Source organism: Parageobacillus caldoxylosilyticus NBRC 107762 (genome assembly GCF_000632715.1).
GTDB classification, from domain to species: Bacteria; Bacillota; Bacilli; order Bacillales; family Anoxybacillaceae; genus Saccharococcus; species Saccharococcus caldoxylosilyticus.
Genome location: NZ_BAWO01000051.1, coordinates 1 through 47,596, shown reverse-complemented (window position 1 = coordinate 47,596; position 47,596 = coordinate 1). Strand labels below are relative to the sequence as shown.

General features: G+C 44.8%; 47 protein-coding genes. 18 read left to right on the top strand and 29 right to left on the bottom strand.

All coding sequences use genetic code 11. The annotated features are described in order from the left end of the window. Positions 1-434: 434 nt before the first annotated feature. Positions 435-1,307 carry a nucleotidyltransferase-like protein gene (locus GCA01S_RS13715; protein WP_017436529.1) on the bottom strand — a complete coding sequence of 291 codons (873 nt, stop codon included), beginning with the start codon at positions 1,305-1,307 and terminating at the stop codon, positions 435-437. A 171-nt stretch (positions 1,308-1,478) separates the two neighbouring features. Here GCA01S_RS13715 and GCA01S_RS13710 point away from each other — a divergent pair, with 171 nt between their 5' ends. Beyond that, positions 1,479-1,835, top strand: a complete 357-nt coding sequence (locus GCA01S_RS13710; protein WP_017436530.1) for a YgzB family protein — start codon at positions 1,479-1,481, stop codon at positions 1,833-1,835. Positions 1,836-1,860: 25 nt separating this feature from the next. On the opposite strand, the gene perR is transcribed toward GCA01S_RS13710, so the two are convergent. Beyond that, a complete protein-coding gene (gene perR, locus GCA01S_RS13705; protein ID WP_017436531.1) occupies positions 1,861-2,313 on the bottom strand; it encodes a peroxide-responsive transcriptional repressor PerR in 453 nt (150 codons plus the stop codon). Between the two features lie 263 nt (positions 2,314-2,576). On the opposite strand from perR, the gene GCA01S_RS13700 reads away from it, so the two are divergent. Continuing rightward, positions 2,577-3,752, top strand: coding sequence for an RNA-guided endonuclease InsQ/TnpB family protein (locus GCA01S_RS13700; RefSeq protein WP_042410770.1), 1,176 nt, complete (start codon positions 2,577-2,579; stop codon positions 3,750-3,752). 311 nt (positions 3,753-4,063) lie between these two features. On the opposite strand, the gene bcp is transcribed toward GCA01S_RS13700, so the two are convergent. Together bcp and GCA01S_RS13685 are read right to left on the bottom strand one after the other, a co-directional pair. Then, positions 4,064-4,534: a thioredoxin-dependent thiol peroxidase gene (gene bcp / locus GCA01S_RS13690; protein WP_042410766.1), complete on the bottom strand. Its 471-nt coding sequence runs from the start codon at positions 4,532-4,534 to the stop codon at positions 4,064-4,066. A 62-nt stretch (positions 4,535-4,596) separates the two neighbouring features. Beyond that, entirely contained in the window at positions 4,597-5,001 is a 405-nt protein-coding gene (locus tag GCA01S_RS13685; protein ID WP_143420817.1) for a potassium channel family protein, read from the bottom strand. 101 nt (positions 5,002-5,102) lie between these two features. On the opposite strand from GCA01S_RS13685, the gene GCA01S_RS13680 reads away from it, so the two are divergent. Together GCA01S_RS13680 and GCA01S_RS13670 are read left to right on the top strand one after the other, a co-directional pair. Continuing rightward, positions 5,103-5,798, top strand: coding sequence for a response regulator transcription factor (locus GCA01S_RS13680; RefSeq protein WP_042410763.1), 696 nt, complete (start codon positions 5,103-5,105; stop codon positions 5,796-5,798). A gap of 716 nt (positions 5,799-6,514) precedes the next feature. Continuing rightward, positions 6,515-7,330, top strand: a complete 816-nt coding sequence (locus GCA01S_RS13670) for a hypothetical protein (protein WP_042410759.1) — start codon at positions 6,515-6,517, stop codon at positions 7,328-7,330. Between the two features lie 115 nt (positions 7,331-7,445). Here the strand turns inward: GCA01S_RS13670 and GCA01S_RS13665 are convergent, their stop codons facing one another. The 5 genes from GCA01S_RS13665 to GCA01S_RS13645 all read right to left on the bottom strand — a co-directional run bounded on the left by GCA01S_RS13665 (position 7,446) and on the right by GCA01S_RS13645 (position 12,911). Next, entirely contained in the window at positions 7,446-9,086 is a 1,641-nt protein-coding gene (locus tag GCA01S_RS13665; protein ID WP_042410758.1) for an L-lactate permease, read from the bottom strand. Positions 9,087-9,119: 33 nt separating this feature from the next. Further along, a complete protein-coding gene (locus tag GCA01S_RS13660) occupies positions 9,120-10,082 on the bottom strand; it encodes an L-lactate dehydrogenase (protein ID WP_042410756.1) in 963 nt (320 codons plus the stop codon). Between the two features lie 251 nt (positions 10,083-10,333). Continuing rightward, entirely contained in the window at positions 10,334-11,119 is a 786-nt protein-coding gene (locus tag GCA01S_RS13655; protein ID WP_042410755.1) for an ABC transporter permease, read from the bottom strand. A gap of 3 nt (positions 11,120-11,122) precedes the next feature. Beyond that, the gene (locus GCA01S_RS13650; RefSeq protein ID WP_017436541.1) at positions 11,123-11,914 is read right to left on the bottom strand and encodes an ABC transporter permease; all 792 of its coding nucleotides are present in this window, start codon (positions 11,912-11,914) and stop codon (positions 11,123-11,125) included. Continuing rightward, on the bottom strand, positions 11,907-12,911 hold the full coding sequence (locus GCA01S_RS13645; protein WP_017436542.1) for an ABC transporter ATP-binding protein: 1,005 nt from the start codon (positions 12,909-12,911) through the stop codon (positions 11,907-11,909). The genes GCA01S_RS13650 and GCA01S_RS13645 overlap by 8 nt, the downstream gene beginning before the upstream one ends. Positions 12,912-13,159: 248 nt before the next feature. Here GCA01S_RS13645 and GCA01S_RS13640 point away from each other — a divergent pair, with 248 nt between their 5' ends. Further along, positions 13,160-14,455 (top strand): glutamate-1-semialdehyde 2,1-aminomutase, encoded by a 1,296-nt coding sequence (locus GCA01S_RS13640; RefSeq protein ID WP_017436543.1) that lies wholly within the window; start codon positions 13,160-13,162, stop codon positions 14,453-14,455. A 425-nt stretch (positions 14,456-14,880) separates the two neighbouring features. After that, positions 14,881-19,353: a glutamate synthase-related protein gene (locus GCA01S_RS13635; RefSeq protein ID WP_042410778.1), complete on the top strand. Its 4,473-nt coding sequence runs from the start codon at positions 14,881-14,883 to the stop codon at positions 19,351-19,353. A gap of 233 nt (positions 19,354-19,586) precedes the next feature. Here GCA01S_RS13635 and GCA01S_RS20185 read toward each other — a convergent pair whose 3' ends face one another. Further along, entirely contained in the window at positions 19,587-19,736 is a 150-nt protein-coding gene (locus tag GCA01S_RS20185) for a hypothetical protein (protein ID WP_155835578.1), read from the bottom strand. 207 nt (positions 19,737-19,943) lie between these two features. Between GCA01S_RS20185 and GCA01S_RS13625 the strand changes: the two genes are divergently transcribed. Then, positions 19,944-21,005 (top strand): FUSC family protein, encoded by a 1,062-nt coding sequence (locus GCA01S_RS13625; protein WP_042410753.1) that lies wholly within the window; start codon positions 19,944-19,946, stop codon positions 21,003-21,005. 34 nt (positions 21,006-21,039) lie between these two features. Here the strand turns inward: GCA01S_RS13625 and nikC are convergent, their stop codons facing one another. From nikC to fabL, 10 genes are all read right to left on the bottom strand, one after another. Next, entirely contained in the window at positions 21,040-21,939 is a 900-nt protein-coding gene (nikC, locus tag GCA01S_RS13620) for a nickel transporter permease (protein ID WP_042410752.1), read from the bottom strand. An 18-nt stretch (positions 21,940-21,957) separates the two neighbouring features. After that, on the bottom strand, positions 21,958-22,962 hold the full coding sequence (locus GCA01S_RS13615) for an ABC transporter permease (RefSeq protein ID WP_042410751.1): 1,005 nt from the start codon (positions 22,960-22,962) through the stop codon (positions 21,958-21,960). A 67-nt stretch (positions 22,963-23,029) separates the two neighbouring features. Further along, positions 23,030-24,634 carry an ABC transporter substrate-binding protein gene (locus tag GCA01S_RS13610; protein ID WP_042410750.1) on the bottom strand — a complete coding sequence of 535 codons (1,605 nt, stop codon included), beginning with the start codon at positions 24,632-24,634 and terminating at the stop codon, positions 23,030-23,032. Positions 24,635-24,686: 52 nt separating this feature from the next. Continuing rightward, entirely contained in the window at positions 24,687-25,652 is a 966-nt protein-coding gene (locus GCA01S_RS13605) for an ABC transporter ATP-binding protein (protein ID WP_017436550.1), read from the bottom strand. Next, complete coding sequence (locus GCA01S_RS13600) at positions 25,618-26,643, bottom strand: ABC transporter ATP-binding protein (protein ID WP_042410749.1); 1,026 nt, start codon at positions 26,641-26,643, stop codon at positions 25,618-25,620. The genes GCA01S_RS13605 and GCA01S_RS13600 overlap by 35 nt, the downstream gene beginning before the upstream one ends. 208 nt (positions 26,644-26,851) lie before the next feature. Beyond that, entirely contained in the window at positions 26,852-28,600 is a 1,749-nt protein-coding gene (locus GCA01S_RS13595) for an ABC transporter ATP-binding protein (RefSeq protein WP_042410775.1), read from the bottom strand. A 71-nt stretch (positions 28,601-28,671) separates the two neighbouring features. Then, complete coding sequence (gene ntdP, locus GCA01S_RS13590) at positions 28,672-29,205, bottom strand: nucleoside tri-diphosphate phosphatase (protein WP_042410774.1); 534 nt, start codon at positions 29,203-29,205, stop codon at positions 28,672-28,674. Positions 29,206-29,286: 81 nt separating this feature from the next. Next, positions 29,287-29,559 (bottom strand): YgaB family protein, encoded by a 273-nt coding sequence (locus GCA01S_RS13585; RefSeq protein WP_017436554.1) that lies wholly within the window; start codon positions 29,557-29,559, stop codon positions 29,287-29,289. Between the two features lie 497 nt (positions 29,560-30,056). Further along, complete coding sequence (locus GCA01S_RS13580) at positions 30,057-30,242, bottom strand: gamma-type small acid-soluble spore protein (protein ID WP_017436555.1); 186 nt, start codon at positions 30,240-30,242, stop codon at positions 30,057-30,059. 58 nt (positions 30,243-30,300) lie between these two features. Continuing rightward, positions 30,301-31,050, bottom strand: coding sequence for an enoyl-[acyl-carrier-protein] reductase FabL (fabL, locus tag GCA01S_RS13575; protein ID WP_017436556.1), 750 nt, complete (start codon positions 31,048-31,050; stop codon positions 30,301-30,303). Between the two features lie 68 nt (positions 31,051-31,118). On the opposite strand from fabL, the gene GCA01S_RS13570 reads away from it, so the two are divergent. Further along, on the top strand, positions 31,119-31,343 hold the full coding sequence (locus GCA01S_RS13570; RefSeq protein ID WP_042410748.1) for a hypothetical protein: 225 nt from the start codon (positions 31,119-31,121) through the stop codon (positions 31,341-31,343). Here GCA01S_RS13570 and mutY read toward each other — a convergent pair. The 4 genes from mutY to GCA01S_RS13550 form a co-directional block, all read right to left on the bottom strand. Further along, the gene (mutY, locus tag GCA01S_RS13565) at positions 31,340-32,452 is read right to left on the bottom strand and encodes an A/G-specific adenine glycosylase (protein ID WP_042410747.1); all 1,113 of its coding nucleotides are present in this window, start codon (positions 32,450-32,452) and stop codon (positions 31,340-31,342) included. The two genes, GCA01S_RS13570 and mutY, sit on opposite strands and share 4 nt — an antisense overlap. 98 nt (positions 32,453-32,550) lie before the next feature. Further along, positions 32,551-33,369 (bottom strand): formate/nitrite transporter family protein, encoded by an 819-nt coding sequence (locus tag GCA01S_RS13560; RefSeq protein WP_017436559.1) that lies wholly within the window; start codon positions 33,367-33,369, stop codon positions 32,551-32,553. A 27-nt stretch (positions 33,370-33,396) separates the two neighbouring features. Further along, positions 33,397-34,215 carry a formate dehydrogenase accessory sulfurtransferase FdhD gene (fdhD, locus tag GCA01S_RS13555; RefSeq protein WP_017436560.1) on the bottom strand — a complete coding sequence of 273 codons (819 nt, stop codon included), beginning with the start codon at positions 34,213-34,215 and terminating at the stop codon, positions 33,397-33,399. A gap of 278 nt (positions 34,216-34,493) precedes the next feature. Then, positions 34,494-34,841, bottom strand: a complete 348-nt coding sequence (locus tag GCA01S_RS13550) for a Na-translocating system protein MpsC family protein (protein ID WP_017436561.1) — start codon at positions 34,839-34,841, stop codon at positions 34,494-34,496. Between the two features lie 265 nt (positions 34,842-35,106). Between GCA01S_RS13550 and fdhF the strand changes: the two genes are divergently transcribed. The 3 genes from fdhF to GCA01S_RS13535 all read left to right on the top strand — a co-directional run bounded on the left by fdhF (position 35,107) and on the right by GCA01S_RS13535 (position 39,724). After that, on the top strand, positions 35,107-38,070 hold the full coding sequence (fdhF, locus tag GCA01S_RS13545; RefSeq protein ID WP_017436562.1) for a formate dehydrogenase subunit alpha: 2,964 nt from the start codon (positions 35,107-35,109) through the stop codon (positions 38,068-38,070). After that, positions 38,063-38,554, top strand: a complete 492-nt coding sequence (locus GCA01S_RS13540; protein WP_017436563.1) for a helical membrane plugin domain-containing protein — start codon at positions 38,063-38,065, stop codon at positions 38,552-38,554. Before fdhF ends, GCA01S_RS13540 begins: the two co-directional genes overlap by 8 nt. A 189-nt stretch (positions 38,555-38,743) precedes the next feature. Next, positions 38,744-39,724 carry a metal-dependent hydrolase gene (locus tag GCA01S_RS13535; protein WP_017436564.1) on the top strand — a complete coding sequence of 327 codons (981 nt, stop codon included), beginning with the start codon at positions 38,744-38,746 and terminating at the stop codon, positions 39,722-39,724. A gap of 37 nt (positions 39,725-39,761) precedes the next feature. Here the strand turns inward: GCA01S_RS13535 and GCA01S_RS13530 are convergent, their stop codons facing one another. Beyond that, complete coding sequence (locus GCA01S_RS13530) at positions 39,762-40,037, bottom strand: YfhJ family protein (protein WP_017436565.1); 276 nt, start codon at positions 40,035-40,037, stop codon at positions 39,762-39,764. 111 nt (positions 40,038-40,148) lie between these two features. Here GCA01S_RS13530 and GCA01S_RS13525 point away from each other — a divergent pair, with 111 nt between their 5' ends. Next, complete coding sequence (locus GCA01S_RS13525; RefSeq protein ID WP_017436566.1) at positions 40,149-40,310, top strand: small, acid-soluble spore protein K; 162 nt, start codon at positions 40,149-40,151, stop codon at positions 40,308-40,310. Between the two features lie 32 nt (positions 40,311-40,342). Next, positions 40,343-40,504, top strand: coding sequence for a YpzG family protein (locus GCA01S_RS19495; protein WP_017436567.1), 162 nt, complete (start codon positions 40,343-40,345; stop codon positions 40,502-40,504). Positions 40,505-40,546: 42 nt separating this feature from the next. Here the strand turns inward: GCA01S_RS19495 and GCA01S_RS13520 are convergent, their stop codons facing one another. Further along, positions 40,547-40,882, bottom strand: coding sequence for a YfhH family protein (locus tag GCA01S_RS13520; protein ID WP_042410745.1), 336 nt, complete (start codon positions 40,880-40,882; stop codon positions 40,547-40,549). A 68-nt stretch (positions 40,883-40,950) separates the two neighbouring features. Here GCA01S_RS13520 and GCA01S_RS13515 point away from each other — a divergent pair, with 68 nt between their 5' ends. Further along, on the top strand, positions 40,951-41,619 hold the full coding sequence (locus GCA01S_RS13515; protein WP_042410743.1) for an SDR family NAD(P)-dependent oxidoreductase: 669 nt from the start codon (positions 40,951-40,953) through the stop codon (positions 41,617-41,619). On the opposite strand, the gene recX is transcribed toward GCA01S_RS13515, so the two are convergent. Then, the gene (gene recX / locus GCA01S_RS13510) at positions 41,616-42,431 is read right to left on the bottom strand and encodes a recombination regulator RecX (protein WP_042410742.1); all 816 of its coding nucleotides are present in this window, start codon (positions 42,429-42,431) and stop codon (positions 41,616-41,618) included. The two genes, GCA01S_RS13515 and recX, sit on opposite strands and share 4 nt — an antisense overlap. A gap of 96 nt (positions 42,432-42,527) precedes the next feature. Between recX and GCA01S_RS13505 the strand changes: the two genes are divergently transcribed. The 4 genes from GCA01S_RS13505 (at position 42,528) to GCA01S_RS13495 (ending at position 44,775) form a co-directional block, all read left to right on the top strand. Beyond that, positions 42,528-43,430, top strand: coding sequence for a TIGR01777 family oxidoreductase (locus GCA01S_RS13505; RefSeq protein ID WP_042410740.1), 903 nt, complete (start codon positions 42,528-42,530; stop codon positions 43,428-43,430). 284 nt (positions 43,431-43,714) lie between these two features. Next, positions 43,715-44,266 carry a GNAT family N-acetyltransferase gene (locus GCA01S_RS13500; RefSeq protein WP_017436573.1) on the top strand — a complete coding sequence of 184 codons (552 nt, stop codon included), beginning with the start codon at positions 43,715-43,717 and terminating at the stop codon, positions 44,264-44,266. A 102-nt stretch (positions 44,267-44,368) separates the two neighbouring features. After that, the gene (locus GCA01S_RS19490; RefSeq protein WP_017436574.1) at positions 44,369-44,497 is read left to right on the top strand and encodes a YfhE family protein; all 129 of its coding nucleotides are present in this window, start codon (positions 44,369-44,371) and stop codon (positions 44,495-44,497) included. Positions 44,498-44,586: 89 nt separating this feature from the next. Further along, positions 44,587-44,775: a YfhD family protein gene (locus tag GCA01S_RS13495; protein WP_017436575.1), complete on the top strand. Its 189-nt coding sequence runs from the start codon at positions 44,587-44,589 to the stop codon at positions 44,773-44,775. A 29-nt stretch (positions 44,776-44,804) separates the two neighbouring features. Here the strand turns inward: GCA01S_RS13495 and GCA01S_RS13490 are convergent, their stop codons facing one another. After that, positions 44,805-45,632 carry a glycosyltransferase family 8 protein gene (locus GCA01S_RS13490; RefSeq protein WP_017436576.1) on the bottom strand — a complete coding sequence of 276 codons (828 nt, stop codon included), beginning with the start codon at positions 45,630-45,632 and terminating at the stop codon, positions 44,805-44,807. Between the two features lie 273 nt (positions 45,633-45,905). Continuing rightward, the gene (locus tag GCA01S_RS13485) at positions 45,906-47,342 is read right to left on the bottom strand and encodes an NADP-dependent isocitrate dehydrogenase (RefSeq protein ID WP_042410738.1); all 1,437 of its coding nucleotides are present in this window, start codon (positions 47,340-47,342) and stop codon (positions 45,906-45,908) included. Positions 47,343-47,596 lie beyond the last annotated feature (254 nt).

The window sequence follows — 47,596 nt, the reverse complement described above, 5'->3', positions numbered from 1 at the left end:
CGCTTCAGCTTTTCTTATTGTCCAGCTCCGGCTCGCAACGCCTTGCGGAAAATAACCTTCCTCCGTCGACATGCAAGCATGTCTTCGTCGGAAGAACATTTTCCTTCCGGCGTTAGGCGCTCGCCTTCGCTTTTCTGTGTGGACGCTTCGTTTTGTTCAGTTTTCAAGGAACATTTTTCGTTAAAACGACTTTTTCATTCTAATATTTTCATTCTCTGTTGTCAACTGTTTTTTTATCAACGTCTCGCAACAATCGCGGTTGCGACGACGTTTTATAATATATCATCTCCTTTTTTGCAAGTCAATAACATTTTTTATTTTTTATGATAACAAAAAAATAAACAGCCCTTTTACCGGTGAAAAGCAAGGCTGTCATGTTTTCAAAAACAAAAGCGTCGCCCTCCAGCATGCAGAAAATGCATGTTCTCTTCCTGCTATTCGTTTTGCACTGAATAATAACGATGATATATATGACGACTTTTTGTCGGTATCTCTTCCACGGACAAAACTTTTTTCTCTGCTAAATATTCCAACATGATAATAAGATCTACCGAATACGGGGAAAGCTCCGGATGCTCTACAATTTCGGCAATGCTCCACGCCCCTTCTTTCTCACCTAACACTTTATACAAATGGGCGGCTCCTGATGAAATTCGTGAATGGATCAAAAATTCGTTTGCTAAAAATAAAAGCTCTAACCGTTTTTGCAACGGTTCTTCACTGCTCACAAGCTCCTCATACAACTTATAAATTTGTCCATCTATTTGTTTTACTTGGTCCCATACCGTTACTTCCGGATAAAATCCTTGTTCGATCACAGCTAGTCTTGCTAGGTGATGTAACGCATGAATAACATGATTATATGCATCTAATAATTGCCCTGCTTCAAAAAATGCCCTTCCATCCATATAGCGGCGAATCAGCTTTGCAAATTCTAACCCCATTTTTAATTGCCGCGTTTCCTCCGGAAATTCCTTCATACGGTTTCTCAGATGATGGATATAATCATTTCGGTCAAACAAAACTTTTCCATTGAATATCCAGTCAATCACTTTTCGATGGGAACCGAGAAGAAGCCATTCATTTAGCTTTGCTTCACTAACTGCATATAAGGCCGCTTTTTCTTCACCTAATGCATAATGTTTCATAAAGACGGGAGCATTCCCATCAGTGGTAATTACTAATAAAACCCTATCAAACGTATCAGTGACCGCTGAATTATTTACTTTCTTTTCAATCATTAAAATTCCTAATGTATCGCGGCGGCTAGCCCATTCTTGGTAGATGGGACGAAGCAAATCCTCCATAATCGTTTCCTCCATCTCCTTTATGCTGTCATTGCTTATTCGACAAAAATCGAAAAAATCCTCTTTATTGTTTTGCCCAACAGGACAAAAACATGCATTGGGAAGAAAAATGTTAAAATTAACGGATTTTCTGCACTTTATGGTATAGTGGTGTATATAGGAGGGACAAGCATGGGCATTAAATATTCAAGCAAAATCAACAAAATTCGTACATTCGCCTTAAGCTTAATCTTTGTCGGCATTTTTGTCATGTATATAGGTATATTTTTCCGCACCTCTCCTTTAGTAATGACACTGTTTATGATCTTAGGACTCCTTTTTATCATCGCTAGCACGGTCGTTTATTTTTGGATTGGAACATTATCAACAAGAGCTGTACAGGTGGTATGCCCTTCTTGTGGCAAAGTGACAAAAATGCTTGGCAGAGTAGACTTATGTATGTTTTGCAGCGAACCGTTAACATTAGATCCGGAGTTAGAGGGTAAAGAGTTTGATGAAAAGTATAACAGAAAAAAAAGAAAAAGCTGATAGCCATTTTCCTGCTATCAGCTTTTTAATGTTGGCGATGTCCGTTTTTCTGGCAGTCCGGACATGTTCCGTAGATCTCCATACGGTGATGATCCACTTTGAATCCGGTTACATGTGCGGCAAGCTGCTCCACTTCATCCAGCGCTGGATAGTGAAAATCGACAATTTTGCCGCACTGTTCACAAATAACATGGTAATGGTTTGATGTGACGAAATCAAAACGGCTTGATGCATCACCATACGTTAATTCTTTCACTAATCCGATCTCTTTAAAAACGCGCAAATTGTTATAGACGGTTGCTACGCTCATGTTTGGAAATTTTCCTTCCAGCGCTTTATATATTTCATCTGCCGTCGGGTGTGACATCGAATTAATCAAATATTCCAATATCGCATGACGTTGCGGAGTGATGCGTATTCCCGTCTGCTTTAACATATCAAGCGCTTCTTTTAGCTGTTGGTTGTCAGACACCGTCATGCACCTCTCTTCCTTCAAAAAATAAAAAGAATTATTATTTTATAATTTTTATAATTAGTCTACAAGTATTTTATATCATTTGTCAATATTCATTACCATTAATATATGAAACCGCCATATTTTTTTTACATTTTTCCCGAGAAGTCTCCCTTCCTCTAAACGGAGTAAAGGAGAGAGAGGAATCGGGAAGTTTTTGATTCCCAAAAACGAACATATGTGCTATAATCAAACTATCCTATCACGCAAAAAAAGAAGGGATTCTCATGCTTCGTGGCCAAAAAGTATTCTTCCGGGCATCGAAAGTGGATTTGGAACGATTGTACTCCTGCAATCGGGAATCCGCCCGTGTTTGGAACGAATGCCTCCGCTTAGCCAAAGAATACTTCCTCCAACATGGATGTTGGATCACCAAAAGCGAGCTGCAAAAGCAAACAAAAAGAAAGTTCCATCTTCACAGCCAATCGGTTCAAGCGGTCTGCCACAAATATCTCTTCGCAAGACAAGCTGCGCACCAAGCCATCCAACAAGGACATCCTGCCCGCTACCCCTACAAGAAAAAGAAGTATTTCTCTACGAAATGGGCAAAAGATGGATTCAAAGTGTATGAAAACGGAAAAATCGAATTGTCCATGGGCATTCATCACGGAAAACGGGAAAAGCCGATCGTCGTGTATGCGTCGCATCTGCCAAAGGGAACGATCAAAGAAATCGAATGCTGCTTTGATCATAGTCTTTATTTAGCCGTGACATATGAAGATGGACAAAAGGCCAAAGCGTATGAACCAGGGAAGGCCGTTGGAGTCGATCTTGGGGAAGTGCATACCATTGGAGCATTTTGCGAAAACGGTCAGGCTATTCTCATCACCGGAAGAAAAGTACGCTCCCTTCACCGGTTGCGGAATAAAAAACTGGCGGAGATTCAGCGTCGTCAATCCAAGTGTCAAAAAGGATCCCGTCAATGGAAAAAGTACGAACAGGCGAAAAAATATGTATTATCCAAATCCGAAAGACAGCTACGGGATGCGATGCATAAAACGACGAAACAGTTTGTCGACTGGTGTTTGAGGCAGTCCGCCTCCGATGTGTATATCGGAAACGTTGAAGGAGTGCAGCGCAATACGAGAAAGAAAAAGCAGGCAAGCCGCAAACAAGCGCAAAAACTCTCGAATTGGTCATTCGGGAAAGTGAAGAAGTATCTTGCTTATAAACTTGATCAGCATGGCATTCGCTTGCATGAAATCGAGGAGTCGTATACGAGCCAGACATGTCCTGTCTGTCAAAAGAGAAAAAAAGTATCTTCCCGCCTGTTTGTGTGCCGGTGTGGGTATGAGGAACATCGTGACGTTCACGGCGCGAGAAATATCTTAAGCAAGGCGCTGCATGGCACCTTTGTGCATTGGGACGTACAAACGAAGCTGACGTATCTACGGATTGCGTAAGCAAGAAGTAGTAGAAGGGTTGGACCGCCCCATCGGTGTGATGCCGATGTTGCTTACTGGACCCATCCAGAAGGCTTCCGATGCATTCATCGAGTGGAAGGAGGCCGCCTTCTTCCGCGCAGAAGCTTCTTTGATGGAGATGGTAAGAAACTCCCACCTCTTCATGGAATGAAGGTGGGAGAGGTTCATCAAAAAAATGTGCGGAAGAACGTTCCGCACCCATGTCACCCTTTCATTCATTTGAGGAGGTTAGTATCCATTATACGCAGCCTTTTTTGTTTTGTATGGACTTCTACCCAATTAACGGTACGTTAATGCAAATTTTTAGAGATATACTCGAGCGCCTCCTCGACATGACCCTTTACTTTGACACCTCTCCATTCTTTTACCAACTTGCCGTCGCGATCGATAATAAACGTAGATCTCTCGATGCCCATGTATTCTTTGCCAAAGTTTTTCTTCAGCTTCCAAACGCCGTACATTTCCGCTACCTTGTGATGCTCATCAGCAAGCAGCAAAAACGGCAGTTCGTACTTTTCAATAAACTTTTTATGCCGCTCGAGCGGATCGGTGCTAACCCCTAAAATAACCGTGTCCAACTTGGCAAACTGCTCGTAATGATCACGAAAATCGCATGCTTCTGTCGTGCACCCCGGCGTCATGTCTTTCGGATAAAAATATAGTACGACATGTTTACCGCGGAAATCCGAAAGGGAAACCATTTCCCCGTTGCTTGCCGGCAATGTGAAATCTGGTGCCTGTTGGCCAATTTGCAAAGCCATACTTTTCCCTCCGCAATATATTTTTCTTTTAGCGTAACGGAAGGAATGATAAATTGCAACGATTACCGCTTATCCCAGTCAACCATCGTTCGAACAACAAGCACAGCAGGCATAATATAACCTAACAAAGCTTCAATGATAGCAAGCCATCTTCCAATCCCCATTGGCGTAATGTCTCCATATCCGACTGACAATAACGTCACCCCGCTTAAATAAAGGCTGTCTTGAAGGATAGAAAAGCATTCGTTAGCTGTTTGATTGGCAGATGGGGCAAATACGTTATGCCCATTAATTTGAAGCACCATATATATCAGAGCGAAACCTAGCATCATTGTGATATACCATTGGATAAGAACAAATAAATTTTCTAAGGAAATACGACGGGTCGTTTTTATACTTGTCGTCCAAATAGACGCAATGCTGGCAAGTAACACCGTCGCTACAATTCCAATGAACGCGTACTCCATTGCTCTCACCTCGCATACTTGTCCATAACCATATATACAAAAACAAAAAGCCGATTATTCATATAATAAGTGGATTAGATATAAATGAAAGGGAGAAAACAATGCATACGATTTTGATTGTCGAAGACGATGATAAAATCGCATCCATGCTGAAGGAGCATATGGAAAAATATGAATATCGCGCACATATTGCGGAACAGTTTGACGATATTAAAAAGGAATTTATAAAGTTCCGTCCTCATCTTGTACTGCTCGACATTAATCTGCCTCGATTTGACGGTTTTTATTGGTGCCGGCAAATCCGAACGATTTCCCTCTGCCCCATTATTTTCATTTCTGCACGCAGTCATGAAATGAACCAAATCATGGCGATCGAAAATGGCGGGGATGATTATATTACAAAGCCGTTTAATTTAGATCTAGTCATGGCCAAAATCAAAAGTTTACTGCGGCGAACATACGGTTCTTACGCCGCTCCTATGCATCCCCATGTATATGAAGTATCAGGGTTGTATTTTTTATATGATCAACATATGGCGCAATGGAAAGATAAAACGATTGAGTTGACCAAAAAAGAATTCATTTTATTGGAACGTTTGGCGAAAAAAGTAGAAAAAATCGTATCTCGTGAAGAACTTTTGGAATCATTATGGGATGATGCGGAGTTTGTCGATGATAATACACTATCCGTCAACATTGCACGCGTTCGCAAAAAACTGCAGCAGATCGGGATTGAACAAGCAATCGAAACGGTGAGAGGAGTCGGTTACAAGTTAATAAAAACATGGGAGGGTTAACCATTCACTTGTTTCTGCGTGAGCATGTCTCGTTGGCCATTTTTCATTTCCTTCATACATTGCTTTTGTTATCGATTGTTTATTTATATATGCTAGAACAATCCTTGCACCCATCCTTCGGTATATTCGCATATCTTTTTACCGTCAGTTTTGTGTGTTTAGTAGTGTTTTTAGCCGTTCGTTTCGGGCGGCAACGCGATGCATATCGTTTTTTATCATCCAGTTTGCATCATTTGGATAGGAGCATCCCCTCCTTTAGCGGTTCTCCATTGCTGCTCCATGCAAATGATAAAACGCGCCCTTCCCATTTTATTACTCGTCATTATTGGAACGTATTTTTTATATACGTAAGCGAGCAGCGGGCTGCTGCGATATTATAAACAGCGAAAGCACTCCTATTATCGTGGCACAAACTTAATTACCGCCGCTGAACTGACATATAAACTGAAAGACAACGCGAGAATTTTAAGCATGGTGACGATTTTAACAGCAGTGACCTATACTTCTACCGGGGTGCTTGCCAACCTTTATTTTGGCAAAAAAGCAGAAGCACGGTTTCCGCATGCAATTGCACTTATATCAAAAAAGAACCGAAAGCCTTCGAAAACAAATTGCAAATACTGAAAAATGCTTTACGTGATGAGCATATTCCTTTTACAAGTCATAAGGCCGTTTTCATCCGCGCATATAATCCTAAAAAAACTAACGATGATATAATGCAAAACCTTGTTCTTATGCGTGTAACAGATTATAATCGATTCGCGGATTTGGCCGGTCTGCCGCATATATCGCTGCCAGCAAATACAGCGGCGTATATGCACCCTACCCCTGACCAAGGATATGAACTTATTAAAGGAAAACAAATTGCGATTGCCATAAAAAATAGTAATGAGACGTCGGTGATTCCGTTGGCTAAATCGATTCCCCAGCCAGCTATCAATCCTTCGGGGTTTATCGGATATATGTTAATTGTTCCTGATCATTTATATGCTAAATTTCATCGTCTCGCAGCGGAAGAAACGATTCAATATTACGCTGGTATATCATATAAAAATTGGGAAGCAAAAACATCCGTAATCAAAAAACTGAACCGCGTGATTCAAAAAGATGATGTCGATTTCACCAATCGTTTAGAATTCTTTAACCAAATGGAACAAATTTTCTCCTTAATGCTCTTTTATTGGTTTTTTCGTCAGTGCTCTCTTCTTTTTGGCGGCCGACACATTTTATATTTTAAGCTGTATAACGATTTGGAGCAGGACAGCAAGCAATACGAAGCGTTATCCAAACTCGGTTTAACATTAAAAGAAATGAAGCAAATCGCGGCGAAGCAAGTAGCAATTCTCTTTTTCATTCCGTTTGCCACCGCCACCGTCCATGTCGGCTTTGCCTTTAAAATGCTGCAAAACATGGTGTCCGTCTCCATGATCAAAGCAAGCGTGCTCGTCATTATCATCTTTTTCGTTGTTCAACTTGGTTACTATTTTTTGATTCGTTCGCTTTACACGAAAAAGATGGAGCAAGTAATGTAAAATTAAACGTTTTGCGGCCTTTTTCCAGGTATATAAATCGGAAAAAGGCCGCAGAATCATCTTTTTTCGCCTATACACAACACAGTGCTTAACTTAATAAACAAACTATCATTATCTAAATTCCAATGATCGAAAGACCAATGATCGAAAGAACGTATGTCCAGACTCCCACAAACAATAGCAGGATCAAGCTATAATAAATCGTCATTTTAAACAAGTTAGATTCTCTGCCAGTCTCTTGCACCGCGGCTGTTGCAATCGCGATGGATTGCGGAGAAATGAGTTTTCCCATAACTCCCCCGCTTGTGTTGGCAGCAAGCAATAACGAAGAGTTTGTCCCTATTTGCGTTCCTGTAACGACTTGTAAATGGCCAAATAAAGCATTGTTGCTCACGACAGATCCTGTTATAAACACACCAAGCCACCCTAATAACGGGGAAACGAACGGAAATGCATTTCCCGTCTTCGCTAATGCTAAACCAATCGCAGAGGATAAACCCGCATAGTTAGCCAAGTTGGCAAATCCCATGATAAAACAAATAGTTAATACAGGAATCCATAGTTCTTTACATGTTTCTTTTAAACTTTGTACTCCTTCGGCGAACGTAATGTTTTTGCTAAACATACCTGTGAACAGCACCGCTAATAAAATTGCTGTACCTGTTGCAGACACAAGATCCAGCTTAAATATTGCATCTAACGCAGTCTGTGTCGGCGCCACCGGAGGAATTTTTACAACTTCTCCATGCAAAAACGGCACTTTAAATAAAAGCGTAGTTTGATGAAGCATTCCACCTTCAGCAAACAGAGCTTTAAAACTCGGCAGACTCCATATAACAACGATTGCCGTTAAAATATAAAAAGGAGACCACGCATGGATGACTTTTTTCAAGCTGTATTTAGATTTTTCAACAACTTCCCCATCCTGATTCACTCGATATATCTGTGACGGCTGCCATTTTTTTAAGAAAATAGTTAGTGCCCCCATACTGACAAGTGCTGCTAAAATATTAGCCAACTCAGGACCGAATACAATGATTGTCAATGTTTGTACAATGGTATAGCTTCCGCTTACCACTAAAAGAGCAGGCAATGTTTCTCTAATACCTTTCCATTTATCTAAAATAAACACTAATAAGAACGGAATAAGAAACGTAATAAACGGTAAAATCCAAGCAAGTGTGCGAGATAACTCAATCGGAGTTAAATCTCCCATTTGTGCTGCGACAATAACCGGAATTCCAATTGCTCCAAACGCGCCAGATGCAGCATTGGCAATTAAACAAAGAGCAGCTGCTTTTAATGGATGAAACCCGAGTTCAGCAAGTAAAGCAGCAGAAATAGCAATCGGAACGCCAAATCCCGCGGCCCCTTCTAAAAATGCGTTAAAGCTAAAACCAATGAGCAACAGTTGAAGCCGCTGATCTTCAGAAATGTTTGCGATACTCCCACGGATAATGTCAAATTTCCCTGTTTTCACAGCGATTTTATATAGCCAGACAGCCATGATCACAATATAGCCAATGGGCCATAAACCGTTCGCGATTCCATAGATGGAAGCGGCAAGCGCCTTTGAAACCGGCATATGAAAAAACCAAACAGCTGTCACTAATCCAAAACAAAGAGTGAGAAAAGCGGCTTTTATTCCCTTCATCTTAAACACCGTTAAACATAATAAAAATAAAACAATTGGAAGCGCCGCAATGAATGCAGAAAGATACGCATTATGAAAAGGATTGTAATGTTGTATCCACATGATGTTCACCTTGTTGTTATTCTAAGTCAGTATTTATTGCTTTACCTCATCAAAATAACGGGAAAGAATGTCTTTTAATACGGTTACGCTATGATGAAATTGCTGTTGTTCTGTTTCATTTAGCTTCAATTCCATTACCTCGCGAATACCGTTTCGGTTGATAATGGCAGGTACGCCGATATAAACATTTTGCTCGTTATATTGGCCGTCCAGATAAGCGGAAACGGTGAGTATCGCATTTTCATTGTGCAAAATAGCGCGTGTAATGCGGACTAGCCCCATCGCAATGCCGTAATGCGTCGCGCCTTTTTTCTCAATAATTTGATATGCCGCGTCACGAACATTGATAAAGATATTTTCTAAATCCTCTTTTCGGTAGCTATCGTTTTGCGACAATATTTGCTCAACTGGAATACTTCCAATTTCCGCACGGCTCCAAACAGGCAGCTCTGTATCCCCATGTTCTCCGATAATATACGCATGCACATTGGTTGGAGCTACTTGAAAGTATTCACTCAGCAAAAAGCGGAATCTTGCCGTATCCAGAATCGTTCCCGAGCCGATCACCCGTTCTTTCGGTAAGCCGCTGAATTTCCAAGTAGCATACGTTAAGATATCTACTGGATTCGTTGCAACAAGAAAAATGCCATCAAACCCTGATCTCATCACAGAATCGACAATCGTTTTAAAGATATTCATGTTCTTGTCAACAAGATCGAGTCTTGTTTCCCCTGGTTTTTGGTTAGCACCTGCACAAATCACCACCAAATCGGCATCTCGACAATCTTGATAATCTCCATGCCATATATTCATTGGCTTCGGCGCAAATACTTTTCCGTGATTGAAGTCCATCACGTCGCCCTCCGCCTTCTCTTTATTCACATCAATCAACACTAGTTCATCCGCTATTCCTTGATTCATAAGGGCAAACGCATAGCTGGACCCAACGAATCCTGTTCCTACAAGCGCCACTCGATTCATGCATTGTCTTTTCATCGTTGTCTGTCATCCTTTCCAAAAATCAATTTGTGAAATTATTCACAAATTTATTGTGCATTATTTCACAAACTTTATCAAGTATCAACTATAAGAGAAATTTGTCTTTTTTGTTAACAGTTTGCTCACACAACAACATCCAATAAACGAAAAAACGGTCTGTCATTATTAACCTCCGTAATACCCTATAAAAAATAAGAGGGCGGATCCGTTAAAGGAATTTTTACTTCCTTTTGGATTCACCCTCTTTCTCAATTCCCCGCACCCCGATATCGCTTTACTCCTGCGTTCCATAAAACGACCGCAATCCCAAAAAAGATAACACCCATGATTGGAGTAAAAAATGCATAGCCGTACCATTCTTTTTTACCAAGAAAATACGATGCGGGATATACGCCAACAAACGCAAACGGCAAAATCCACGTTAAAATATAGCGGATAACGCGATGATAAATATCAATCGGATAGCGCCCGTAGTTGCTGATATTGTACATCATCGGCATGATCGATGTACGAGCATCAGACCAAAAACTAATAGTTGCCAATGACACAAATACTCCCGCGTAAATAAACGCTCCCCCTAAAACAAACAAAATAAACATCAAAATGTCATACCAATGAAACGAAAGAGATAAACGCGCACTTGCATACGCCATAATGATGATGCCCGTTACTCCGCCAAGCAACGATTCAAGTTCCATCCGCTCGAGAATAATTTGAAACAAGCTGTGCACCGGGCGCGTCAATACGCGATCCATTTCTCCACGCACAATATAGCGCTCATTAAAATCCCACAAATTAAAAAATGCTCCGAACACCGCATATGGCACTAAGAAAAAGCCGTAAATAAATAAAATTTCATCGCGCGTCCAGCCGTGCAATAACGACGTATGCCCAAACACAACGAGAAGAAAAACAAGATTGACCGCTTGTGACATCAAATCAGAAATAAACTCCACCAGCAAATCGGCACGATATTGCAGCTTTGTTTTCATGTATTGTGCCATATATTGAAAAAAGATCGATACGTAAAACACGACTCACCCTCCTTGAATGACAAGCTGTTTTTTCGCCGCTCGCCACAACAGCTGAATCGGGATGAGCAACAGCACACACCATACAAGCTGAAACAAAAGGCCATGGAGGATTGCTTGCCCTTGAAAACTTCCTGTTACAATCATACTCGGAATATAGCTAATTCCTTGAAACGGAAAGTATTTCATTGCCTCTTGCGCCCAATCTGGATAAAAGCTGATTGGCAAAATAAGTCCGGAAAACAAGTCGATCACAAATCGCTTTGCCCGCAATAACCCTTCATTGTTAAGGGTAAAAAATGCTATGATGCCGGCAAGCAAATTTAATTCTGAATTAATAATAAAACTAAGGGCAATCGACAAAGTGAAAAACATCCATGTATGAACATCGGTTGGAAAACGAAGCGGCAAAAATAAAGCGACAAGAAAAATTCCCGGAAGAGAAAGAAACAACAAACGAAAGATTCCTTCCCCTAATCCTTGCATCGTTTTCATTCCGAGATAACTGTAAGGACGAATCAGCTCTGTCGCCACTCTTCCTTCTTTAATCTCCATGGCGATTTCACGGTCGATATTATTGAAATAAAACGCCCGCGCCATCCATGAGATGGCGACATACGTGGTCATTTGCGCCATCGACATTCCTTGCATCGTCGATTTGCTGCCGTAAATCGCTGACCAGAGAAAATAGTACGCGGCGATATTAATGGCGTAAATAAGAATGCCCGTATAATAATTGGTCCGGTAAGCAAGCATCATTAAAAAGCGGATGCGGATCATCTCAATATATTTATCCATGCACAACACCTTCTTCATAGATGTTGCGTATAATTTCTTCTGTAGAAATTTCATTAATGTTCATATCTTGAATCGAATAGCGGGCGACAACGCGGCCGATCACTTCCGGCAATAACGCGGAAGGCACTTGTGCTGTCCAGACATTGTCTTGCTCCCCTTTTTTCCATATCACTTGCAGACCATTCGTTAGTTCTCGTAACGCATGAAACGTGATTTCGCCCGCAAACGTAAACTGGATTTGCTTTCCTTCTCCCCATTTTTCTTTGAGACGCTTAAGCGAACCATCGTAAATGATTTTGCCTTCATCAAGCATAATGACACGCTCGCATAACGCTTCGATATCGGAAATATCATGTGTCGTCAATAAAATCGTCGTGTTGTATTTTTCATTAATTTCTTTTAAAAACTGGCGGATTTTCAGTTTTACAAGCACATCGAGGCCAATGGTCGGCTCATCCAAAAACAACAACGGCGGATTATGAATGAGCGCCGCTGCCAGTTCACAGCGCATCCGCTGCCCGAGCGACAGCTTGCGCACCGGCTTGTCCAAGAGCGGGCCGATATCTAGCGCCTCAATAATATGTTCCATATGTTGCCGATAATCTTCATCGGAAACGCGATACACTTTTTTCAAGAGCCGAAACGATTCTTGCACCGCAATGTCCCACCACAATTGGGAACGCTGTCCGAATACCACACCGATCGTCCGCACGAACTTTTCCCGCTCTTTATGCGGATTCATGCCGTTGACGATCACTTTTCCCGCCGTCGGCGTCAAAATTCCCGTCAGCATTTTAATGGTCGTCGATTTTCCTGCGCCGTTTTCGCCGATATAGCCAACGATTTCCCCTTGCTTTACGGTAAACGAAATATCATTCACCGCACGAATGATTTTATAGTTTCGCGTAAATAAATCGCGAAACGCGCCGATTAAGCCGGAGCGGCTTGAATACGATTTAAACTCTTTTCGTAAGTTTTCCACTTCGATGGCGTTCATAGTTCTCCTCCCTGTATATAGACACAGAAAAAGGTATGAAATTCCTTTTTTCGTAAAGCGGAATGATTTTCGCTACGTATTGCATTATACATAAACACGCCGATATTTCATCTTTTTTGTTTTGTTATCATTTTCCATTCGTGTATCGTCCAATCACCGCCATGCGAAACGCCAAAAAGCTCCAATCACTATAAATATGTTAGAATAGGAAGGTAAAAGACTATGAGGATCACAGGAGGCTTTAGAACATGAATTTTACGAAATCGGAACAATTGTATCAGGAAGCGCTCAAGCATATCGTCGGCGGCGTAAACAGCCCATCCCGTTCGTATAAAGCGGTCGGCGGCGGAGCGCCGGTCGTCATGGAGCGGGCGCAAGGCGCTTATTTTTGGGACGTCGACGGCAACAAATATATTGACTATTTGGCGGCATACGGACCGATTATTACAGGCCATGCCCATCCGCACATCACGAAAGCGATTCAGCGTGCTGCAGAGACAGGCGTCCTTTATGGCACTCCAACTCCTCATGAAATTACGTTCGCGAAAATGCTAAAAGAAGCGATTCCATCCTTAGAAAAAGTGCGTTTTGTTAACTCAGGGACGGAAGCGGTCATGACGACGATTCGCGTCGCGCGCGCCTATACCGGCCGTGATAAAATCGTTAAATTTGCTGGCTGCTACCACGGACATTCCGATCTTGTCCTTGTCGCTGCCGGCTCTGGTCCGTCGACGTTAGGAACCCCAGATTCTGCCGGCGTGCCAAAAAGCATTGCCCAAGAAGTAATTACTGTACCGTACAACGATGTTGACTCATTCAAACAAGCGATGGAAATATGGGGAGACCAAGTCGCCGCCGTGCTTGTCGAACCGATCGTTGGCAACTTTGGCATCGTTACACCAAAACCTGGCTTTTTAGAAGCGATCAATGAGATCGCTCATCAGGCAGGAGCACTTGTCATTTACGATGAAGTCATCACGGCATTCCGCTTTATGTACGGCGGGGCGCAAAATTTATTAGGGATTGAACCTGATTTAACGGCAATGGGCAAAATTATCGGCGGCGGTCTGCCGATCGGCGCCTATGGCGGCCGTCAAGACATTATGGAACAAGTCGCCCCACTCGGTCCGGCCTACCAAGCGGGGACAATGGCAGGCAACCCTGCTTCCATCCTTGCCGGCATCGCCTGCCTTGAAGTACTGCAGCAAGACGGCGTGTATGAATACCTTGATAAACTTGGTGCGATGTTAGAAGAAGGCATTCTTCACCATGCCGACAAATATGGCATTCCAGTAACAATCAACCGGTTAAAAGGCGCACTTACCGTTTACTTTACGACCGAAAAAGTCGAAAACTATGAACAAGCACAGCGAAGCGACGGCGAAATGTTTGCGAAGTTCTTTAAACTCATGTTAAAACAAGGCATCAACCTCGCTCCTTCGAAATATGAAGCGTGGTTTGTCACGCTCGCACATACAGAAGGCGACATTGAATATACGCTTCAGGCGGTAGAAAACGCATTTAAACAATTAAAAAATGCATAATTATACAAGCCATCCAGGAAGGATCTTCTCCTGGATGGTTTGCTATATTTATGAAAACGGTTACAAACAAACAATAAAAAACTTGACAATTTTGTGAATAATATATCCAATAAAGTGAATAATTAATTGATTTGAACTTTCTGACATGGTATGATAAGTTATAAATTCTGAAAATTAAGACGTGATTTGCCGCTTACCATTCGGAAATCCGTCACTGACGTTATCAAGATGAAGCGGGGATCGGTTTTATAACGGGCTGACAGGACACGTATTTGTCCATGAAAATCTAGCGGAACAAGAGGGAGCATCTATACAAGGTGTAGTGCGCTAGAGCATGCCGATTCCATTGTACAGAGGTTTAGGGAATACAACAGGAGGTGAACGGCGAAGGCGGGTTCCTTCCCGCTGGATCACGCCACTTGCATATGAAACAACGCTGGAATCCGAATCTTTTCAAAAACTTTCATCAGGTCGAGCATGATGCCTGTGGTATTGTCGCCGCCATTGAAAAGCAGCGCATCCCGACGCGCGAAAACATTATGACATGCATTGATGCACTTGTCAAAATGAACCACCGCGCCGGCTTTATTAACGGCGAAGGAGACGGCGTCGGCATTCATATGGATATTCCGAGAAAACTGTGGATGGAAAAACTCGCAAATGCCGGCCAAAACCCGGAGATTGCCAATGACGAAAGCTTTGCCGTCGGCCATGTTTTCATCCATCGGTCTGCAGATGTAGACAATGTCAAAGCACAAATCAAACAGCTTTGTAAACGTTATGGTTTCTCATTGATTTTTGAATCGGACCGAGTCACTTCATCGAGCGCATTAGGTCCAATCGCGCTTCGACAAGAACCGGTATTTTGGCAAATCGCCTTGCTGCCAAACGACAAGATGCAACTTTCGAAACGGTTATTTGATCTCGCTATTGACATCGAGCAAGATGAACATGCCCATGTCGCCTCTTTAAGCAATTTCCACGTTGTCTATAAAGTGATGGGAGCCGGAGATATTTTGCCAAAATACTATCATGACTTGGCCCACCCATTTATCGCATCGACCATGACATTAGGGCATAACCGTTACTCGACCAATACGCTGTCTAACTTTTTCCGCGTTCAGCCGTTTAGCGTATTAGGACATAACGGAGAAATCAACACGATCGCAAAGCTGCGCGAGGAAGCGGTGATGATCGGCGTTCCGCTGACAAAAGACGGCAGCGATTCCCAAGATTTAAGCCGCACGATGGAAACGCTTATTTGCCGCTATGGCTATAGCTTATTTGAAGCGATGGATATACTATTCCCGCCTATTTTGAATGAAATCAAGAAATATCCGCCACACTTGCAAGATTTATATGCATACATCCGCGAGGCGTGGGGACATTTCGCCCAAGGGCCGGCGGCGATTATCTCCCGCTACGCCGACGAAGCAGTATTCAGCGTCGATGCCCTTGGTTTGCGACCGCTGTGGAAATTAGAAACGGAAAAGCGGTTTGTGTTTACGTCCGAACCGGGAATTATCCCAACATGCGAATATACTGGCGACCCCAAACCGCTTGCGCCGGGGGAAAAAATCGGTTTGATGTGGTCCGGCAGCGGAGCCATTCAAGTGTTGGAATATGAGCAATTCCAAGAAGAAGTATACACTCGTTTTTCGGGGCGGTTTGATATCGCAAACTTTCGAAAACGCCTCGATGTTCCGAAACTAGAAAACTATATATTTTCCTCCGCTCCGACTAAAGTGCATAACGGGCAATATGCGGCATTTGGCTGGGACAGGGAGCATATTCAGCTGTTAGAGCAAATGGCAGAAAAAGGTGCGGAGCCGATTCGCTCACTTGGTCATGACGCGCCGCTGGCAGCGATTGATCCGAACCGCAAAAATCTTGCCGACTTTATTAAAGAAAGCGTCGCTGTTGTCACCAATCCGGCGATTGACCGCGACCGTGAGATGGAACATTTCTCCACAAGAACCGTCATCGGAAAACGGCCATCTCTCGTAAAAAAAGCAGAAGCTTCCTATGTAATCGAGCTTGGCTCGCCGATTCTCATCGAGGGGAAAATCGGCAGTGATTGTTTAGCGGAACTAGGCCATCCTTCGTATGATCAAATCGTTCATTCGTTCCAAGAAAAACAGTTAACGCACATCTTGTCAACGACATTTACAAGCGAAGAAACAATTCCAGAAGCGCTAGCGCGTCTTGCCGCTGAAGCATGTAAGGCGGTTCGTTCCGGCAAAACCTTGCTCGTTTTAGACGATGCAGAGGCACACCAAAACGGAAACTTATGGATTGACCCATTACTTGTTACATCGGCGATTGATCAAGCGCTGACAAAACAAGATTTGCGCCGCGACTGTTCGCTTTTGCTTCGTTCCGGTGCGATTCGCTCCCTTCACGATGTGATCGTCGCCTATGGGTTAGGAGCAAACGCCATCAGCCCGTATCTCATGTTTGCGACGGTTGCGGCAGAAGAATCGATTACGCCTGTAGTAAACTTATTTAAAGCACTGAATAAAGGATTAGAAAAAGTCATTTCCACCATCGGCATTCATGAATTGCGCGGTTACAGCCGTCTCTTCTCGTCGATCGGACTGCATGATGAAATTGCCGATGTGTTAAACATCGTCAACTTCTTTGGTTCAGATTCATTGCAATACGATTTCGCGGCACTAAAACAAGACGCCATCGCCCGCGCCGAAGACTACGCCAACGAAAACGCCAAGCCGAGAAAAACGTTCCACCTCTTCCCGCGCATTTGGAAGGCGATTGGTGAAGTCGCACAAACAGGATCATATGACAGCTACCGGGAAAAAGCAAACGAGCTGGAAAGCGAAACGCCGACAACCATTCGCCACTTGCTGGATATGAAAAAATCCAACAAGCCGGTTCCGGTCGAAAAAGTCGATATTAGTGTCGGTGAACATAGCCTGCCGTTTGTCATTGCTTCGATGTCGTTCGGCTCGCAAAATGAAGTGGCGTTCCGTGCTTATGCGGAAGCGGCAGACCGATTAAATATGGTCAGCCTCAACGGCGAAGGCGGCGAAATTAAAGATATGCTCGGCAAATACCCGCGTACGCGCGGCCAGCAAATCGCCTCCGGCCGTTTCGGGGTCAACGCGGAGCTGTTGAACTCTTCGAATCTGCTCGAAATTAAAATCGGCCAAGGGGCAAAACCAGGCGAAGGCGGACACCTTCCAGGTTCAAAAGTGACGGCAAAAATCGCCGAAGCGCGGAACGCAACAGTCGGTTCCGACTTAATTTCGCCGTCCAATAACCACGACATTTATTCAATCGAAGATTTAGCGCAAATGATCGCCGAATTAAAAACGGCAAACGATAAGGCAAAAGTCGCCGTTAAAGTGCCGGTCGTGCCAAACATTGGAACGATTGCCGTCGGCATCGCCAAAGCGGGGGCGGATATTATTACATTAAGCGGCTTTGACGGCGGAACCGGGGCGGCGCGCATCCACGCCCTGCAGCATGTCGGCCTGCCAGTGGAAATCGGAGTAAAAGCGGCCCATAACGCGCTCATCGAAGCCGGTTTGCGACACAAAGTCGAAATTTGGGCGGACGGCGGCATCAAGAGCGCGCTGGACGTTCTTAAAGTGATGCTGCTTGGGGCAAACCGCATCGGCTTCGGTACATTATCAATGATCGCGATCGGCTGTACGACCTGCCGCGGCTGTCATTTAGATACGTGCCACGTCGGCATTGCTACGCAAATTGAATCGGTAGCACAAGCAAAAGAGCATGGGCTGCGCCGTTTCGTACCGCGGCAATTCGAGGCGGCGGTGCAAGGATTAGTCAACTTATTCACCGCTTTTGGAAACGAGCTAAAAGCGTTAACAGCAGCTCTCGGGGTTACCCGTCTGCAAGATGTTGTCGGCCGCTCTGACTTATTGGGACAAACAAGAGGACTGGGGCAAATGAATCTAGCAAACTTGCTCGAAGTGCTCGAGGTCGAGCAGCTGGCGCCAAAAGAAGCGGCCGCAAGCGCGGAAGAACCAGCATTGCTCGTGGCCGCTGGAGCGGAATATCTTGATTATCATGTAGAAGATTTGCACCGCTCCCGTGAATTTACGACTGTGACATCGGAACAGCGCGTTCTTGGCAGCCGTGTTTCATGCCACCGCGTGCGCGGACGTCTGGATGGTTCGTACAAAAAATTGCCAAACGTCACCTTGCGCTATACGAAAGGCTCGATCCCAGGGAACGGCCTTGGCGCTTATAACACTCATGGCATTCACATTCATGTTGACGGCGGCGGACAAGATGGCGTCGGAAAAACCGCATTTGGCGGCAGCGTCTTGATTTTTAAAGCAAAAGGAAAAGACGGAAAATTTTATAATGGGTCTGTCGGCAAAGGCTTTGGATACGGTGCGCAAAAAGGACTTCTCGTCGTGCAAGGAAACGCCGATGCACGCGCCGGCATCCGCCTCTCCGGCGCCGATATGATCATCGGCGGCCAAGTAACCGTTCCGCTTCCGGATGAAGAACACGGAAACATCGGAACACGCGCCAATATTAAAGGGTTTGCTTTTGAATACATGACAAATGGACGCGGGCTCGTCCTTGGCGACCCAGGCCCATGGATTTGCGCCGGCATGACAGGTGGTGTCGTCTACTTGCGCCATCAGCCTGAAATGGGCTTAACCAAAGCGGCGTTAGAGCGCCGCATCGCCAAAGGAGCGCAAGTACGCCTCGAGCCATTAAACGAACGCGGCAAAGCAGATGTCGAAGAACTGTTATCGACATACATTGAACTGTTAAAAGAACATGATCAGCACGAAGAAGCGCAATCATTACAGCCGCTTCTCGAAAACGTAGAAGACCATTTCTTCCAAATCATCCCGACAAAAGAACAAGCAGACCCTTCGATTTCGACGGAATGACGAAAAGAGCATCCTGCTCACGGCGGGATGCTCTTTTTTGATTTGCTCTTACATCCATTGTTCTCTCCTGCCGGCACTTCTTTATCGATCGTTTCATAGTATATTGTTGCTGTGTCCTTACTAGCCTATCATCAAAGATTGTCATATTTATTTTTTTACCTTTTGCATCGATAAATGTTATTGTATATTTGTACCCCTTGATCTTATCCGGTGTTTGTTTTTTCCGCTTCATTTCATGTTTCTAGCAAACGTCTTATTTTGCGTAAATCGTTGACAGTGACGCTTTTCCCTGACTTCCCTTCCTTGATTTGCAAAGAAACAATTTTTTCATGCAAAAAGGACTTCATCGTAACAGGCACGGCGCAGCCAACACGACCAATCATGCCAACAGCCACCATCCATTTCGCAAGAGAATCTCTCCTGCCATTTTTGAACCAAAATCCCCGGACACATTCCCCTTCTATCATGCGAAACATTTAGGCAGAGAGGTTCACATATTCCATGTATATTTCCCACTTGATATCATATATAAAAGCGTGTATAGTACTAAATTGTTTACGAGAACGAAAGAGGAGAGGTTTGAAGATACTATGAAGCTCGGTGCCCGCATTTTTAAAACGGGAATCGCCGTTACATTGGCGCTTTTCCTCGCAGCACTGCTACACTTGCCTTCTCCCGTATTCGCGGGAATTTCGGCTGTGTTTGCGATGCAGCCGACGATCTACCGCTCTTACCTTTCATTGGTCGAACAAGTGCAGGCGAATATCATCGGGGCCGTCTTGGCAATCATCGCCGTCCTGTTATTTGGACGCGATCCATTTATTATCGGCCTTACGCTGATGATTGTTATCGCCCTCTGCTTAAAAATGCGCCTAGAATCTACCATTTCAGTGGCGCTGGTTACGGTTATTGCGATTATGGAATATACGGATAAACAGTTTATCGAATTTGCCGTTATCCGCTTTCTCACCATTATGCTTGGCATATTTGCTGCTTTTGTTGTCAATTTAATCTTTCTACCGCCAAAATATGAAAAGAAACTATATGAAAAAATTACCGAAAACACGGAAAACATTTTAAAGTGGATTCGCATCCATACGAGACACGCATCGGAACATCACATTTTAAAAGAAGATATTGAAAAAATGAAAGAAAATATGACAAAGCTTGAACATCTTTACTTAATGTATAAAGAAGAGCGCACGTATTTTCGTAAAAATCGCTTCCAAAAATCGCGAAAGCTCGTGTTATACCGGCAAATGATCGTCGCGACTAACCGGGCGCTCGAGACATTAAAACTTCTCCATCGTTTTGAAAACGAACTGTATCACATGCCGCTCGAATTCCAGCAAATCATCCGTTCACAGTTAGATTGCCTGCTTCATTATCACGAACAAATACTATTAAAGTTTATTGGCAAAGTAAAACACCTGCCGCATACTGACACAGTCAATGAAACACATCATGAAAGAATGCGGCTCATTGAGGCGTTTTACGCGCATCACCATCAATCGCACGAATATTATCTTTTCTCGTTGGTTGGCACGATTATCGATTACAGCGAGCAGTTGGAACGTCTTGATAAGCTGATTGACAGCTTCCATCATTATCATCATGATTCTTCCTTAGCGAAAACTTTAGTCAATGACTAAAAGGCTATCTCCGCTGAAGAGATAGCCTTTTTCGTTAGCTTTTCATGCGCGGGTCTAGCGCATCGCGCAATCCGTCGCCCATTAAGTTAAAGCCAAGCACCGTAAGCATAATGGCCAGCCCCGGAAAAATCATCGTCCATGGCGCCTGTGTCAAAAAGTCTTTCGAATCAGCAAGCATTTTCCCCCACTCCGGATTTGGCGGCTGCGCCCCTAGTCCTAAAAATCCAAGAGCGGCCGCTTCAATGATGGCCGTCGCAATCGCCAGCGTCCCCTGTACAATAATCGGTGCCATGCTGTTTGGCAAAATGTGGTGGAACAAAATGCGCGTATCACTCATTCCAATTGCTTTTGCCGCCATGATGTATTCTTCTTGTTTAATGCTTAAGACGCGCGAGCGGATCAAGCGCCCAAAGTTCGGAATGTTGATGACGGCAATCGCAATTAATGCATTTTGCAAAGACGGCCCGAGCACAGCGACAATACCAATAGCCAACAAAATGCTTGGAAAGGCGAGCATAATATCAAACAGTCGCGAAATAATGCCGTCAATCCAGCGCCCGTAATATCCCGCGATGATGCCGAGCAGCGAGCCGGCAATGACCGAGCCAAGCACAGAGAAAAAGCCGACCCACAGTGAGATTCTCGCCCCGTAAATAACACGTGAGAAAATATCCCTTCCAAAATCGTCCGTTCCAAATAAATGTTTCGATGACGGCGGCTGGAGCCGCTCTGCTAAATTTTGATCTTTAAAGTCATAAGGCGCCAGCAGTGGAGCAAAAATGGCCAGCAAGATAAAAAAGACGACGATGCCCAGTCCGATAAGAGCGATTTTGTTTTTGCGAAATCGGCGCCATCCTTCTTTCCATAGGGAAGCAGACTCTGTTTTTTCTTGCACCGTATGCATCGGCGTTTGATTGCGTGCCAGTTCCGCCATATCCGCTTTCCCCCTTCCTTAGTTATATTTGATGCGTGGATCGATCATCGCATAAAGCAGATCGACGATTAAGTTAATAAAAATAAAGATGGTAGCGATCACCAAAATTCCCGACTGAATAACCGGATAATCACGATAGCCAATCGCGTCGTAAATGTAGCGGCCAATGCCGGGCCAGCTGAAAATCGTCTCTGTTAAAATCGCGCCGCCAAGCAATAGGCCTGTTTGCAAACCAATAACGGTCAACACTGGAATGATGGCATTTTTCAATGAATGCTTATACACGACCCAAAACATGCTTAACCCTTTTGCTCTTGCCGTGCGGATGTAATCCGATTTCATCACTTCGAGCATGCTCGAGCGCGTAATCCGGGCGATAATCGCCATTGGAATCGTCGCTAAGGCGACACTTGGCAAAATTAAATGCTGCACGACTTGCATAAATTGCTCCGTATTTCCTGCTAGAAGCGTATCAAGCAAATACAGGTGGGTAATCGGCTCAATCGGGCTTCTCACGTCTTCCCTTCCTGATGTCGGCAGCCAATCTAACTGAATCGCAAACACCCACTGCTCCATCAAGCCCAGCCAGAAAATCGGCATCGAAACGCCAATAAGCGCCAGCACCATCGCGATATAGTCAAACCAGGAATTTTGAAACCAAGCACTAATAATGCCAGCATTGACCCCGATGACGACTGCGATGATCATCGCGGCAAGCGACAGCTCCAGCGTCGCCGCTAAATACGGCCAAATTTCATCCGATATCGCGGCGCCGGTGCGGATCGACTCTCCTAAATCTCCATGCAGCAGGCTGCCTAAATATTTAATGTACTGCACATACCAAGGTTGATCTAAGCCTAGCTTATGCGTTAACGCGGCAACCGCTTCCTTCGTCGCTTTCTGTCCTAAAATGACTTGCGCGGGATTGCCCGGTATCGCGCGAATCATGAAAAAAACGACAAGTGACATTCCCAACAATACAGGGATGACCATGAGTATTCTTCTGACTGCATATGAAAGCACTTCTCTCCCTCCTTTTGCCGATCATGAAAAAGAGGGGAGGATGCACTCCTTTCCCCTCCGCATATCGTTATTTGAATTCGACTTTTGTAAATTTATCGGAGCCAGTTGGATGCGGCTTAAACCCTTTAATGTTTGCTTTGCCGGCAAGCAGCGGTGTCGAGTGAACGAGCGGAATCCATGGAGCATCCTCTTTAATAATCTCTTGTGCCTTTTTGTACAGTTCATTTCGTTTGTTTTCGTCACTGACTGTTTGTGCTTCGACTAAAATTCTATGAAGCTCATCATTCGAATAATACGTATAGTTGTTGCTGCCGATGCTGTCTTTGTCGAGCAGCGCGTACAAGAAGTTGTCGGCGTCGCCGTTATCGCCGGTCCAGCCAAGCAAGAACGCATCGGCTTCTCCTTTGGCCAATTTATCTAAGTAAGTAGCCCATTCATACGTAACGATTTTCGCTTTGACGCCGATTTTTGCAAAATTCGCTTGCAGCGCCTCAGCGATTTTTTTTCCGTCCGGCATATATGGACGCGGCACCGGCATTGCCCATAGCTCCATTTCGAAGCCGTTTGGATATCCTGCTTTTGCGAGCAATTCTTTCGCTTTATTTAAATCAAACGGATAGTCTTGAATGGCATCATTATAGCCAGGAATGCTTGGCGGCATCGGGTTTTTCGCCGGTTCCGCCTGGCCGGCGTAGAACGCGTCAATAATCGCCTTTTTGTCCACTGCATAGTTCAATGCTTGACGGACTAATTTGTTTTTCAACGGGCCTCTCGTCGCCGTCAATCCGACGTAACCGACGTTCATCGACGGACGTTTAAAAATTTGGAAATCTTTATTTCCTTCCACTTGTTTCAAATCGGTTGGATTCAAGTCTTCCATCAAATCGATTTCACCTTTTAACAACGCATTGAGACGCGCAGAGTTATCTGGAATGGAAACAAAGATCAATTGATTCAGCTTCGGATACCCTTTTTCCCAATAATCTTTATTTTTTTCTAAAACAATGCGCTCGTTGCGCTTCCATTCTTTAAAAATGAACGGGCCGGTTCCAACTGGATTTTCCCCAAATTTGTCTCCATATTTTTTAATCGCTGCCGGGCTGGCGATCGCAAACGGCGGCATGGCAATATTTTTCAAAAACGGCGCCTGTGGACGCTTCAACACAAATTGAACCGTGTAGTCGTCCACTGCCTTTACTTCTTTAATGACATGACTTTCGTCGTTTTTATAACCGCCAAACATCGAGCCGTAATACGGAAATTTGTCCGCGTTGCCATTGGCCCAACGTTCAAAGTTAAAGACCACCGCTTCAGCGTTAAAATCCGTTCCATCATGGAATTTCACACCTTTGCGGAGCTTAAACGTATAGGTCAGCCCGTCTTTGGAAATCGTCCATTCAGTCGCCAATGCCGGTTTTACCGTCGTATCTTCGTCATTATAGTCTAACAGTGTATCAAAAATATTTTTCGTTACCTTTAACGATTCCCCATCCGTAACCGTAGCCGGGTCAAGCGAGACAGAATCGCCGCCGCGTCCGTAGACGAGCGTATCTTGCGATGATGATTTTTCTGTTGCGCCGCTGCTTGTTTTTTCTGACTTTCCGCAGCCGACAAGCGCCATTGACACCGCAAGCATCAAGGCAAGCAATGTCATCCATGTTTTTCTCCTCATTCTTTGTTCCCCCTTAAATAAAATTTCTATCATTTCGTTGGTTGCCATCCTGCTAATACAAATGGCAAGCAACGTAATGCCCTTTTTCTACTTCTTTCATCTCCGGCCGCTTTTGCTTGCAGATATCCATGCAAGCGCTGCAGCGCGTATGAAACGCGCACCCTTGCGGCGGATTGGCCGGGTTTGGCAAATCGCCTGATAAAAGCTGGCGTTCTCTTTTATACTCCGGGTCCGGAATCGGCACAGCAGAAAGAAGCGCCTGCGTATACGGATGTTTCGGCGATTGATATAATTGATCGCTATCGGCCAATTCCACTAGGCGTCCTAAATACATCACGCCGACGCGGTCGCTGATATGGCGGACAACCCCTAAATCATGGGCGATAAAAATATATGTAAGTCCAAATTCTTTTTGTAAATCTTCTAGTAAATTTAATACTTGCGCCTGAATCGACACATCGAGTGCAGACACTGGCTCATCGGCGATAATAAGCTTCGGATTGGTCATCAAAGCGCGCGCGATGCCGATGCGTTGCCGCTGCCCGCCGCTGAACTGATGAGGATAGCGCTTGGCATGATATTGTCCAAGCCCGACCACTTCCAGCATCTCCCGAACGCGCTTTTTCCGCTCCTCTTTGGAGCCTATTCCATGTACGATTAGCGGCTCTTCCAAAATTTTTTCCACCGTATGGCGCGGATTCAACGAGGCGAAAGGATCCTGAAAAATCATTTGCATATCGCGCCGCATTTTCCGCAATTCTGCTTTAGGCAATGTCGTTACTTCTTTTCCTTCAAAAACGATCGACCCTGCTGTCGGTTCAATTAAACGGAGGAGCATCCGCCCTGTCGTTGACTTGCCACAGCCGCTTTCCCCGACAATGCCAAGCGTTTCCCCTTTATAGACGGTAAAAGTAACATCATCGACTGCTTTCACTTCGCCAACTTTTTTGCCAAACACTCCTCCCGTAATCGGAAAATACTTTTTAAGCCCTTTCACTTGCAACAGCGGCTCGCTCACGATTTTGTTCCCCCTCTCCGAGCGGCAAAAAACAGCGGACGCGATGGCCGCGTTCTCCTGCTTCGTATAGTTCTGGATCTTCTTGAAGACAACGGGAAAAAGCATGCTCGCACCTTGCCGCAAACCGACATCCTTGGCGAACCGATCCCGGCTTCGGCACATTGCCTGGAATGGAATATAACCGTTCTTTTTTGTCGCGAATGTCGGGAACCGATTGAATCAGGCCGATCGTATACGGATGTTTCGGATTTTTAAAAATCGTCCGCACATCGCCCTCTTCCACAATCTTTCCCGAATACATGACAATCACACGGTCGCATATTTCAGCGACTACTCCCAAGTCGTGTGTAATCATCATGATCGAGGTGTGAAAGTTTTTATTCAGCTCTTTCATCAACGCCAAAATTTGTGCCTGAATCGTCACATCGAGTGCCGTAGTCGGCTCGTCGGCAATGAGCAGCGCCGGATTGCACACCATCGCCATCGCAATCATCACACGCTGGCGCATCCCGCCGGAGAGCTGGTGCGGATATTCGTCGATGATTTGCTCCGCGCGCGGCAGGCCGACCAGCTTTAACATCTCGACGGCTCTTGCTTTCGCTTCTTTCTTGCTCGCCTTCGTATGTATGCGAATCGCCTCTATTAACTGATTGCCAATCGTAAACAGCGGATTTAAGGATGTCATTGGCTCTTGAAAAATCATCGCGATTTCATTGCCGCGAATCTGCTTCATCCGTTTTTCGGAGGCATGAACGAGATTTTCTCCTTTAAAAAGAATTTCACCATCGATAATGCGCCCGACCCCTTTCGGCAACAAGCCCATAATCGACAGCGAGGTGACGCTTTTTCCGCATCCTGATTCGCCGACGACTCCTAAAATTTCACCTTCATTTATGTAAAAATCAACGCCATCAACGGCGGGAATTTCTCCTTCATCCGTAAAAAAAGACGTTTTTAACCCTTTCACTTCCAGCACACGTGCATCTGCCATTATTTCACCTCCTATCCCGATTGAACTGAATTGATAAAATATTTTTATTTTAATTAAAATTATGCCATGCAATTTTTCATAAGACAATATAATATTATAAAAAATTAAAATTATATGAATAGATGAAATAATAATAAAAAACGGTCTTACAGTGCGTAAAACCGTTTTTATCTTTTATTTTCCAATAATATAAATATTTTTCTTTTACTTATTGATGGAGTTGCTGGATTGTAAATAAATGATAATAGCTCCCTTGTTTCGCCATTAATTCCTCGTGGGTGCCGCTTTCAACAATCTTGCCGTTTTCAATAAGGAAAATGCGATCCGCATGCGTAATCGTCGAAAGGCGATGGGCAACAATAAACGTTGTGCGATTTTTGGCAAGCCGTTCCAGCGCTTCTTGAATGTAATGCTCATTTTCGAGATCGAGCGCCGATGTCGCTTCATCGAAAATAAGCAAAGGCGGATTTTTTAGAAAGACGCGGGCGATAGCGATCCGCTGTTTTTGCCCTCCGGACAATTTTATGCCGCGCTCCCCGACTTTTGTGTCATATCCATCCGGCAGGCTCATAATAAAATCATGGGCATTGGCGGCTTTTGCGGCGGCAATGACCTCTTCATCCGTCGCATCCGGCTTTCCGAGCAAAATGTTGTCTTTCACTGAGTCGCTGAATAAAAAGCTGTCTTGAAAAACGATGCCGATTTTATCACGAAGACTGCGCACGCGTATATCGCGAATATCGATGCCATCCAATAAAATCCTCCCCTCTGTCACATCATAAAAGCGCGGGATCAGGCTTACTAACGTAGATTTTCCGCCGCCGCTCATGCCGACAAGGGCGATCGTTTCCCCTGCTTTCACGGAAAACGAAATATCGCGCAGCACCGGCGGTTCATTTTTATGATAAGCAAACGTAACATGATCAAATACAATATCGCCTTTTACTTCTCGACAATCGACCGCGTTTGGCGCATCTGTAACATCATACGGCTCATCGAAAAACTCAAACATTCGATCCATCGAAGCGAACGACTGCGTTAAGGTCGTTGACGAATTCACAAGACGGCGCAGCGGGCTGTACAGCCGGTCGATATATCCGACGAAAGCAACCATCGTTCCGACGGTAATATGGCCGAGCAGCACTTGGTAACCAGCATAAATAATCACCATGATCGGAGCGATATCGGTGACCGTGTTGACAACCGCAAACGATTTGGCGTTCCAGCTCGTATGCATCAGCGCCTTTGTTAAAAAATGGTTGTTTTGCGCAGAAAACCGCTTCTGCTCCGCTTCTTCGATCGCGAAACTTTTAATGACCGACATTCCTTGCACCCGCTCATGCAAATAAGCTTGAAGCTCTGCCAAAGCTTGAGAGCGCATTCTTGTCCGCTGCCGGAGACGTCCGAAAAAATATTTTACTGAAAGCGCATAAATCGGCAGCGTACTAATGGAAACAAGCGTTAATTTCATATCCATCTTCATCATAATAACAAGTGCAATCATAATGGTTGCCATATCTAACCAGAGATTCATCAGTCCCGTAATAATAAAATCTTTTGTCTGTTCGACATCGTTAATGACGCGCGAAATAATTTCACCGGTGCGGTGATTCGAATAATATGTAAAACTTAGTTTTTGCATATGTGTAAACAACTGGTTGCGAATGTCATACAGCACTTTGCTCGCTGTCCACTGGGCAAAATATTGCCGATAATATTCGACAATCGGACGAATTAGAACAAAAATAACCAACATAATCACAAGCGCCCACCAAAGCCGGGTGGTTTTCACCGACATTGGCATCGTCTCATTTCCAATGATTTCATCCACCACATATTTCAGCAGCAATGGAATAAGAAGCGGGATCGCAAACTTAATAATGCCGATGATCATTGTAGCGATAATATACCACTTGTATGGGCGGACAAATTGCATATAGCGGCGAATACTTTCCATAAAAATCCCCCTTAAAAGCAGAAAAACCTGTTTGCGGCGACGAACAGGCTTTTTGCTTTCTTCTTTTTTATTCACTTTCGATATGACTGAAACTTTTCATACCACTTGTCAATAAAATCAGGCGCAAACGGGCCCTTTCGTTCTTGAATCCAGCTGATCAGCTTTTTTACGTTATTTTTTAAAATACGGTCGATCACATCGGGATAATTCATCTCTTTGCGGTGACATTCATACTCATCTTCATCAAGCAAAATATATGTCATATCCGGGAATACCTTAATATCCAAATCATAATCGATATATTTGAGCGCTTCCTCATCCCATACAAATGGCGAACTTAAGTTGCAATAATAATAAACCCCGTCATCGCGAATCATCCCAATAATGTTAAACCAATGTTTAGCATGGAAAAAACAGATGGCTGGCTCGCGCGTCACCCATGTCCGGCCGTCCGCTTCCGTCACCAGTGTTTTGTCATTCGCCCCAATAATATATGTAGAAGCTCCTTTTAGCACCAATGTTTTTTCCCATATACGGTGAATCATCCCATTATGTTTATAACTATGGATTTGAATAATCTCTCCATCTACAGGATATCCAGACATCATTCTCCCTACTTTCCTATGGGAACTTCTCTTTCCTATTATAACGATTGGGCAGATAATTGAAAACAAAAGAGAGCCATCCTACCAAGCTGAAGATGGCTCACATGTGCGGCGATACTGGTTTTGATAAGAAAGAATAACTTCTTCCGTTTGCTTTTCAAACGTTTGTTGAATTTCCTTTAACTGTTGTTTCATCTGCTGGATTTCTTCCTGAATCGATTGAAGTTTTGCTTCTTGCTGTAGTTCGATCAATTGTTTTTTAATTTCTTGGCAGCGCTCGATTTCCGACTGTAGAAACAACAGCTGCTCCATTGTTTTTAATTGTTCATTCACTAAACGTTCAAACAGCTCCATGACCGTTTTCTCCCTTCCCCTGTGATTCCGCAGGTAAGCGTGCGTCAAAACTGTAAGCACTTTTCCATATTGTGCAGCCGCTAGCTGTTTATATATTTCGGGGAAGGGCTTGTAAATTCCTTTGACTATATATGTAGAGTTGTGGCAACTTTTGTCGTTGCTCCGATCATGTTGCAGTTGCAACTTACGTTGGCGTTTTCGCGGTGAGGCAACATGAAATAAGCAGAGGCTCGCGCCGCCTCCGCTTTTCTTTGCCTAACTTCAGCGGCTAGCTCTCTTGCGCAAAATAACCTTCTCCCTTGAAGTGCAAGCACTTCAGCGGGCGAAGAACATTTCGCTTCGAGAGCTATTCTCGCCGCTTCCGCTTTTTTAACTGTCTAGCTCGGCTCGCAAACCGCTCGGGGTCAAATAACCTTCTCCCTCGGGGTGACAAGCACCCTTGCGTGCGAAGAACATTTGCCCGTCGCGGTTAAACGGCTCGCCTCCGCTTTTCTATGTTACTTGCTGGAGTTTTGCGCTTTGCGAGCTTCCGCTTGCGCGTTTTGTTGTTGTACTTGTTGCACATTAGTTTCTGCAGCAAATTCAGTGCCGAATTGGCCTGCTTGTGCAGATTGTGCGTTTTGTTGTCTTACTTCTTGGATGTTAGTGCCTGCAGCTGTTTTGTTTGGTTGTTGTTTTGCCACTGTTATCACCTCCACGTGACTTACTGTGCCCAGGAGGCGATGGTTTTATCCATTCAAACTACAAAAGTAAAGATCTTCCACCATCCACGATGATCGTTTGACCGCGGATCATTTCTGCATCATCGGACAGCAAAAACATTACTGCATTAACAATATCTTCTGGTTTTACCATGCGACCGGCAGGTGTTTTTGCGATAGCGTCAGACAACAACTCTTCACGGTTTGGAAAATGTTTCAACGCATCTGTGTCGACTGCACCGCCTGATACAGCATTGACAGAAATATTTTTCGGTGCTAATTCGACCGCTAAATAGCGCGTCAGTGATTCAACCGCCGCCTTCGAAACACCGACAGCCGTATAATTTTCCAGATAGCGGATTGCCCCCAATGAACTGATGCTGACGATTTTGCCGCCGCCGACTTTTTCCATTCGTTTTGCTGCCTCTTGGGCGCAAAATAAAAGCGCTTTGCTGTTAATGTCCATTGTCCAATTCCAATGCGACTCCTCAAGTTCCATCGCCGGCCGCAGCACGCCTGAGGCGGCGTTATTAATAAGAACATCCACACGTCCAAATACTTCATCCACTTGCGCGAACATCTCTTGAATTTTTTCGACTTTGCCCACATTTGCTTTCACGACAAGCGCTTTTCGTCCTAACGCTTCGATTTCCTGTGCCGTTTGTAACGCTGCTTCTTTACTGCGCGCATAGTTTACAACAATATCATATCCTTCTTTTGCAAGACGAAGGGCAATCGCTTTGCCGATTCCACGGCTGCTTCCTGTAACTACCGCCACTTTTTCGCTCATATTTTTCTCTCCTTTATGCATAAATGAATAAGTACTTTTTAAAACTAGAAAAAAAGGGGGCTTTTATCATGTACGTTGGTCGTGATATGACAGAGCTGTCCATGATTCCAAAATCGGAATGGACGGACAGCGAACTCGCTTATTTCCATCATTCCTTTCAGCAAATCGCTCCATATTTAAACGCGGAAGGCCAGACGATCCATCGTGAAATCATCGAAGAAATCGAGGCGCGCGGCGGGCTAAGAAACAGCGAAGCCACGTATACACAAGGCACGAGACAGACGTATGACTAAAACGGGTGGAACAATCCGCCTGTTTTCTGTTTATACTCTTCCCAAATGCGCTGATGGGAAACGGGAAACGCGTACGATTCGATCTCCTTCTCACCCACCAGCTTCAGCTGTTCCGTTTCAGTAAATTTGCCGGCTATTTTTCCGTCATAAACCGTAATATCCCAAATCAAGTGGGAAAATGCATGCTCTAGTGCAAGGAACGGTTGGCCAAGCTGTGCCTGGACCCCATATTGTTCCTTTAAAAATGCTTCCAGACGCTCTTCTGGACTCGCTTGTCCGTCCGCCGCTTCACAGTTTGGAAATTCCCATAAGTTCGCGAGCAGGCCTTCACTGCCGCGCTTATGGATCAATACCTTTCCATTTTCGTCCTTCAACACCGCAGCGATGATCGGCACTTGTTTCACGTTCGTTTTTTTGGTTTTGACCGGCAGCTCTGTCTGCACTCCTTCGGCAAACGCGCGGCAATGCGCCTGCACCGGGCAGAGCAGGCAGGCGGGATTGCGCGGTGTGCAAATAAGCGCCCCTAACTCCATCAACGCCTGGTTAAAATACGAAGGGTTTTCGCGTGAAATAATTTGCCGGACAATCGCTTCAAACAGCTTTCTCGTTCCTGTTTTGGCAATATCTTCCCAGACAAGAAAAATCCGTGATAATACCCGCATCACATTGCCGTCGACCGCCGGTTCAGGAATGCCGTAGGCGATGCTTAGCACCGCACCGGCCGTATACGGTCCGACCCCTTTTAATTTCGCAAATTGTTCGCGGTTAGCAGGAATTTTTCCGCCGTATTGCTCTTTCACTTCTTTTACCGCCGCATGCAAATTGCGGACGCGCGAGTAATAGCCGAGCCCTTCCCACGCTTTCATCACTTCTTCTTCATCCGCTTCCGCAAGCGCTTCAAGCGTCGGAAACTGCTCGATAAACTTTTGAAAATACGGAATGACCGTATCCACTTTTGTTTGCTGAAGCATCACTTCCGACACCCATACTTTATACGGGTCGTTATCTTTGCGCCACGGCAGGTCGCGCTGTTCTTTTTCAAACCAGCCGATTAAATCTTGCTGAAACTGTTTGATGGCAAATCCGCCAAGCAATGTTTGTTCTTTCACCTTATTTCCTCCATGATGCCCTTATGTCCGTTTTGCATGTTTATTATAACAAAAAACACCTGATTGTGCCTTTCGCAGCATCAGGTGTTTCACTGTTATTATCTTGCTTCTTTTTTGACTACTTTCACATGAGCAACGTTTTGTTTCGCATGGTCCTTCACATACACAAACCAGTATAATAACGCGACAAAGATGCTTCCGCCAACGGCGTTGCCAAGGAAGACAGGAACGAAATTTCGGAACCAGTCTGCCCATGCCGCATGGCCTTCAAAAATCGCTGCAGGAATAACGAACATATTGGCGACGACGTGCTGAAAGCCGATGGCGACAAACGCCATGACCGGAAACCAAATCGCAAGTATTTTGCCGCCGATATCTTCCGCGCCGTATGACAGCCAAACCGCCAACGTCACCAGCCAGTTGCAGCCAATCCCTGAAATAAACGCCTGTATAAATGTATCGTGAAGCTTCGCATCGGCAATGGCAACCGTCTTGGCTAAAAACGGACCTTCCGCCGTTAAACCGACGACATGGCCAAACAAATAGGCGACAAAGACCGCGCCAAGGAAATTGCTTACAGTAACCCAAAACCAGCCTTTGATTAGCTTCCCCAACGTAATCGTTTTTGCTAACGCCGCCAAAGTCATTGACATCATATTCCCCGTCAGCAGCTCGCCGCCTGCAATAATCACCAGCACAAGCCCTAACGGAAACACCGCCGCCCCTAAAAAATTGGCAAAGCTCCCCCATTGCGGCGGAACGTTGCCAATTACGCGAATGTCCAATAAAAATCCAAGCGCAATAAACGCTCCTGCCAAAAAACCAAGAACGATTTGTGATAATAACGGTAAATTCGCTTTCCGCGTTCCCGCTTCAATGGCGAGTTGCGCAATTTGTGACGGATTGCGGTAAGCCATTGTTTGATCCCCCACTTAGTTCCATGATTAGTTATCAAATTGCAATGTTTTTTCTTCTAACCCCGCTATTTTATTCGGATGGGTGTATACATTAAACGTATGGCCGCGAAGAAATCCTACCACCGTAATGCCTAAATCATTTGCCAGTTCAAGCGCTAACGTCGTCGGTGCCGATTTCGACAAAATCATGCCGATTCCCATTTTAGAAACCTTTAACAACACTTCGGATGATACTCTGCCGCTAAAAGCGATCACTTTATCTGACAATGGCAACCCTTGCTGCAGGCAATATCCATAAATTTTATCGAGCGCATTATGTCTGCCGATATCCGAGCGAACAATGACTAATTCGTTTGGCGTACAAAGTGCCGCATTATGAATGCCGCCGGTTGCCTGGAAATCCGTTGATTGCTCCTGCAATAGCTGCATCAGGCGGATGCATTGCTCTACCCGGATGTTCGTGCTGTGAACAATCGTCTTTGCCGTCTTCATGTCATTATAAAAGTAAAATTGTCGGCTTTTTCCGCAGCAGGAACCAATAAAACGCTTAGCGTAAAACTCTTTTTGAATCGACTGTTTCGTGACCAGCTCCACGTAAGCAAACCCGCGATGTTCATCCACAGCTATCGCTTTTATTTCCTTGCTGGAGCGAATAATCCCTTCTGAAGCTAAAAAACCAATCACTAATTCCTCTAAATGCGTCGGGGTGCAGACCATCGTCGCAAACTCTTGTCCGTCAACGACAATCGTAAGCGGAAATTCCACGGCAATTTCATCATCGACTTCTTCAAAATGATTGCCACGATACTTGATAATGTTTTGCCGCCGCATAACAAAGCTTTCCATCCAATCCCCCCTCGTTCCTAATTTCGCAAAAAGAAAACCGCCATCTTTTCTATGACGAAGGCATATGCATCCTTCTCTATCCATAGAAAAGTGGCGGTAGTTTCCACACAGCATTTCTGTGATAAAACCAACGCTCTCATCACACTACAAACGGAAACTTAACTACCAATAGCCCTTTCGCCATTGTATAGCCAAGCTTCCTACCGTATTCATCATGTTAATCTACTTTTAGCATAACATGAAAGCGCATTAAAAAACAATACAGAAATCGTTATATGTTATTGCCTAATCGGTTTTTCAAATACAAACACAGAAACGGCAATATCTTCTTCGACTTTAATATCATTGAACAAATATAACAGCTTCGATCCGGCCAGCTCCTCGAGACCTTCCGGGACTTTTTGCGCATATACCTCCTGAATCATCCGCGTGCGGGCGGTATGCACCATCTCTTTTCCTTCCGGCGACCGGGCAATAAATTTTTCTGTCGGCGTTAAATTTCCTTGCAATATCGTGACAGCGAGATTATCAACAAAATAAGTTTTAATCCGTTCCGGCCCTTTTCCAAACAGCTGTTTGCGAACTTTTCGCACCAAATCATTAAATGCTGCTTCTTTTTTCGACATAGGAAAGCCCCCTTTCCAGCTCTGATTCATTTGCAAAAAACAGAGGCCAGCGGTTGTTTTATGAACTATATAGTACTATAATTATAATAAAACAACATATACATAGTGGAAAAATAATAAGGATGTCCTTGTTATTTTTCTACTAGTCTATTTTTAGGATGCGGATTGGTTCTTTTAGTATCATTATGCTAAAAAACTACTCCACCATGACTGAGCACAGCTTTCATTCATGGTGGAGTTTTTATTTTAGGAGGAGGTATCACGCATGAGCGAACCTTGGGTCACGATTACGATCAACGGAAGCGATTACAACGCCAAACAAGGAATGACCATTTTACAGGTCATTAATGAAAACAACATTCCCCATCCGCAAGTTTGCTATACTCCTGAACTGGGAGCCATTCAAACATGTGACACATGTATTGTTGAAGTAGACGGAAAATTAGTGCGCGCCTGTTCCACTCCTGTAAAAGATGGCATGAACGTCGAGCTCTCTTCGCCGCGGGCGAAAGCAGCGCAAAAAGAAGCGATGGACCGTATTTTAGAAAACCACCTATTATATTGTACGGTCTGTGATAACAATAACGGAAACTGCAAATTGCACAATACGGCGGAACTGATGGGAATTGAGCATCAATCGTATCCATATCGCCCAAAAGTAGACCCATCGGAAGTCGACATGTCCCATCCGTTCTATCGCTATGATCCAAACCAATGCATCGCCTGTGGGCAATGCGTGGAAGTATGTCAAAACTTACAAGTGAACGAAACATTATCGATCGACTGGGAAGCGGAACGTCCTCGTGTCATTTGGGATAACGGTGTTCCAATTAATGAATCTTCCTGTGTTAGCTGCGGACAATGCGTTACCGTTTGTCCATGCAATGCATTAATGGAAAAATCGATGTTAGGCGAGGCCGGTTTTATGACCGGTTTAGATAAAGAACTTTTAAATCCGATGATCGATTTTGTAAAAGAAGTCGAACCTGGCTACAGCAGTATTTTTGCCATTTCTGAAATCGAAGCGGCGATGCGGGAACAGCGCATCAAAAAGACGAAAACGGTTTGTACGTTCTGCGGTGTCGGCTGTTCATTTGAAGTATGGACGAAGGGACGGAAAATTTTAAAAATCCAGCCTGTCTCCGAAGCGCCGGTCAACGCGATTTCCACATGTGTAAAAGGGAAATTTGGCTGGGATTTCGTCAACAGCGAAGAGCGCCTAACCAAACCGCTCATTCGTAAAGGCGATGCGTTCGTAGAATCCACATGGGAAGAAGCGCTTTCGCTCGTTGCGGAAAAACTTGGCGAAATCAAGCAAAAATACGGCGGCAACGCCATCGGCTTTATTTCGTCGTCGAAAATATCTAATGAAGAAAACTATTTAATGCAAAAATTGGCTCGACAAGTGTTTGAAACGAACAATGTCGATAACTGTTCGCGCTATTGTCAATCGCCAGCAACGGACGGCCTGTTCCGCACGGTAGGAATGGGCGGCGATTCCGGAACGATTCAAGATATCGCATCCGCAGGATTAGTGATTATTATCGGCGCTAACCCGGCAGAAGGACACCCTGTTTTGGCGACTCGCGTCAAACGCGCACATAAGCTATTCGGCCAAAAATTAATTGTCGCCGACTTGCGCAAAAATGAAATGGCGGAACGCGCCGATCTATTTATCCGACCAAAACAAGGCACTGACCAAGTATGGTTGATGGCCGTCACGAAATATATCATCGACCAAGGCTGGCATGATGAAAAATTCATTCGTGAACGCGTTCATTTCTTCGATGAATTCAAAGAAGTGCTCGAAAAATATACGCTCGATTACGCGGAAGAAGTAACAGGCGTTGCGAAAGAAGACTTAATTCGCATCGCTGAAATGATCCATGAGGCGGATGGCACGTGCGTCCTCTGGGGAATGGGCGTTACACAAAACACTGGAGGAAGCGATACGTCCGCGGCCATCTCGAACTTATTGCTCGCAACAGGTAACTACGGACGCCCAGGCGCTGGAGCGTTCCCGCTGCGCGGTCATAACAACGTGCAAGGCGCTTGCGATATGGGCTCTCTGCCTGGCTGGCTTCCAGGATATCAACATATTACGGATGACGTTGCGCGGGCAAAATTTGAAAAAGCATACGGTGTCCGCATTGATGGAAAACCAGGACTTGATAATATTCAAATGCTTGAAGCTGCGGAACAAGGAAAATTAAAAGCAATGTATATCGTCGGTGAAGATATGGCGTTTGTTGACTGCAACGCCAATCATGTCCAAAAAGTGCTTTCAGAGCTAGATTTCGTGGTGGTACAGGACATTTTCTTATCGAAAACAGCGCAATTTGCTGACGTTGTTTTACCAGCAGCGCCAAGCTTAGAAAAAGAAGGAACATTTACCAATACGGAACGGCGCATTCAACGTTTCTACCAAGCGCTTGAACCGCTCGGCGATTCCAAACCAGACTGGTGGATCATTCAAGAAATCGCGAAACGGATGGGCGCTGATTGGAACTACTCTGGTCCGAAAGAAATCATGGATGAAATTGCAAGCCTCGCACCGCTATTCTCGCAGGCGCAATACGAAAACTTGGAAGGATGGAACAGCCTCTGCTGGGGTAGCTATGACGGTGCGCATACGCCAATTCTTTATAAAGAACGCTTTAACTTCCCAGACGGAAAAGCACGCTTTGCGCTTGCCGATTGGGTACAGCCAGTAGAGTATCCGGAAGAATACGATTTGCTTGTCAATAACGGGCGATTGCTCGAACATTTCCATGAAGGAAACTTAACATACAAATCGCAAGGCATTCAGAAAAAATTCCCGGAAGTGTTCGTCGAGGTATCGCCGGAATTGGCAAAAGAACGCGGCATCAAAGACGGTTCGCTCGTTCGTTTAGAATCACCGTTTGGCCAAGTAAAAGTGCGCGTGCTGGTCACGGATCGCGTCAAAGGAAAAGAGTTATTCTTACCAATGCACTCGGCAACAAACGAAAGTGCCATTAACATCCTTACCGGTCCTGCTACTGACCATCGCACAAATACGCCGGCATACAAGCAAACAAAAGTACGGATGCAAGTGTTAGAAGTCGATGGAACGCCACCGCTTCCACGTACAAACCCGCGCTTTAAAAAGCGGAATCCGAGAAGAGGCGTCGAAGTCGAGCGAAAATGGCAGCGTCCTGACTACGTTCCTCTAACAGACGAATGGAAGGAGGCAGAGCCGCGTGGCTAAACCAATTACAACGATTCAAAAACAAATGGTGACGGAGGAAGAAAAGCGGGAGAAAACGATCGAGGAGCTTAAAGCTTCTCTGACGGAAAAGGAAAAAGCGGTTCACGAACTGCTTTCCATCGTAGAGGAACTGCACAAAAGCGGCCTCCTCGAAGCCGCCAACGCGATGCTGAAAGCAAGGGAAGACATCGCGAAAATCGTCATTGGGCAAGCGAATCGCAAGCCAGTGACAACAATGATTAACCATGTGATCGGGATTGCGCAGCTGTTCGCCAATCTCGATCCGCAATTAACCTCTAAATTATTGGAAAGCACCGCTTCCGGCTTTGCCGAAGCCTATAAACAAACAAAAGAAACCGGTAAAAAAATCGGCATTTTTGATCTGCTAAAAGCAATAAATGATCCTGACATTAACCGCGCCATCCGCTTTATTCTTTCCTCTTTAAAAGAAATTGGAAAACGTCTGCATGACGACAAAAGCTAAACATTCGCCTATTTCAGCCATCTTTCCTGGACAGGAAAGATGGCTTTAGTATTTCCATCCCTCGCTAATGAATACGAAATATGTTACACTGGCAATACATCATTTGCTTTTCATACGCTCACTTGTCCAATGATCGGAAACGAACTGGGTATACTAATGAACGAGACTAACAAAGGAGGCTTACTTCGTTTGGATACAGGTACGCACATTTTGATGGGGGTAGCGCTAGGCAGCATTGCCACATTAGACCCCGCTGTCGCACATGATCCTTTTTTGTCTCACGCTGTACTGATTGGAACATTAGCCGGCTCCCAAGCACCGGATATCGATACCGTGCTGAAATTGCGCAACAATGCCAAATATATTCGTAACCATCGCGGCATTACTCATTCTATCCCTGCCGTATCGTTATGGCCGCTCCTGATTACCGCGATTATCGCTTTTCTTTATCCAGCGGTCAACTTATTTCACCTATGGCTATGGACGTTCATTGCTGTCGTGTTTCACGTGTTTGTCGACATTTTCAACGCTTATGGCACCCAGGCGCTGCGTCCGTTTACAAAAAAGTGGATTGCGCTCGGCGTGATTAATACATTCGACCCAATCATTTTTGCCCTGCATCTCATCGGGGTCGGCCTTTTGTTTCTTGACGTTCATCCTGGTTATACGTTTTTAGCGATTTACGGTGTCATCGCCGTTTATTATATGATACGATTCCGCCAGCAGGCAGCGATTAAAAAAGCCGTCCGCGCCGAAATTAACGATGTCGAACAGATTATTACCGTTCCGACGTTCCGCTTCCGAGAGTGGCATTTAGCAATTACGGCAAAAGATTACTTTTATGTCGGACGGGCAAAAAACGGGCGCATCTATATATTGGATCAATTTGAAAAATGCCCTCTTCCCGACGATCCCGTCATCGAAGCGGCCAAGCGGGATGAAAACGTTGCCGCCTTTTTATCTTTTTCCCCTGTTTATCGCTGGGAGCTTCATGAATATGATGATTATTATGAAGTGCGCCTTACCGATTTACGCTACCGAAGCAAAGGCCACTACCCATTTGTGGCCGTAGCACAATTGGATCGCAATTTAAATGTTATCAGTTCCTACACAGGATGGGTGTTTAGCGAAGGAAAGCTGCGGAAAAAACTGGATCTTGCGCCAAACTAAACAAAACCGGCGGACGCTTAAAAGCACCCGCCTATTTTTAATGCTTTGGGTAATCATTGCGATTTAGTAAATGTTTGTATTTTGGGTTGTTTGTTTGGAACTCATGCAGCGTTGCACCGTAGCGGTCGATCCATTGCCGAACGACTTTTTCGGTCAGCTCCTTTCCTCTGTACTCGTGTCCGGCGCGGGCGTATGTCGTTTCGAAATCTTCCCAAAGCAATTCGACCCATGTTCGCGCTTGGGCATAAGCAAGGGACGGGTTTTTCTCAAGCAAATAATTCGTTAGCCGTTCAAAATATTCGTGCATCGTCATTTTTTTCACCTCTTGTCCCAACAATTTGCATACATAAGCCGGCCAAGTTGCATCATAATAAGAATACGTGTTGGCCATCAACACGAGCAAGAAAAAAGGAGGAAATGTGCAATGCGGAATAAAAAGCACAATTTCCCAAACCAAAACAATAACAAATTCGAGGGAGAACCGCGAGCAAAAGCGGAATATGCTTCCAAACGGGCAAACGGCACGATAAACACCCATCCGCAAGAACGGATGCGCGCCTCTGGCGAACGCGGAGATTATTTTTAAAAATCTTCCTTGATGTTGAGGGGTGTTCGACAATGGGTCACCATTCACGCAAAAAGTTTTATGATAACTTCTACTCCAACCCTTTTCAGCAGCCATGGGCAAACCCGAAACATGCCCACTCTCAAGTAAACGGGGAGACGCAGCAGACACTCGATTTAATTATCCTGGAACGCCAGACGCGAAAACAGTCGTAGCTGATGAAACCTAGAGAATTCCTTCATTCTCTAGGTTCTTTTTTACCTATTCGGCTTGCAGAGCAGCGAAATCGGCAATGCCTCTTCTTCCCCATTTCCTTTTAGACGATAGCCCCAAGCAAACACACCTTTTAAATAACGCACTTTAAAATACTCTCCCGGATCGCCTTCAATTTCATATATCTCGCCAGGCTGGAAATCGTTCGGGTCAAGCAAATACGCTTTGGCCATGGCAATTTTTCTTTCATATACGGCGTATTCGTTAACCATCCCCATCCGTTCTGCTTTGCGTGCTTTTTCTGTCAATGCGGCGATTTCTTGCTGAAGTTCTTGTTTTGTCATTTCACTATATCGTTTTTGTTCCCCAAGAGTGCTCATTGTTTGTTCCTCCTTTGAATTGTATTATATGATAAAAACGTCAATCGAACAGAATGGAGAGACAGATAATGGACATTATTGCGATTACCGGAGCTGGAACTGGGTTAGGAAAAGAATTGGCGCTGCAATACGCCAAGCAAGGGCATACGATTATTGCCATTGGCCGGCGGCTATCTCCGCTTATGGATGTCGTTTGGCACATTGAACATAGCGGCGGAAAAGCATTTGCCTATCCGCTTGACATCCGCTGCTATGAAGAAGTGACCCACACGGTAAATGAGATTGTAAAGCAACATCGTGTTACGCATTTGGTAAATAACGCCGGCATCGGCTATTTTGGTCCGCTTTCTTCCCTTTCCCGGCAGCAAATTGACGAGATGATTCAAACGAATGTCAACGGCACCATTTATATGACAAAAGCATTTTTGCCGCATCTTCTCGCCATGCCAAAGGCAAAAATTGTAAATATTATTTCCACCGCCGGTTTGCGCGGCAAAGTAAACGAAGCCGTTTACGCGGCGACCAAATTTGCGATTCGCGGTTTTAGCGAAAGCTTAGTGAAAGAACTGGAAGGAACCAATGTTTCCGTTACCGCCGTATATATGGGCGGCATGGACACACCGTTTTGGAACGGAAGCGACCATATAAAAGACCGCTCGCGGCTGCGCCCGCCAAAGGAAATCGCAAAGCAAATTATTGCCTGCGAAGACGGTCAAACGGAAATCATTTTATCTTAACGTTCCTGCTCGCTTTTTAATTGGCTTAAAAACTGCTCGATCATCTCGAGTGGGAAACCTTTGCGGTACAGCGCCTGCTTCATTTTTTGCTCGTACAGCGGGCTTTCGTATTTTTCATAGCGGCGATGCGCTTTTCTTCCTTGATACTGTAAAGCTTCCCACTCCTTTTCCTCCTTTTCATCACGTTCTGACGACAGCACCTGATCGATTACTTCCTGTGGAAATCCTTTTCGATATAAAAGCTGCGCGACCTGATATTTCCATTGCCGCAACGACTGCTTCGCCCGTTGTTTTTTTGCTTTTTCGCAAAGTGAGCGCGCCGTTTCCACTTGTTCGGTAAAGGAGTAAATAGCCAGGCTTTGTTCAATCCATTTCGCCGCGATCCCCATTTTTTCCAGCTCGTTGCGGATTACATACGGGCCTTTCACCGATGTTTGCTTTTGCGTGCGCACATAGGCGAAAGCGAATTCGCGGTCATCGACATATTTGTTTTCTCTCAACTTATGCAGCACTTCTGCAATCACATCTTCGGGTGCGCCTTTTTTCTTCAGGTGCTGGATTACCTCGTGTTCAGACCGCATGCGGTGCGATAAAAAATATAAAGCCTGATTATATGTTTTTTTGACTTGATCCGCATATATTATTTCTTGTAAGGAATCCTCATCGATCTCCATTCCTTTTTTCAGGCGAAATTGAAGCAACACGTCTTGATCAACGGTAAAAACATCTATTTCTCCATTTTCTTTTTGCATCGTGACACGAAAACGTTCGTGGCTGTTTGGCTGAACGGCTATATTCGTGATAATTCCCATCGGTTTTTCCCTCCGCTTTTATCGTATCATAAGAAGGAATGTTGCACATAAGAAACGAATGAATTATATGATGCCAAAACATAGGGAGGGAATCGGATGCATATCGCCATTGCCGGCGGCACAGGCTTCATTGGGCAAGCGCTCACTAATTACTTTGCGGCGCAAGGACACCGGATTTATGTCTTAACCCGGCGCCCTAGACCATCTTCCTCTGCAACCATCCACTATCTTGCATGGGCGCCTGATACCCGCCCCAACATGGATGTTCCTGCCTTTGATGTCGTCATTAATTTAGCCGGCGAGCCCATTAACCGCAAAAGATGGACAAAAACACAGAAAGAGCGTATCGTTAATAGCCGCATATCGACCACGGCATCCATCATCGAACTAATGAAATCGCTGTCAATCCCTCCGAAAGCATTTATTAACGCTAGTGCAATCGGGATTTATGGAACCTCTCTTACCGCTTCTTTTACCGAAGAAAGCCCTGTTGCCGGCAGCGATTTTCTCGCCCAAACAGCAATAAAGTGGGAACAAGCAGCCAAGCAGGCCGAAACAATCGGCGTCCGCACCATAATGGCGCGATTGGGTGTCGTTCTTGGCAAAAACGGCGGCGCGCTTCCAAAAATGGTTCTTCCTTATCGCTTTTACATCGGCGGTCCCATCGGCACAGGACAGCAATGGCTTTCTTGGATCCATATTGACGATGTTGTTCGCGCCATCGCCTATATGATCGATCATGAGGAGCTCGCAGGACCGATCAATATTACCGCCCCATCTCCAGTCCGCATGGAACAGTTCGGGGAAACGGTCGCCCGTATACTTCACCGTCCTCATTGGCTTCGTGTACCAAATGCGATGCTGCGCGCCCTTCTTGGTGAAATGAGTATGCTTGTGACCGAAGGACAGCAAGTAATTCCGAAAAAACTGATGGAAGCTGGGTTTATCTTTTCCTTCCCTACGCTGGAAAAAAGTTTAGCCGATTTATTAGCCACATAACTATTTCGCTGTCGAAAATTAAAAAAATATCCATAAAAAATTAACAAAAGACCTATTTCTTTTTTCTTTATCATCGTGTATGATGATGAAGACTTCATCCACTCATTACCTATAATCATATAGCGACGCGACAAAGGGGAAGGCAAATGGTGCGCCACCAGCGGATCCCGCTGGTTCTAGTGGGTTCGATTCCCACCCCGAAATTTTTTGATGAATATATATTAAAAAATTTCGAGGGTGGTTTTGCCCACAGGTAAACTGCCCTCGGTAAGGAGGGAAAAGTATTGCTAAAAAAACGTGAACTGCAAGATTGTCATGTGCTTTACGAGCTGATGGTGCACCCAGAGGTCTTCCCTTTCGTGCGCCAAAAAGCGAGCTCGTACGAAGAATTTTTGTTTATGACGAAACAAGTGATCGAAGCAGAAGAGCGCGGGGAACTTATCTCTCGCACCATTTTAGACGAATGGGGCAATCCGATCGGCACGATTAGCTTATTCGATATACAAGATAACACCGGATTTTTAGGCACATGGCTAGGAAAGCCGTATCATGGGCAAGGGTACAATCGCCGTGCGAAAGAAGCATTTTTCCATGAACTATTTTACGAACTTTCCATCGAAACGGTATTTATGCGCATTCGCAAAATAAACACCCGCTCCATTAAAGCGGCGGAAAAACTGCCGTACGTCACGCCGGCAAACGAGACAAGAAAAAGCCTGCTCGAACAAATTGGAGCGGATATATACAATCTATACGAAATTACAAAAGATAATTATACGCTATATACGCTTCGCCATCCTTCTTTAATCGAAGAGGAACAACGCAAAGAAGCGTAACGGGGCTGACGACGGCAGCCTTTTTTTATTCGCGTGCATAAAAAAGCAGGGCGGCGGGCAAACTAAAAACAAACAAATTTTTATAAAAGTGAGGGGCAGAATATGACGGAAAAACGAAGACGCGAAAAAACAAAAAGCACGTTAACAAGCGCACAAGAAGTGAGTTATGCCCGCGACTTTAAACTGGCTGACCAGGCAGGCGGCTACACGGCAAAAAAAGCAAAGCATTAGAAAACATTGTTATTTATACTTTTCAATAAGGCCCGCCATCCTAAGTAATGAATCGTACGATTCACATTATGGCTTAGGAGGCATAGACGATGGGCCGATCTCGCGGACAAAAAACACGCGATAAAAACAAAGCTACTTTGCCGCAAGTTCCGAAACAGCTAAAATCCGACGGACTCGATGTCGAATACTCCCGCGAATTTGCTGATCACGAAGACCTTGAAGCACAAGCGCGTGCCCAAGCCGCAGGAATTCGCCAAAGCAAAGCGCGCAAAAAATAACATTCGCAAGGCAGCGGTTGACGCTGCCTTTATGTTTTCTCCTCTTCGAACTGCAAAACATCGCTATACTGTTTATAGAACAGGCCGAGCTCCCCTTTATAATTTTCCTTCCACGGCTTATCTTTTCCGCAATAATGAATAAATACAGTGTTTTCCTGAATCCAGTGCAAATCATGTTTTGGATTTGGCAGCAGCTGAATCATATCATAATAGCGGGCATCATAATTATAACGATAGCCATCAACTGGTTTAATTTTGTCCCAATATAAGCCGTTCAGAACATCTTGGTCAGGAAGCACAAGCTTAAAGCGATTATCGCGGATAAACTGATAAATATCTTCTAGACGAACCTCTTTTCTCATCAACGGCAAGTTCATCATCATCACACCAGTATTAAAATATCCCTTTGCATTCGGCGTTTTCAGCCTTAGCTTATTAAATAAATTCGCTACTTTCGTGGAGTGGGTATGCTCCGCGGCGATAAACATATTTCCTTCAAAATCCATATCGTACAATTCGTCGATTGGATTAATGGCGACAATGTCGGGGTCAAGATACAAAACACGGTCTAAATGCGGCGGCAAAAACTGATGAGCGGCAAGCCGATAGTACATCTCCGCCGTGTAATGACGAAATACAGGCGCATCGGCAAACAAATCTGGATCTACAAAAATCGGCGCGAGCTGATGTCCTTGCCTCTCCACAAACTGTTTTAATAATTCGATTTCTATCTCGGGGATGCGGGAATACAATAAATAAAACGTAAATGGCCGGTTGTTATTGCGAAACAAAGAATTCATCAGCACTTTGAGCGGAGGAAGATAATTGGCGTCTAGCGTCACAAGAACATGAAACATCAACTATCACTTCCTTGTCCATATCATCAGTAAAAAATAGACCATTCCCTCCTTACAATTATATATAAATATCGCTTGATGTTTCTTCTTTTTCATGGCTTCCGGCAAATTTTTATTGACGCAAAAAACGTGTGATTTTGTTTGTTTGCTTCCTGCCAGCAAGGCATCGTGCAATAGGATGAACACAGCTGTCAGACAAAGAGGCAATTCCCTTATGGATGGAAAATAAAAAAGCAGGCCATGAAAAAACAGCAGCGCACCGCTGCTGTTTTTTCATCCGTGAACCGCTGCAAATCCCGGTTCGCCGTCAAATAAATAAAGGTTTTCCGTTTTAATGCAATCATATCCCGCCGCAACAAGCTGGTTGTATAATTCAACAATTTGCCGATGTTCAATCGTTTCGCCTGGTTCTGCATGGAAACGGCAGCGCCAATGGTCCGTGCAGAACGTTTCCGGAAGTCCGCCTGGATATACTTTCACACCACGGTTCGTAATGACGCGAAGCTTGAGATTGCCTGCTTTAAATTGCTCCAACGCTTTGCCCAGCTCTTCTGCCGTCCCTTTATCCCAGTCAAGGAAAATGTCAACGCCAAATAATTCTTTCTTTTGTTTTTGCCGTTGTTTCAGCACCGCGTGAAGCTTTGGCGCTTCTTTGTAGGCAACAGGCGGAAGTTTTTCCGGAAGCTGGCCGAGACGATCGATTACCGCTTCGGCAAATTCTTTCGTTCCTACTTGCTGTTTGCTGATTCCTTCGCGGTAAATGTCAAACGTGTGAATGCCGTCTTCAATCGTTTTTAGCCAAGCGTTATGCACGCGTGCAGCTACTTCCGGCTGGCCGATATGCTGCAGCATCATCACCGCTGCTAAAAGCAATCCCGATGGATTGGCAAGATTTTTTCCGGCAAGCGGCGGCGCCGATCCGTGAACAGCTTCAAACATCGCACATTGATCACCGATATTCGCCGAACCGCCAAGCCCAACAGAACCAGAAATCTGCGCCGCAATATCGGACATAATATCGCCGTATAAGTTCGGCATAACAATGACATCAAATTCTTCCGGGCTATTGGCCAATTTTGCTGCGCCGATATCGACAATCCATGTTTCTTTTTCAATATCCGGATACTCTTTGCCGATTTCGTCAAACATACGGTGGAAAATGCCGTCTGTCAGTTTCATAATGTTGTCTTTCACAAAACAGGTTACTTTTTTACGGCCGTAGCTGCGCGCATATTCAAACGCATAGCGGATCACTTTTTCCGAACCAGGCTGGGTAATCAGCTTCAAGCATTGATATACTTGTTCCGTTTGGCGATGCTCGATGCCAGCGTACAAGTCTTCTTCATTTTCGCGAATAATGACGACATCCATATTTGGATGTTTCGTTTCGACAAACGGATAATACGCCACCGCCGGACGGACGTTCGCATAAAGACCGAGCGCCTTGCGAATCGTGACGTTTAAACTTTTATAGCCCCCTCCTTGCGGCGTCGTAATCGGCGCTTTTAAAAATACTTTCGTTCTTCTTAGCGAATCCCACGCGCTCTCTTCCAATCCCGTCGTGCCGCCGCGGAGATACACTTTTTCCCCAATCTCAATCGTTTCAATATCTAGTTGCGCACCGGCAGCGTCTAAAATTTTTAGCGTCGCGTCCATAATTTCCGGACCGATTCCATCTCCATACGCAACCGTAATCGATGTTTTGCTCATCTGAATCCTCCTTTGACGATGATGGTGTGATCTATTGCCAACCCGCTGCCGCGCAAGCAGCGGAAGACCACTCTTCGCCTAAAAAAGCAACCGTTTGCATCCTATTGTCCTTTCTCATGCGTGTATTGTATCCTAAAACGTTCTATGTCAAAATCGCCCCTTTATGATAATAACAAAGTATTGTTAAAATTTCCTCAAAAAATTTCATTTTTTCTTATATATTAATTTTTTCTATTAAGGGTAGTGATTTATCC

Coding starts and splice junctions, on each gene's coding strand:
- GCA01S_RS13650 (WP_017436541.1), bottom strand. CDS start 11,914: ATGGATAAATATATTGAGATGATCCGCATCCGCTTTTTAATGATGCTT.
- perR (WP_017436531.1), bottom strand. CDS start 2,313: ATGACGGTGTCTGACAACCAACAGCTAAAAGAAGCGCTTGATATGTTA.
- GCA01S_RS13495 (WP_017436575.1), top strand. CDS start 44,587: ATGGGCCGATCTCGCGGACAAAAAACACGCGATAAAAACAAAGCTACT.
- fabL (WP_017436556.1), bottom strand. CDS start 31,050: ATGAGCGAAAAAGTGGCGGTAGTTACAGGAAGCAGCCGTGGAATCGGC.
- GCA01S_RS13520 (WP_042410745.1), bottom strand. CDS start 40,882: ATGAGCACTCTTGGGGAACAAAAACGATATAGTGAAATGACAAAACAA.
- GCA01S_RS13485 (WP_042410738.1), bottom strand. CDS start 47,342: ATGAGCAAAACATCGATTACGGTTGCGTATGGAGATGGAATCGGTCCG.
- GCA01S_RS13505 (WP_042410740.1), top strand. CDS start 42,528: ATGCATATCGCCATTGCCGGCGGCACAGGCTTCATTGGGCAAGCGCTC.
- GCA01S_RS13570 (WP_042410748.1), top strand. CDS start 31,119: ATGTACGTTGGTCGTGATATGACAGAGCTGTCCATGATTCCAAAATCG.
- GCA01S_RS13515 (WP_042410743.1), top strand. CDS start 40,951: ATGGACATTATTGCGATTACCGGAGCTGGAACTGGGTTAGGAAAAGAA.
- GCA01S_RS19495 (WP_017436567.1), top strand. CDS start 40,343: ATGGGTCACCATTCACGCAAAAAGTTTTATGATAACTTCTACTCCAAC.
- GCA01S_RS13635 (WP_042410778.1), top strand. CDS start 14,881: ATGAAACAACGCTGGAATCCGAATCTTTTCAAAAACTTTCATCAGGTC.
- GCA01S_RS13670 (WP_042410759.1), top strand. CDS start 6,515: ATGCAAAACCTTGTTCTTATGCGTGTAACAGATTATAATCGATTCGCG.
- GCA01S_RS13660 (WP_042410756.1), bottom strand. CDS start 10,082: ATGAAAAGACAATGCATGAATCGAGTGGCGCTTGTAGGAACAGGATTC.
- GCA01S_RS13595 (WP_042410775.1), bottom strand. CDS start 28,600: ATGGAAAGTATTCGCCGCTATATGCAATTTGTCCGCCCATACAAGTGG.
- GCA01S_RS13490 (WP_017436576.1), bottom strand. CDS start 45,632: ATGTTTCATGTTCTTGTGACGCTAGACGCCAATTATCTTCCTCCGCTC.
- GCA01S_RS13525 (WP_017436566.1), top strand. CDS start 40,149: ATGCGGAATAAAAAGCACAATTTCCCAAACCAAAACAATAACAAATTC.
- GCA01S_RS13585 (WP_017436554.1), bottom strand. CDS start 29,559: ATGGAGCTGTTTGAACGTTTAGTGAATGAACAATTAAAAACAATGGAG.
- recX (WP_042410742.1), bottom strand. CDS start 42,431: ATGGGAATTATCACGAATATAGCCGTTCAGCCAAACAGCCACGAACGT.
- GCA01S_RS13685 (WP_143420817.1), bottom strand. CDS start 5,001: ATGGAGTACGCGTTCATTGGAATTGTAGCGACGGTGTTACTTGCCAGC.
- GCA01S_RS13700 (WP_042410770.1), top strand. CDS start 2,577: ATGCTTCGTGGCCAAAAAGTATTCTTCCGGGCATCGAAAGTGGATTTG.
- ntdP (WP_042410774.1), bottom strand. CDS start 29,205: ATGTCTGGATATCCTGTAGATGGAGAGATTATTCAAATCCATAGTTAT.
- fdhD (WP_017436560.1), bottom strand. CDS start 34,215: ATGGAAAGCTTTGTTATGCGGCGGCAAAACATTATCAAGTATCGTGGC.
- GCA01S_RS13645 (WP_017436542.1), bottom strand. CDS start 12,911: ATGAACGCCATCGAAGTGGAAAACTTACGAAAAGAGTTTAAATCGTAT.
- GCA01S_RS13665 (WP_042410758.1), bottom strand. CDS start 9,086: ATGTGGATACAACATTACAATCCTTTTCATAATGCGTATCTTTCTGCA.
- bcp (WP_042410766.1), bottom strand. CDS start 4,534: ATGGCTTTGCAAATTGGCCAACAGGCACCAGATTTCACATTGCCGGCA.
- GCA01S_RS13680 (WP_042410763.1), top strand. CDS start 5,103: ATGCATACGATTTTGATTGTCGAAGACGATGATAAAATCGCATCCATG.
- GCA01S_RS19490 (WP_017436574.1), top strand. CDS start 44,369: ATGACGGAAAAACGAAGACGCGAAAAAACAAAAAGCACGTTAACAAGC.
- GCA01S_RS13710 (WP_017436530.1), top strand. CDS start 1,479: ATGGGCATTAAATATTCAAGCAAAATCAACAAAATTCGTACATTCGCC.
- fdhF (WP_017436562.1), top strand. CDS start 35,107: ATGAGCGAACCTTGGGTCACGATTACGATCAACGGAAGCGATTACAAC.
- GCA01S_RS13640 (WP_017436543.1), top strand. CDS start 13,160: ATGAATTTTACGAAATCGGAACAATTGTATCAGGAAGCGCTCAAGCAT.
- nikC (WP_042410752.1), bottom strand. CDS start 21,939: ATGGCGGAACTGGCACGCAATCAAACGCCGATGCATACGGTGCAAGAA.
- GCA01S_RS13550 (WP_017436561.1), bottom strand. CDS start 34,841: ATGTCGAAAAAAGAAGCAGCATTTAATGATTTGGTGCGAAAAGTTCGC.
- GCA01S_RS13530 (WP_017436565.1), bottom strand. CDS start 40,037: ATGACGATGCACGAATATTTTGAACGGCTAACGAATTATTTGCTTGAG.
- GCA01S_RS20185 (WP_155835578.1), bottom strand. CDS start 19,736: ATGATTGGTCGTGTTGGCTGCGCCGTGCCTGTTACGATGAAGTCCTTT.
- GCA01S_RS13610 (WP_042410750.1), bottom strand. CDS start 24,634: ATGAGGAGAAAAACATGGATGACATTGCTTGCCTTGATGCTTGCGGTG.
- GCA01S_RS13600 (WP_042410749.1), bottom strand. CDS start 26,643: ATGGCAGATGCACGTGTGCTGGAAGTGAAAGGGTTAAAAACGTCTTTT.
- GCA01S_RS13715 (WP_017436529.1), bottom strand. CDS start 1,307: ATGGAGGATTTGCTTCGTCCCATCTACCAAGAATGGGCTAGCCGCCGC.
- GCA01S_RS13625 (WP_042410753.1), top strand. CDS start 19,944: ATGAAGCTCGGTGCCCGCATTTTTAAAACGGGAATCGCCGTTACATTG.
- GCA01S_RS13560 (WP_017436559.1), bottom strand. CDS start 33,369: ATGGCTTACCGCAATCCGTCACAAATTGCGCAACTCGCCATTGAAGCG.